Origin of the sequence: Shewanella dokdonensis (assembly GCF_018394335.1) — a bacterium.
Lineage (GTDB): Bacteria > Pseudomonadota > Gammaproteobacteria > Enterobacterales > Shewanellaceae > Shewanella > Shewanella dokdonensis.
Genome location: NZ_CP074572.1, coordinates 1902237 through 1959907, shown reverse-complemented (window position 1 = coordinate 1959907; position 57671 = coordinate 1902237). Strand labels below are relative to the sequence as shown.

Genomic DNA, 57671 nt, shown 5'->3' with positions numbered 1-57671 from the left:
GCCGCAGACGGCCCGACTTTACATACCGAAAGCATTCCTAAAAGCATCAGCAAAAACAGCGATGGCAGCCTGACCTTATTACTGGAAAACGGTGAACAATATCAGGTGGACTGCCTGATCTGGGCGATTGGTCGGCAGCCTAACACGGCTAATCTTGGCTTAGAGCATACTGAGGTAGAACGTGATGCCCACGGTTATATCATTACCGATGGTTGGCAAAATACCTCGGCCAAAGGGATCTATTGTGTAGGTGATATCATGGCGGGTGGTGTGGAACTAACACCCGTGGCCGTCAAAGCGGGAAGACTGTTGTCGGAACGGCTATTTGGCGGCATGCCACAAGCAAAAATGGATTACGAAAACATTCCCACCGTGGTGTTCAGCCATCCACCCATAGGGACTATGGGGCTGAGCGAACCTGACGCCAAAGCGCGTTTCGGCGAAGATAACGTTAAAGTTTATACGTCTAGTTTTACCGCCATGTACACCGCAGTCACCTCACACCGCCAGCCCTGCAAAATGAAACTGGTGTGTGTCGGCCCCGAACAAAAAGTCGTGGGCATCCATGGCATCGGCTTTGGTATGGACGAAATTCTTCAAGGCTTTGGCGTTGCTATCAAAATGGGGGCCACTAAAGCCGATTTTGATGCCGTCGTCGCCATCCATCCAACGGGTGGCGAGGAGTTTGTTACCATGAGGGGTTAGTGTAGGAAAAGCATCTTACACACATAAATAAATCTGGAAAAAAATTACTCACTGACTGTACTGTGTATGGTCAGTGGTTTTCTAGGTGAATTCGGGAATAATCATAATTAATTCCTTTTAAATTATTTTTTATAAAATGTATTTCTAACTAAACCATAATGGGATGAACTATAAACAAGCTGGTCATACTCATTTTTCCTCTTTGGACAAGAGTCTCTGTCGGTTATTCCTAAAATCACTCCTTTTGCTAACCAACCTTTTTGATTGTGAATATTCACGGACTTACTCAATACCGTACCATCCGATTTTCTTACTATGATCTTCTCTTGGATATAAATAGGCCCAATTTGTGACAAAGTTTTTTTAACCCAATTAATCTTAAAATCTTGCATAAAACGCTGTTTATCTATTAATAGTTTTCTATCATCGATAAAAAAACCATTATCAACACGCACAAGTTCACGTCTATCTTTAGGTATTGGTATAAAATACTCGTCCCCTAACCCGACACGCTCGTAAATAAACTGGCCTGTAAGTCCCTCTTCATTACAGTACTTATCAAACAATAAGTTAGATAAAACCCTATCGCCATAGCAACCTGTAAAACTGCCGACAATGAGAATGAACCCAATAAATTTTTTCATTAGTTTTCTCCATAATTAGAAAGCTAACGCTCACGCGCTCCCTCACTCACACCTCGCATTAACGGCGCTAATTGGAATGGACCTCGTTCAGTAGACATCCTATGACTATTATTTGAGCATAGGAGAACAGCCATGAGCAATCAGAGATATAGCCCCGAATTTAAAGATGAAGCAGTAAGACAGGTCATTGACCGGGGATACTCAATCAGCGAAGTTGCTGAGAATTTAGGGGTATCCCAGCACAACCTTTATAAATGGGTTAAAGCCTGCCGTCCATCACCCGAGCATTCAAAAGACAACGAGTTGCTCGAAGCTAAAAAGGAAATCCTTCAATTACGTTCTCAACTCAAGCGTGCTGAAGAAGAAAGGGATATTTTAAAAATACCCGAGGGGCACACTGAGGCCGCAAGGTACTTTGCAAGACAGCCAGAGTAAAGTACCAGTTCATTAACGAACATCGTCGTATGTTTCGCATTGCGGTTATGTGCCGCGTACTCGGTGTTGCCAGGGCTGGCTATTACTTTTGGTTGAACAGCCGCTGTCAGATAGAGCGCTGGAGGACCTTCGTATCCTCAAGCTAATCAGGGACTCTTATGGTGCCAGTCATGAAGTCTATGGTTATCGGCGTATCCATCTTGATCTCAGAGAGCTCGGAGAAACCGCCGGTAAGAATCGCGTACTGAAGATCATGCGTCATCTCATGACATCAAAGCGGTCCGGGGCTATAAACGGCATCGATATGGCGCAGGACGGCCTTCAATTGTGACGCCTAACTTGCTACAGCGGGAGACGCCAAATCAAGTGTGGGTGACAGACATTACCAATATACGTATTTGGCAGGGCTGGTTATACCTTGCCGTGGTCATGGATTTATATGCCCGGAATATCGTCGGTTGGTCGATGAAACCGACCTTGGCCCGAGAGATTATGATTGACGCGCTCCTGATGGCTGTTTGGAAACGTAAACCCAAAGGAACGGTTATGGTACATTTGGATCAAGGCTCTCAGTATGGGAGTGACGATGGGCATCGCTTTTATCGGACTCATGACCTCATGCCCAGTATGAGTCACAGAGCGAACTGTTGGGACAACGCGGTAGCCGAATCATTTTTCAGCATTTTGAAGAAAGAACGGATTAAAAAGCGCATCTATAAAACACGCGATTTAGCTCGAGCCGATATCTTTGACTATATCGAAGTGTTTTATAATCGTAAGCGTAGACACAGTCACCTCAGCGGTATGAGCCCGGACAATTTGAACAGCCTTATTTTGAGGCATCAGGGTGTCAATGAAATACGGGCCATTCCAAAAAGCGAGTTTAATGCTGAAAGATATCAGCCTCTCCTTCCATTGAAAGTACATCTTAAAGAAGTGACTAACTTTCTGGAAACTGATAGCATCAACACTCAAATTTTAGGGAAAATAGCTAAAAATTACTATTTTTCTGGAAAAGGCTAGTAAGCCTTATCATGTAATCCTTTCCAGATTTATTTCAGAACCCAGCTGTGTTGGTAACCGTTTACTATGAGATAGCATTGCTACGGGTAAAATGAGAACGGCAGTAACCCAATCTCAGGTTGCAAGCCTCCAAGCTCTCCGGCAGAATGCCGCTGATACCATTTTGGGGAAGACATGAAGGCATTTACCGCAACGCTGCTGCTCACGTTACTGCTGATACTCAGCGGCTGTAGCTCTGCGCCTTCGCAACCATCCATGCCAGAGGCTGCTCCAGTGGTCAATCCGCTGTCAGCCGATGACCTCAAAACCGTACAACAACAATGGCAAGGCGTGCCCTACCGTCTTGGCGGCAGTAGTAAAAAAGGCATTGATTGTTCAGGCTTTGTCGCCGTAACGTATCAGCAACTGCTCGCCATGTCGTTACCACGGACAGTAGAAGAACAGGCCGGATTAGGCTACGCCGTAACCCGAGCCCAACTGCGTAGCGGTGACTTGCTATTTTTCAAGACGGGCCGGATACGACGTCACGTAGGTATCTACCTGAGCAACGGTGAGTTTATGCATGCCTCAACGAGTCAGGGCGTGACTATCTCCTCACTCAACAATGACTACTGGCGCCGTCATTACTGGCAGGCCAGACGTTTACAGCCCTAATATATTTTTTATAAGCGCATGATTAAACTCGCGCCAGGGCACCATCTTTAGGGAGTTTTCTTATGGGAACAGCCAAAATCGGTATCGTCACCGTCAGCGACCGTGCGAGTGCCGGCGTTTATGAAGATCTTTCTGGCAAAGCGATTATTGATACCCTCAATGAATATCTGCTCAGTGAATGGCAAGCGGTCTATGAAGTGATCCCTGATGAGCGAGAACTGATTGAAGCGACACTGAAACGCCTAGCTGACGTTGAGGGTTGCAGCCTGATTGTGACCACCGGCGGCACTGGCCCAGCCAAACGGGATGTTACGCCAGAAGCCACAGAAGCGGTATGTGATCGCATGATGCCCGGCTTTGGCGAGTTGATGCGTCAGGTGTCGCTGCAATATGTGCCAACTGCTATTTTGTCACGCCAGACTGCGGGATTACGCGCCGACACGCTGATTGTTAACCTGCCAGGCAAACCTAAATCCATCCGTGAATGCCTGGATGCGGTGTTCCCAGCGATTCCTTATTGCATCGATCTGATGGAAGGCCCCTACTTGGAATGCAATGAAGCGGTAATCAAGGCATTTCGCCCGAAAAATAACGCCATCGACAAACAACGCCGGATGACTTAGCGCCCGGTGTTGCTGTTTTATCCCCATTAAACAACAGGTTATTGGCGTAACTTGATGTATAGCTCGCCATCGCGGATCTGAATATCTTCAACACCATCGGCAAAGGTGTTCCAAAATCCTCGGTCACCAAACTCACTGACTAAATTGACATTTTTCATATTGCCAAGCCAAGCATTGGGGATAGGTACACCCATCAGGCTAACCCCAACCAAGGCCACCACTGGCCGATGGTTTTTATCCAGATGAATATCCAACCCGGCATTTACCCGCAAAATCTCGCCTGCCATGATGGGAAAATCCTGTGGGATCGGCACTAGGATCTTGGCGCTAGCCAGATTATCGGAAAAATCGATCGCCACCCGATGTGCAAAATCAGGGCTGCGACCAATGATGGAGTTCACTTCTTTTTCGCTAAAGCTTACCTGCCGTTTAGCGTCTGACTCACGGTAAGGCTCTGGCGTTAGTTCCTGATTGGTGGATTTAGCATGCGTCTGACTACCGCCTTGCCAGCCCAACTGCTGCAATTTTATCTCTAGTTTTTGTGCTTCTTTGCCGTTCAGCGTGACTGGAGTGAGTGGCTTAGGGAAAATATAAGTACGGATCACCAGGAAACTCACACCTACGGTGATAATCACGGTGACTAATAGCAGTAATAACACCTGCATGCCAGTGAATCCCTTTTGGGCAGCGCGCGGACTTGAAACAGATGGAAGCATGACTTACCTAAGCCAAAATCAATAATGGCTTTATAGTAGCCTGACTCACACCGCTGGCATAGCCTGACGCACCAACTCAGCCTTCTGCTTTGATAATGCTGAGCCATGCCTGTTTATCTCCGGCCAGAAAGTCCGGCCAATGACTGCTGGCATAAGAGCCTTCCGACAGCGCTTTGGCCAACACCAAGGCTTGTTGATCCAGCTGTTGTTGTACTGCTGCTGTGGCACCGAGTTCCACACTCATCATGCGTTGATCGGCCTTGCGTTGCGTCAAGTCAATGTTGGTTTTCTGCAACAGATACTTAATCTCACGCTCCGGCGTTACCTGTGCCAATGCCAGCAACCAGTCTGCAACAAATTCAGATGGAGTGGCATCCCGCAACGCTTCAAGATATAACATGCGGGAAAATTCTGGCTCAGTCTTAAGCTGTGAAGTCGCCAGCCCTGCAAGAATATAAGCCTCTTTGATCTGACCATTACGTTGGGCTTGCAACAAGGTCGCTAGCGCTTGGCTGTCGCCAAAATGTACCCAGTGGTAATAAGCCAAATGTGGATTCTGGCTCCCTTTGGTTTGCTGCTGTATCTGCGCCAAAGTGAGCGATGTTAACGCGTAAGCGCGTTGTGAATTACTGGTGAGTTGCGGATTATTCACATGTTGAATACCCGCTGCGCGTTCGAGACAGCGGTTATAGGATTCAACCAACTGTAAATGCTGAAACTGCGTTTCATCCTGTTGTGCCAGCGCCGGATTTTGTTTTATCGACAAGCGTAGCGCCAGCAGCGGCTCGCGTTTTTCGCGACAGGTCGCATCAAGATCTAAATCATGGCAAATTTCTGGGGATGCCTGACAGGTCTCTGCCAGCGTACTTGGCTTAGAACAGCCACTTAACCACAAGATACATAGCCCGGTCATCACGCTATAACCGTACTTCGCTAATGTATTGTCTCTCACCATTGTGTCTTTTCCCTTTGACGAATAATCTTTGCGTTCCCGCTGGCTGCCAGTTGGCATGGCTATGGTAAATAAGCGGCCATTTTCCAGAAAACTTCAGTTTGCCCTTAATATGCCGATGAACCTCGTCCCAATGTGCGACATGCTACGGATTTTGCGTTAAAACAGCACGCACGCTAGGCATAACTAGCGCGCATGATAATTGCCTAATTTCAGATTCAAGTTCATGATGACATTATGTTTTTTCTGGGGCAATCGCATCAATGGAACTGAACTGGTCACACGCTTGTAGCACCCAAGACAACGAAGCACTCCCTGCCGACGCACTCGACCGAGCGGTCTGCATGGATGAATCACCAACGAGTCTACGAGTGCTGTTCAATAATACTAATTATTTAAACTAGAAAGCTCATCATTCGTTATCTTAACTAAACAATTAGCCCATAAAAAAGGGCCAAACGACCCTTTTAGTCAGTATTGCCGATGGCTTAACGTGGCAAGAAGCCACCATCCACAGGTAAATAAGCCCCCTTCACGAACGACCATGTTGGCGCTGACAACAGCAATAGCGCCAACAAATAGCTAATCGGCGCTATTGCCTCACAGTTTGCAGTCTCATATTCAGGTGAGCATGTCCGCCGTGATGGGCAACCGCCGAATACGTTTCCCGGTAGCGGCAAAAATTGCATTGCATAATGCCGGGATCACTGGCGGCAATGCGGGTTCCCCAGCCCGGTAGTTGGATACGCGGTTTTCAAAAACTCCACGTTAACTTCCGGCACCTCTGCCATTGTCAGCATCTTATGCTGATGATAATTCACCAGCTTGGCACCACCATCAATCGGCACCTGCTGATACAGGGCTTGCGATAATCCATCCAAAATCGACCCCTGTACCTGATGCATGGCACCGCTGGGGTTAACAATATATTGCCCCACATCGCCCACCGCCCAGATCTGGTGGATCTGCAATTTGCCTTGGTTGACACTGACTTCAACCACCTCAGCAAAATAACCTGCATGGCTGTAATAACAGGCGATACCTAAACCATGGCCATTGGCAACTTTTCGGCCCCAGCCGCTACGTTCAGCAACGGTTTGCAACACTGTGGTCATCCGCTGCGGATTGAAACTGCCGTGGTCACCCACGGGTTGTGCCAGCAACGCCAACTGCATCGCCAGCGGATCTTGCCCGGTGGCATGAGCAGCTTCATCCAACATGCTCTGGAACACCCAGGCTAACGCATTACTGCCCGGTGCCCGCAGCCAGCCGGTGGGAATATGCGCCGGGATCAGTGAGCTGCCGTATTGCAAGTTAGCGACAAAACCTGCGGGGAAGATATCACTGCTCATCTGCGCGGCTAACAAGGGACGGCCCTTTTCACCAAACGTGATAAAGTGATCTTGAAAGCCCGTCAGTTTATTTTCGGCATCCAGCGCTAATTTGAAATGGTGATAACCCGCTGGCCGATAAAAATCATGCTGAAAATCATCTTCACGCGACCACAGCAGTTTTACCGGAGCGCCGACTTCACGCGCAATCCACGCAACCTCGACCATCACATCATTGAACAGTCGCCGCCCAAAGCCGCCGCCAGAGCGCATCACATGAATGGTGATATCTTGTTCCTTGATGCCCAATACCTGAGCCACCTGCTTCTGACCACTGACCGGATTCTGCGTCGCTGCCCACAAACTGAGTTTGCCATTCTGCCATTGGGCGCTACAGTTCATCGGCTCCAACTGCCCATGAGCCACAAACGGGTAGTAATAATCTGCCTGTAAGACTTTGGCGGCACTGGCAAAACTGTGGGAAATATCGCCATCGTTACGTAATATTTGTGCCGGGGTTTGGCTTTTCAGCTCGCTGGCTACCCGGTCAAATCCAGCATTACTCTGGCCCGTGGCCTTGCTGTCGTGCCATGTAACTTGTAGCTGCTTGCGTGCTTTCTGCGCTTGCCACCAGCTCTCGGCGACAATGGCGACCCCCGCATCCAAGCCATAAAAATCACCGTTACCGGACACCACGAGCACTTTGCGCACGCCGGGGAGCTTTTCAAGCTGCGCAACATTGGCGTGTTTGACAGTGCCACCGAATACCGGGCATTTCTGATAGACCGCATACAACATGCCGGGCAACTCAACATCAATGCCAAACAAAGGTTGGCCGTTGACGATGGCATCGTTGTCCACGCCAGCGGTAAATTTACCAACAATTTGCAGCTGAGCATCGGTTTTTAGAGTGACGGCGGCTAAATCTGGCACTGGTAGTTTTGCCGCGGCGGCAGCCAATTCACCATAATCCAGACTACGACCACTGCTATGTAATATGCGCCCTTGCTGACTATGACACTCGGCCACAGGCACCTGCCACGTTGCCGCAGCGGCGAGCAACAGCAACTGCCGGGTTGCGGCACCAATACGCCGATGTTCGTCAAAATGGATTGGGGTACTGCGACTGCCACCAGCAGACTGCCGCCCATAGACATCTGGCATCACCGGAGCCTGTTCCACTTGTACCTGTTCCCAAGCAACATCCAACTCATCAGCAATCACCATCGGCAGCGATGTTTTAATCCCCTGCCCGATTTCCGGTGCAACCGCCATGATGCGGATGCTGTTATCACTGCCAATGCGGATGTAGGCATTCAGCATCCAGCTGTCTGTACTATTCATTGCGGCGGCTACGCCTTTGGGCAGGTACAACCCGACAAACAATCCGCCGCCTAAAATAGCACTGGCTTTTAAAAACGCCCGGCGCGAATAACCTGATGTTGACAGTTTAATTGCGGAATTCTGCGAAGTCATATCAACTGGCCTCCTTGTCCGTACGCTTTGCTACCTGCTGAATAGCCTGTTTGATGCGGTGATAGGTGGCACAGCGGCACAAATTACCCTTCATGCCGCTAGCAATCTGTGCATCGGTTGGCTGCGGGAACTGCCGCAACAAGGCCAGCGCTGACATCATTTGCCCCGCCTGACAATAGCCACATTGCGGCACATCGAGGATCTTCCACGCCTGTTGTAGCTGTTGCCCCAGTTCACTGTCAGCAACCCCTTCAATAGTGGTAATGGCACGCTCTTTTACCGCTGAAATCGGGGTTACACAGCTACGCACCGGCTTACCATCAAGATGTACGGTACAGGCACCACACTGCGCCATGCCGCAGCCAAACTTGGTACCTTTTAGCTTTAGCGTATCACGCAGCACCCACAATAACGGGGTATCGGCGGCCACATCTGCCTGCATCAGTTGACCGTTAATTTTCAGTTGATAACTCACTGTCATTGCCCTCCTGTCGCTGGCCTGGGCGCAGAAAACGACGAATACTACGCGATCCCTTGCTGTGTTCCGGCCAATACGGTTAATTGCTTGCTGCCAACTCAATTACTGTTTATCAGACAAGCCTGAACTTAACATTACATTTTGTTTACCCCGCCGCCAACTGCCAAGCGCCTGACTGGTCAAATTTGCCAATAACGATTAGTATCAGCCGTTAGCCAAGAAGATTAGGGAGTATCGACCTCATGGGCATCAGAGCCATTATTGTGGACACGGCAGGCACCACTACCGACCAGCATTTTATTCAGGATGTATTGTTTCCCTATTCATTAAAGGCGATTCCAGCATTTCTGGAACGTCATCAGCAGAATTTTCTGGTAGATGCTTGTATTGGCGATACCCGAGATATTGCGTTGGAAGCGGATGCCAGCCTGGCGCGGGTGGCAGAAATTCTGCAAACTTGGGTGAGGGAAGACCGCAAAGCCACACCATTAAAGACGCTGCAAGGCCTGATATGGCAGGAAGGTTATGCGCAAAATGAGTTTACCGGACATATCTATCCAGATTTTATTGAGGCGATAAAACAATACCGGGCGCAAGGTCTGCGCGTTTACAGTTTTTCCTCCGCTTCGGTTGAAGCCCAGAAATTGCTGTTCAGTCACAGTGATGGCGGCGATCTGACCGAGCTGTTCAATGGCCATTTTGATACCCGCACCGGCGGTAAACTCGATAAACAAGCCTACAGTAATATCCTCAATACCATCAGCCTGGCGCCTAAGCAGGTGCTGTTTGTGTCCGATCTGTTAGGTGAGCTAAAAGCGGCGGCAGCGGCAGGCATGCAAACTTGCCAGATGGTACGAGACAGTTCAGTAAAAACCGGGGATTATCGGCAGATCCATAGTTTCAGTGAATTGCTCATCGACTAGGAGCCGTTGCTTCTGGCATCAACGGCGACAGCTTCGGCTCTCGCCGTTGTTGTTTTAGCGATTCATCAACAACACTTGAGCCAACGGTAGGCTGTTGCTATGCTGGTGCAAAATTCAAACGAGCGTTTCATTATGACAGCCTTTACTGAGCGTTATCCCGATGCCTGTAGCATTAAAGTCACCTGGGGTGACATGGATGCACTGCAACATGTCAACAATGTGGCATATTTTCGCTACTTTGAAGATGCCAGAATCGAGTTTTTCAATCGCGAGTATCCACTCACCGAAATGTACAAACGCGGGATTGGGCCGGTGATCAGTGAAAACCACGCCAGTTATCGGCGCCCGGTGGTCTACCCAGACACGTTACTGGTTGGGATCAGCAGCAGTGACATAGGGGAAGACAGGTTTATGTTGCATTATGAAGTGTTCAGCACTCAGCAGCAGTGTGTCACGACTAGCGGCAGTTCTGTCGCGGTGATGTTTGACTTCAATCAAGGGAAGAAAACTGCCCTGCCAGCCGATTTACGCGCTATTTTGCAGCGGTTACATCAATAATCCAGTGGCGAGTACTTGCGACTCATCCGCATTTAATTACACTTGGGCCAATGCTCTTCTCTGACCAAGCTGTAGGCTGATGCCCATGAGTCCGAAAATTTTGCCCTTTCTTGGCTGTCTGTTACTGCTACTGCCAACGCTGGTGTTTGCTAAGGCCGTTCCTAAGAGCCATCAGCCGTTAGCTGCCGCCAGTGCCATGTTAGTTGATCTCAAAAGCGGTGAAGTGCTGTATCAAGACCATGCCGATGAATCCCGGCCAATTGCCTCCGTCAGCAAGTTGCTCACCGTCATGGTGGTGTTGGAAGCCAAACAGCCGCTCAATGAACGGATTGAGGTCAATGTCAACGGTATTCCGGGGATGGACAACGTGGTATCTCGGCTGCGCTTTGGCAGCACGCTACGGCGTAAAGAAGCCATCGCCTTGGCACTGATGTCGTCCGAAAATCGCGCCGCAGCAACATTGGCCCATCATTACCCTGGCGGTTTTGCCGCGTTTATCAAAGCGATGAACCACAAGGCCAAGGCGCTTGGCATGACACACAGCCATTTTGTGGAACCTACCGGGCTTTCCAGCCAAAACGTTTCCAGTGCTAGCGATCTTATCAAACTGCTGAAAGCCACCCGTGATTATCCGTTAATGGGACAACTCAGCAGTGCCAAAAATCGCAGCGTCACCTTCCAAAAGCCGCGCTACAGCTTGGCGTTTTACAACACCAATCCCTTGGTCAATAAAAAAGGCTGGAAGATCCATCTGACCAAAACCGGTTACACCGATGACGCTGGACATTGTTTGGTGATGTTGACGGAAATGGCTGGGCGACAAGTGGCATTCGTGGTGTTAGATGCGTTCGGCAAATACACCCATATCGCCGATGCCGGGCGGCTGAAACACTGGCTGAGCACGGGCAAAATCAGCAAGGTACCAGCGGATGCCTTGGCCTATAAAGCGGACAAACGGCAGTTACAGCAACAAACCGCTAAGAATCTGGAACAGGGCGATAGCATCAGCGCTACCGCCCAACCCTGATCACTTTTGTGGTTGAGTCAGTTCGCAGGGCCATAACTCCACGGTTTCCTGCTGATGATTCGGCTTGCCAATCCAATGACTCATGGGCTGACACTGGCCGTTAAAACAGATGTCATAATCACCCGCTTCTGGCGCTCGCCCTAATTTCAGCAAAGGGATTGGCGGGCGCTTCTCGTAGTAATGCCAGCTATCATCACGAAATACCGCGCCATCGGGGATCTCCATACCCGCCCCGGTGCCTTTCACTCTGGCTTCCGTCAGTTGTAGGCCTTTTGCCGTCACTTGGTAGTCCTCTTCCCAACGGATTTTTTCGACGGTATGGCGCCAACCTAAAGTGAATTCAGGCTGTGGCACACTGGCCCACAACTGCCCGGCCAACCCGAGACATAAGCCCAGCATCAACTGGCACTCCGTAACGCTGCTCGGCGGCTGAACCACCAGTGTTGCAACAGCACTAAGGCCACTAGCGCGAAACCAATCTCATCGCTCATCGGTGTGGCAAGGATCAAACTACCACCAGCAATAAAGCCCCACAGCCGTTCCCACCATTTCAATGGGCGCAACAGGAAACCGGTAAACACCGCGCCCCACAGGCCAATCGCTAACATGGCTTTAAAGACCACGTAAATGATGGCGGCAAAGCTGTCACTTTGCAGCATTAAGGCCGGTGAATATACCGACATATAAGGGATGATGAAGCCCGCGATAGCAATGCGAATCGCCCATAAACTAATCTTCAGTCCCTTTTCTTTAGCAATCGGCGCGGCGGCAAAGCAAGCCAGTGCCACTGGTGGGGTCAAGTCCGACATAATGCCAAAGTAAAACACGAACATATGCGACACGATCAGTGGCACACCTAAGTCCAGCAATGCGGGAGCAGCGATGGAGCTGGTGATGATGTAGTTGGGGATCGAGGGGATCCCCATCCCCAGCACCAAGCAGGTAATCATGGTCAGCACTAAGGACAAGAACAGGTTGCTTTGTCCCACGGCCAGAATGTAACCCGCAACGGTTGAGGCCACACCGGTAAGCGACACAATGCCGATAATCACCCCCACCAACACACAGGCTATCCCGACTGGCACCGCATGACGGGCACCATCAACCAAGGCATGCACACAAATGCGCAGCGTATCTCGGCCACCTTTAACAAACCAGCAGATCGCCACCAGCACGCCAATAACACCGAACACCACGCCAATTCCCATGCGGAAAAAGCCAGCACACATCAGCCCTAACGCTACCCAGAAGGCCACGCGTAACCACTTGGATGACACTTGCATAGCGATGGCAGAGCCGAGGATCACGATAGCGGTCAAGGATAAGCCGACCGTTCCGGAAAACAGTGGCGTACGACCAGCGAATAACAGATAAATCAGCACCGCTAACGGGAATAGCAAGTACCAGCGCTGGCTCACGGCCTTCCACGGATTAGGGCATTCCTCTTTTGGCAGGCCATGCAACCCGGCACGTTTAGCTTCAAGATGTACCATCCAGAACACCGAGCCGAAATACAACATGGCCGGCACCAGTGCCGCTTTGGCAATCTCGATAAAGGGTACATTGATAGTTTCGGCCATGATAAAGGCAACCGCGCCCATAATCGGTGGCATGATCTGGCTACCCATGCTGGAGGTTGCTTCTACGCCCCCGCGAACGCGCTGCGGTAACCAAACCGCTTCATCAACGGAATGGTAAACTGGCCGGTGGTCACCACATTGGCCACCCCTGAGCCGGTAATGGTGCCCATCAATGCTGAAGATACCACCGACACTTTGGCCGGGCCGCCGAGCTTGTGTCCGAACAAGCCCATCGCAAAATCGGTAAACAGACGGATCATCCCGGCTTGTTCTAGGAATGCGCCAAACAGGATAAACAGGAAGATATAAGTCGCCGACACATAGGTGGGGGTGCCATAGAATCCTTCAGTACCGAAAGATAATTGGTTCACTATCTGGTCAACCCCATAACCACGGTGCATCAATTCACCCGGCAGATATTGCCCCAACAACCCATAAGCCAGAAACAGGGTACAGATAAAAGGTAATGCAGGCCCCATCACCCGACGCGCGGCATCAAAGACCAATACAATCAGCATCAGCCCCATGACCATATCGGTCTGGGTCAGGTCGCCGGAGCGCTGGATCAGATCCGCTTCAAAAATCCATTGATAGGCCGCGGTAGACATGCCCGCCAACCCAAGCAACCAGCCGAGTGGTGCCCAGACCTTGTGGCCCTTAAATGTAGGATAAGTGATATAAACGATCAGCAGCAAAAAGCCCACGTGAACCGCACGCAGGACTTGGGTAGAAACCGGATGAAACGCCGCGGTGATCAGCTGAAAAGCCGAAAACAGCAGTGCTACTGTAAATAATGCTTTTGGCCACTCTGTGGTGGCTGCTTCTAAACCCTCACGGGATTCAGTCATATAGTGTGCCTCGCTACTTCAAACAACAGTGAGTCACTCCCCGACATTGCCGGGGAGTATTACCGCTTATTTCAATAAGCCCACTTCTTTGTAATAGCGTTCTGCACCAGGATGGATCGGAATGGGTGAGTTAGTCGCTTTGTCCAGAGTGATTGCCTTTGCCGCTGCGTGGGCATTACCCAGATAATCCAAGTTTTCAAACAACAACTTGGCCATCTGATACGCCACATCGTCAGAAACCGCAGTAGTGGTCACCAACAGATTCTGAATGGCGATGGTGGGCACATCGGTATCCTGACCATCATAGGTTCCGGCGGGGATCACTCCGGCCTGGAATGCCGCATTGCCAGTTTTAGCAATCACATCAGCAGGGATAGGCACAAAGTTCACTGGCATAGTGGCCGCAAGATCCCGCAGCGCCGCCATACCTAATCCAGAAGACTGTAAAGTAGCATCTAGCTGGCGGTTTTTAATCAGCTCAACTGATTCTGCATATGGCAAAAATTCTACTTTCCCCAGATCATCATAAGTCAGCCCAGCGGCGGCAAAGATCGCTCTGGCATTCAGTTCAGTACCGGATTTAGGTGCCCCCACAGATACCCGTTTGCCTTTCAGATCTGCCAGACTTTTGATACCGGCATCTTTGTTAGCCACAATCTGAATATAGTTAGGGTAAATCGCTGCCAATAAGCGCAACTTATCCAAGGGCTTTTTAAAGCCAGCTTCTGCGTCACCGTTCCAGGCAGCCGCCACTGAATCGCCAATAGAAAATGCCAGTTCCCCACGGCCAGCCTGCAACAGGTTTAAATTCTCCACTGAAGCTTTAGTGGCCTGAACCGACGTTTTTGCGCCGTCGATATGGTTACCATAGATTTGTGACAGCGCCACCCCCAGCGGATAATACACACCGCTGGTACCACCGGTGAGAATATTGATGAACTTGGGTGCTGCCCAGACTGCGGAACTGACACATACCGCAGCGATAGCCCCAATAACGCCCATTTTTCTTATCAGTTTCATTATGGTGTTCCTTGTTCAATTTGCGGCGATTGCCGACTCTCCACCTTAGCACCATTTATTGCACGGTGAAAATTCCACCGGGTGCTCATGACAAAAAATAGAGAGTAATTTTTGATTTCGCAACAAACTCAAGGAGCTACTGCATATTCCCTGAATATGTTACCTATGATTTCGCTAATATACTGACGCTTTTCTGTTTTCTAGTCATAGTGGACTATGGTCGTAGTGCTCTTAGCTGGCAGATTGTGCTGTTGTTGTCCGAGTGAAGCGCTGCGTTAACGGTCGCAGATGGCGCAGTGATAACCGTTACAACAATGCAGACAGATATTGAGCACAGGCTCAATTTTTCAGGGTGGCAAAACACGCCAATACATATTCAACGAATATCCTTACCCGCAGCGGCAGATTATTGCGCTCACGATACAACATCATCATTGTGCGTACCTTACCGTGCCACTCCGGCAACACATGCTGTATCTCTCCGGCGGCAATCATTGGCAAGGCCGCGTAATCAGGAGGTAACCTATGCCTAATCCACTCTTGACGGCGTGAACTAACAAGCCGACTTCGTCAACTTCTAAACGCACCAGCTTTTGCGGATGGTAATCAAACTCTTGCCCTGTGGTTTGATGTTGCAGATGCCACGGGATCATTGGCCGGCACAAAATAATAGGATGACCACAGAGTTTTTCCGGTGTGGTAATAGTGCTGATATCGTATGCTTTCGGCGCACACAAGATAAAACGCATCTGTTTCAACGTCCTAGCAATCCAATTTTCGACAATGGGACTGCCAACGCGAAACACCACATCCATGCCTTCGCCTTCAATATCAATCAGTGAGTTGGAGAAACACAAGTCCAGTTGGATCTCTGGATAGCGCCGCAGAAACTCATAGAAAATATCGCGCAGAAAATAAGAACCGGAATTGATAGGTGCCGACACCCGGATCTTGCCGCTGGGACGATATTTTTCACGATGTAGATCTTCGTCGATATCCAGCAGTTCCTCGAACAAGGCACTACAACGTTGGTAATACTGTGTGCCAGTGCTGGTCAACACTACCCGATGCGCATCACGGTTGAGCAGCCGCAGTTGCAGGTCACTTTCAAGCTGACGAATACGACGACTGAGGGTGGATAACGGTATGCCGAGTTGCTCGGCCGCCGCCGTAAAACTGCCCAGACGCGCAACAGTGCAAAAGCAACGTAAATCATCCAGTGAATAGTTAGATTTCATTTTTGGAATTTAAAGTCTTATTTTTGCCTGTTTATCTAATTAATGGAATCAATACACTAGCCAGACGGTTTTCACAAGTTCTTTGGAGTAGGCGATGAAGTCAGACTCTATGCTCAAGGCGGTTGCGCTATTGATTTTATGTGCGTTCTTTTGGGGAAGCTGTTTTCCCATCGGCAAGCATGCATTAAATGAAGTGCATCCACTGACGCTGATACTATGGCGTTTTATATTAGCGACACTCTGTTTGGCGATTTATCTGCAATTCACCCGCAGCAGCAAACCTCATTTGACGGTTATGCAATGGGGCTGGGTGGTTATTGTCAGCGCTATCGGTATAGGCGGACTTAATCTCGGCTTATTTACCGGATTGACCCTTACTAACGCCACTAATGGTTCATTGATTATGGCATTAAGCCCGCTAACCACCTCGCTGATTACCAGCATCGCGCTACGGCGTTTGCCAGCGTTGGCTCAGATAGTGAGTCTGCTCGTCAGTCTCACCGGCGTGCTGCTAGTGATCACTAACGGCAACTTGGCCAGCCTTGCGCACATGCAACTGAACCGCGGTGACCAAATGATTTTCTGTGGCATGTTAGCCTGGAGTCTATACACCTATTTCAGCCAAGGTATCAGCCGTTGGCTGGCGGTAATCCCTTATACACTCATTGGGATGATCTGTGGCGCGCTGGCGATTGGCACCATGATCATGTTCACCCCTGAGGTTAACCCCTTGACCGAACTTACGCATGCCTCAACAGTGGTGATCAGCGAGGTTTTCTATGTAGCGATTTTGGGTACGGTGGCCGGTTACTTGTTGTGGATCAATGGGGTACGTAGTTTAGGTTCAGCAACGGCATCGCTATTTTTCAATTTTGTACCGATATTTGCCGTGCTCACCGCCTTTTTGATGGGGCAGCCGGTAACCCAGTTGCAGCTGTTGGGGATTGCCGTGGTGATTGTTGGCTTGCTGTTGCCACGCCTGAAATTACCACAACGGACAGCGCAGTCCTGTAATTCATAGCACCGCTGGAGTTGCGGCAATACGCTTTAGCCGCTGCGACTACTTTGTACTTGAACTACACCGAGGAGAGCAGGGAGTGCTTTGAAAATAGTGTCATAAAAATAGGCATCATAAAGATGCCTATTTTTATATCTTGCTTAATCGTTATTAACGATAGATATCGTCGCTAGATGTTATTATTTAGCAGTAAATTCATCTTATCAATGAAATATAAACGGCTGACTATTAGCTAAAATGAATAAGTCACTGATATCCCCATATTACGAGGATCGGCAACAGAGGCATATCCGGTAGGATAGCGGCCATCAGGTGCGGTGCGACTCATCACCGCCAATTCATCAAAGGCGTTATTCACAAATGCGGTAACTTGCCAATCCGCCGATTTATAGCTGGCTTGCACACGTACCAGTGTATAATCACCGGCCTTGTTACCCTCAGTATTAGTAAAGTCACCATAGTATTCGCCAACATAGTTAGCAGATACACCCGCGCTAAACTCATTGGTTAGCCAATAAGTGAAGCCAAGATTGCCTGTGAATTTAGGCGCATTATTTAACTCATTGCCGTTGGCCGTTTGATACTCGGCGCCCGCATCTTTAATCTCACTATGCAATACCCCAACACCTGCATTCATCTGCAAGGCATCGGTTAGATCGGCATTGATGCCCAGTTCAGCACCATAGGTCACCACATTATCCATATTGGTGATGTAGCGACTTGAGTTAAGTGATTGAAAGCCATCGTAATCGTTGTAGAACAGGTTCGCCGTCAGAAACAGATCACCATCCAGCAAGGCACTACGGCTACTGAGCTCATAGGTCATCACCTCCTCTTCGTCGTAGTAATAGTAATCTTGTGCGGTAAAGTTCAGCGCACCACCGCCGGCGTTGTAGCCTTTGCGCGCGCTCAACGCCAACGTCGTCGCGTCAGTGATGGCATATTGCAGCTCCAACTTTGGCAGGAAAATATTGGTGTCTTTATCAAGATTGGCGTCGATAGCGCCATAGATAAAGTGACGCGTTTGCGACTCGCGCTCTAAGCGAGCACCAGTTAACAGATTCAGTTTATCGGTGAGCGTAAAGGTCACTTCACCATAAGCTGCCAAAGAATCACTTGAGTCGTCACCAGTGTAGGCGGTTGAGCCAATACTGAGAATGTCATGCTCACGTTTGAAATAATCTAAACCGACAAAACCAAAAGCAGCATCACCACGTCGGTTGAAAGACAACTTGGCATCCACGGTGTAGTTGTCTTCATCAAAGCTAAGTATCTGCTTTTCCGCTTCAGTTTCATCGTAGCTATCAAAGCCCCAGTGATAGTCCATGTAGGCAGTTAACACTTCCAAGCGCAGATCGTCGCTAAATTCGTAATCAGTTGTTAGGCTAGTGGTTTTCACGCGGGTTTTAATGTCGCGAAAGTAGATACGATTGAACTGCGACAGGTCATCCGCCTTGTAAAAGATACGGCCCACATCGCCCTTTTCATCGCTATCGGAATAGCTCAACAACATCGATAGTTTATCGATTGGTGTCCACTTTAGTTTGGTGCGCACATGGGTGGCTTTCACTTTATCCAAGTCATAATCCGGCGGATTACCTTGATAACCGCTATCGTCGGTAATGGTATTGCCATTGAGTTGTTGCGCACTCACTCTGAACGACAAAGTATCAGTCACCAACGGCCCAGACAGCGCCACTGATGTATCAACGTAGCTGTCTTGATTGCGATAACCTATGCGTGCCGCACCATGCCAGTCTTCAGTCGGGTCTTTGGTTTTGATGTAGATCGCCCCCGCCATACTGTTACGGCCGTTGCTGGTAGATTGCGGACCACGATAGATCTCCATCTGCTCCATATCCCACAAGCCCATATCGCCACTATTGTCTGCGACAAAAGGTTGCGCCACCCCATCGACAAGGATCGATACGCGCCCTTTGGCACCACCAGAAATGGAGTTAAATCCGCCCGCTGAACCGTTACCACTGACACCACGAATATCAGGCAATGAGCCAGCAACTGCCACCACGTTCGGAATTTCAGATACCGCTTCTGTCACTGATTTGTATTCGGTACTGTTCAAAATCTCTTCTGACAATACCGCGACAGATGAACTGGTTTCTTTGAGTGATTTAGGCGCTTTCTCACCAATCACAACGATTTTTTCAATCGATTTTACATCGGTAGTCGCCGCATCATCGGCCAAAGCCCATTGGCTAATAAAGACGGCAGATATCGCCATAGCAAGCGGCAGCTTTTGGTATTGCTGGGGTTTTATCATCAGTTCCAACCTATCTGTTTTGATCTATTTAAGCCTGTTCCAACCAAACAGCAGAAATGGACTACTGAACACCACCATGAAGGAAAGACTTATTTATATTTAAATCAATTTGTTAAATGACATTCATCATTAAACAGCCAATTAAGGTTGGAAGTGACTCTAGCTTTGACGCACACAAGTGTAAATGAGTTTAATTCTCATTTGTGATCATATACACAGATAATCAGCAAATTACGTCGCCATTTACATTTGCCCTTCAGTATTTCCCTGAATCACAGCATCCACCGGCTTAAACCAGCAAGTAACTGGCGGAACCGGGGAGATAGGAAAGCGACTGGCTCGCTTCAATCATAAAAAAGGCTGCAAAAGCAGCCTTTTCAAATTACCTAGAGATTAATGCCCATACATGGCATTAATTTCATTCGCGTATTTATGGTAGATCATCTTACGCCGCAGTTTCAGCGTTGGAGTAATCAACCCAGCTTCCATGGAGAAAGCTTCTGGTAGCAAGGTAAACTTCTTGATCTGCTCGAAACCTGCCAAACCTTGCTGTAGTTGTTTCAGGCGCTCGTCAAAATGCGCCAGCACCTGGGAATGACGGATCAGTTCCACCGGTGATTCATAGCTCAGCCCTTTCTGCTTTGCCCAAGCTTCCAGTGCTTCAAAGGCGGGCACAATCAGCGCAGTCACGTAGTTTCTGGCATCAGCAATAATGGCCACTTGTTCAATGAAGGGGCAGCAACCTACTTTGCCTTCAACCCGTTGTGGCGCAATGTACTTACCGTTAGAGGTTTTCATCAGCTCTTTCAAACGGTCGGTAATAAACAGATTACCATTGGCGTCCAACTGCCCGACATCACCGGTTTTCAACCAGCCATCTTCAAATACTTCGGCGGTATCCTGCGGCCGGTTAAAGTAACCGCGCATCACGGTATCACCACGCACTAGGATTTCATTGTCGGTGCCTAAGCGTACTTCTACTTCATCCAGCGGTTTACCGTTAGCGCCAGGCACCCGGTTATCTGGACTACAGCAAGCTACTGTCGCCGTGGTTTCGGTCATGCCATAGCCCACCAGCAACGGCACATTAATGGCGGCAAAGAAGGCACTGACATGCGGATCCAGCGCTGCGCCACCACAAGGCATGTACTTAATGTTGCCCCCAGCGCCTGATGTAACTTGCTGTACACCAAGCGGTTTGCCAGTAACCACTGCGCTTTCAGCCACCAACTGCCTTTGGCTCGGCCTTGGGACGCTTCAAATTGCCGCTGACCCACAGCTAATGCCCAAGCAAATAATTTACGACTGAAGGCTGGCGCTTTGGAAAGTTTGTCCTGCACCGCACTGTAGACTTTTTCAAGAAATCTTGGCACCACGCACACCGCATCGGGTTTTACGGCCACTAAGGCTTCTTTTACTTTGTGGGTATCAGACAGGTAGACATTACGGCCCCCTGACTCAGCACATAGAAACTCCAGCCACGCTCGTAAACATGGCTCAGGGGCAGAAAGACTAAAGATACCTGATCACGATTAAATGGCACCCGTTGATGGTGCTGCCGCATCGCCGAAGCAATATTACGCTGATCCAGCATCACCCCTTTCGGGTCGCCAGTAGTACCTGAGGTATAAATCAGCGTCATCAGGTCATCCAGTTGGCTCTGAGCCAACCGTTGTTGCAATTCAGGATGTGGTTGTCCAGCCTCTTCGCTGATCATCTTATCCAGGTAGAAATGGCTGAAAGATATCAGTTCAACGCTATTATCGAACACAATCAACTGCTGCAAGCTTGGACACAACTGCTGTAGCTTGCAGGCCATATGATACTGTTCATTATTGGCGACACACAGCACTTTGGCGCCCGCGTCACGGATGATATACGCGGCCTGTTCCAAAGTGGAGGTAGGATAGATGGGCACCAATACGCCACGCGCCTTGATAGTCGCCACGTCAATACATGTCCACTGTGGACAGTTGTTAGACAAAATAGCAACCCGATCTTGCACCTCAAGACCGCTATCAATCAGCGCTGCCGCCAGTTGATCTGTGATATTTTTGAATTGATTCCAGCTGACCTTATTCCAAGGTGCCGCTGTTTCAAAGCCTTCCAGGGCAATTTTATCCTGTTGTACCTGCACCTGATGGTCCAGCAACCTGATAATCTGATACTGCTCAAGGGACATAGTGTAACTTACCTTTTAGCTTACAGCTGTTTCGCTTTTCCTCATTTTAACCCAAGCGCAAGGCAAGCATAAATACTTTTGCTGCAATATCAGACTATCGTCCTATGGCAGCAAACGATTACAGTAGTGCAGACGGTGAATTTCAGAGGCGTTGCACATCCACTGAAACATTGAGTTTTTGGCTGTCACCACCATCAAAAATAACCCCTTGCAGTGGTGACACATCGGCATAATCACGGCCCCAGGCGGTGATGATATGCTGCCCATTCGGCATCAGGTCGTTCGTGGGATCGAACTCCACCCAACCTAACTCAGGCACAAAGATGGCAAACCAGGCGTGAGAAGCATCAGCGCCTACCAATTTTTCCTGTCCGGGTGGCGGTAAGGTTTCCAGATAACCACTGATATAACGTGCGGGTAAACCTACTGAACGGATACAGGAAATCGCAAAATGGGCAAAGTCCTGACACACACCGCGCCGTTCTTCTAACACCTGCTCCGCTGGGGTGCTGATGCTGGTCGCAGTGGCATCAAAGGTGAATTCTTGGAAGATTTTATGGGTAAAGTCCAGCGCCGCCTGCAATACCGAGACGTTATCAGCAAAGGTATCCGCGGCATACGCCGCCAGCTTGGCAGAGCGGTGGATATGGGTGGAATCCAGCAGATATTCTTTCACCATCCGCAATTCGGCCGTATCCGCATGCGCCAACTGTTGCCGCAGTTCGCCACAAGTGGGCACCTGTAAGCTCAGTTGGTTAGGCAAATCCTGTTCATCGATATCAAAAATACTTTCCACTTCAATGACGAGCTTTTTATGGGCTTCCTGAATGGAAAAATAAAAGGTTTCGTTACCGAAATAATCTTCTCCGGCGCTCTGATAGATAGGGGTTGGCGTAACCTTGATATTCCGGCTGAGACAGTGCTGTTTCTGCGTATCTCTGGGCAACAGATGGGTCATGTTGTAGCACAGCGTTACTGGTGCTGCGTACCGATATTCGGTCAGATGTCGTACCCGGTATCTCATAGCTCGGCCTTCCATTTGGCTTTGATCAGTTGCTGTGGCCCAGCAGTGTGATCAAAGTATTTATCACTGAGTAACGAGGTAAACTGCTCAAGTTGCTCAATAATCTGGCTCATCAGCTGTTGCAGGCTAGCACGGCTGTGCTGACGGTGATCAACATGGGCTAACTGCGCCAGATCTGCCAGTTGGATATCGTTCAACGATTTGATGATCAGGCGGTTTTCTGGTGACAACCCCGAGGTCAAACTTTCGGTGCGTGGTAGCTCATTGAGGTATTTGCGCAATTGATTGATTTGATAAATCAGCGACCTGGGATTGGACAGATCTATCATCAACAGATCCAGCCCAAACTCGATGCGGGTGCCGGTACGATAACGGCGGCGGAAGGAGATCAACGCTTCCACACTCAACAGCAGCGATTCCAGGATCAACTGCTGCTGCATCCCCGGCAAAGGGCTACCCAGCGTAGCTTTGAGTAATGTTGCCGTCAGTAACGCCCGCTCGGTACGGCGGCCGATTTCCTGGAACATCCAGTCCATGCCACGCAACATGCTTTCATTATTCAGGCCGGATAGCGCCAGCAAAGTCGTGACCAGACTGTCCAGCGATTCCTCTGGCACCGACGGCAAGCCATGAGTGTAAGCGCGGTCAACCTCATGAATATGGTCACGCAATTCGTTGAGAATAATGCGGGTATCGGCCGACAGCATCTCTTTGACCTGCTCACCACAGGCCAACATCGCTTGCAAGTTAGCCTTAATCGACCCGGCTCGCTCATGATCTGTCACCAATGCGGCCAGTTCATCATTGGGGTTTTCCAGCAATTCTTCGTTTTCAGTAAATCCCGGTAAACAGCCACTGACTTGCGACAGCGCTTGCAACAGGATATTACGACTTTCTGGCGGTAATGGTTCCACGCCGTTGAGCTGCTTAAAAATGGTGCGCATCAAACGCAGGCTCACCTCTGCCCGCTCGGCGTACCGGCCAAACCAGAATAGGTTTTCAATTACCCGACTAGGCAAATTGGTGACCTGCGCTTCATCACGCGGGAATTCTGTTACCGCAGATTGTTCCACCTCCGGCTTGTCACTCAAGATCCAGGTGTCTTTACTGCGCGAACCCGATAACTTAGTGACAATCACTTCGGCGGTAGATTCTGCCACCCGGCTAAGGCCACCAGGCATCACGCTATAACCGTTATTGGTCGCCACGGTAAAGGTGCGCAAAATTCCCGGGCGGCCATCCAGCCGTTGCCCCTGCCAAATAGGCGCTTGTGAACCTGGGATATAACACTGCGCCACATAACCTGCTGGATTTTTTGCCAGCATTGCCAAGGTTTCCGCCCGTGCTTTAGCATCGAGACTGTGGCCATAAATACTTTTGCTGGCAAAACTGCGATAAGTAGGTTTGATGATCAGTTGATCCAGATGATTGATGACATAGTCGTAATCCTGTGGATTGCCACCCCACCAAGTGCGTACCGAGGGCAGTTGTAACGGTTGCCCCAAGAGGAACTGGCAGATATCCGGCAAAAATGCCAACAACCCAGGCGCTTCCAGCACCCCACTACCCAATGGATTGGCTAGCACCACATTGCCGTTACGCGCCACTTCCAACAACCCGGGAACCCCGAGCATGGAGTCAGCGCGTAACTCCGCCTGATCGCAAAAAGAGTCGTCCAGCCGCCGCAAAATCACATCCACTGGCGACAAGCCGTTAAGGGATTTCATCCACACCTTGCCGTTACGCACGGTCAGATCGCCGCCCTGCACCAGCGGATATCCCAAATAGTTAGCAAGATAGGCATGTTCAAAATAAGTGCTGCTGTAGGCACCTGGCGTGAGCACCACCACCCGCGGGGTATCGGTTTTATGGCTCACTAATCCCGCAAGGGTTTGCCTTAGTGTCTGGAAAAAAGCAGAGAGCCGTAACACATTGCTGTCGCGAAATAGCCCCGGCATCACCCGTGACACTACCGTGCGGTTTTCCAGCGCATAGCCGCTACCACTGGGGGATTGGGTGCGATCGCCTATCGCCACAAACTGACCATTTTCACCGCGAACTAAGTCTACTGCATGCAATATCAAAGCCTTAGCACCCGGCAGGTGCATACCATGACATTGTCGTAGAAAACCGGGATCGGCAAAGACTATTTCTGACGGCACAATCCCTTGCTTCAGCAACTGTTGTTCACCGTATAAGTCGCGGTAGATAAGTTCGAACAATGTCGAACGCTGCGCCAGCCCCGTTCAATGAACGCCCATTCAGCACTGGTAATCACATTAGGGATGATATCCAGTGACCAGACACTGGGTGACAAGGGGTCATTATTCAGGTCATAGGTCGCACCGTCATCTCGCAGAATGCGTTGCGCGCGGCGATAACGGTCATCCATGCCATCAGCGCCTAACCGACCTATGTGCTCCAGCAACTGTTGCCAATGAGCACGGGGCTGCCGCCCTTCATCAAAGGCTTCGTCAAAGGCCGCTTCAGGCTTGACGTAAGGCGCATTCGGCACCGGTTGAGTTTCCGGCGCCGAGTTCTTGGCTAAAGGCGAACGCATCAGTTAACAGCTTACTCCAGCAAAATTGGCGCTCAGTATACTTGCTTTCTGAGATCTAATGTATGGGGGTATTCATGACTGATTTCCTCCATGGGTGGCGCCATCGGCCGTGGTACTTGTTCATTCACATAAAAATGCCGCATAGCGTTAAATTCCGGCGGCGGTATCAATGGCCCCTGGGTAAAGCCTTGCTCCTGAAACCGGTTAACGCGCCGTGCTTCCGCTTCGTTGCTGTTGACTGGCACGCTAGCAAAGTTGCGGCCGCCTGGATGACTGACGTAATAGGTACAACCGCCTATCGACATGCCATTCCAGCTATCAATCAAGTCGAACACCAACGGCGCATCAACCCCCAATGTTGGATGCAGCGCTGAGGGTGGCGACCAAGCGCGATACCGCACCGCACCGATCATTTCGCCTTTGGTGCCAGTCGCACTTAATGGCACCCGGCGGCCATTACAGGTGAGAACATGCCGACCGTCGGTCATACCGCTGAGTCGCACCTGCAACCGCTCCACTGAGGAGTCCACATAACGGGCGGTTCCTGCGTGTGTCACTTCTTCCCCCAGTACGTGCCAAGGCTCGATGGCCCAGCGCAGCTCCAACTGAATATCATCCAGCTGCTGACGGCCATAATGTGGAAAACGAAACTCTTCAAACGGTGCCAGCCATTCCAGCTTGAACGGATAACCGTGCCGTTGCAGGTCGTCCACCACTGACTTGATGTCCTGCCAGACATAGTAAGGCATCATAAAACGGTCATGTAGTTCAGTGCCCCAACGGATCAACGGCTTCTTGTAGGGCTTCTTCCAAAAACGCGCCACTAAGCAACGCAGTAACAGCATCTGTACCAGCGACATACGGGCATGCGGTGGCATTTCAAAGCCACGAAATTCCAGTAAGCCCTGACGACCACTGGCAGTGCCAGCGGCGTAAAGTTTGTCGATGCAGAACTCAGAACGATGGGTGTTACCGGTAATATCCACCAGCAGGTTGCGCATCAGACGATCAATCAGCCACGGCTGCGCCACCAAGCCATCCGGCATGTTGGCAAAGGCGATTTCCAGTTCATACAACGACTCTTCACGGCCTTCATCCACTCGGGGTGCCTGACTGGTGGGGCCGATGAACATGCCAGAAAACAGGTAGGACAAGCCGGGATGATGCTGCCAGTAAGTCACTAAACTGCGCAGCAGATCGGGGCGCCGTAACATTGGGCTATCCGCTGGCGTCAAACCGCCTAAGGTGACGTGATTGCCGCCACCCGTGCCGGTATGACGACCATCCAGCATGAATTTCTCGGTGCCAAGACGGGACAGATAAGCCTGCTCGTACAAGGTTTCGGTATTGTGTACCAACTCATCCCAACTGCTGGCGGGGTGAATATTGACCTCGATTACACCTGGGTCTGGGGTGATCAGGAATTTCTGTATCCGATAGTCTTTCGGAGGCTCATATCCTTCAATCACCACTGGCAGTTGTTGCTGGCTGGCGACCGCTTCAATAGCGCTTATCAGAGCTACGTAGTGCTCTAAATGGCTCAGTGGTGGTAAAAATAGATGCAAGCGCCCATCACGTACTTCCAGACAAATAGCGGTGCGCACCACAGGTTTAACAATTCTTAGCGGCGGTTGTGGCGGTTGCCCGGTCTGCTGCGCGGCAATACTCGGACTGTCACCGCTTACATCAAATGTTGCCAGTGGTTCCCGTGGTTCAAACGGGTCGCGTTCAGCGTCCAGTTCCTCTTCGCTCATTGGCGGTAAGGAACCCAGTGGCAAACGAAATCCCATTGGGCTATCGCCGGGGATCAAGGTAATCACCTCCGCCCGTAGTGGCCACAAACTGCTCTGCCACAAATAGCCATCAAACATCACCGGCAGCACAAAACCGGTGGGATTTTCCAACCCGTGAGTCAGCAGCTTTGCCAGACGGCGCCGTTCCAGATCATCTTGCAGATTGGCCTTACGCGGGTTAACGGCATCCGGCAGATTGCGCTCCAACCACAGGTAGTACAAGGTATCTTCAAACGCTGGCTGCAAATACTTGGCTGAGAGCCCTAACTCACCGCATAAGGCGTTACCAAAACGTCGCACTTCGGTCTCAGTAAAACCATAATTTTTGTCGACCCGCGCCAACCATTGTGGATCATGCCACAGCGCTTCGCCGTCAGTACGCCAGAAACACCCCAGCGCCCAGCGTGGTAACTCTTCGTCGGGATACCACTTGCCCTGCCCATAATGCAGCAAGCCGTTGCCACCAAATTTGGCTTTCATGCGTAGCAGCAGATCTTTCGCCAGCCGCAACTTGTCGGCACCGAGAGCTTCGGTATTCCATTGCGCGGAATCCATATCATCAATGGAGACAAAGGTGGGTTCGCCGCCCATCGTCAGCCGCACATCGCCCTGTTGCAGCTCCTCATCCACTGCGCGGCCTAGCACCTTGATGTTTTCCCAAACATCATCGCTATAAGGCTTGGTGACTCGCGGATCTTCATGGATACGGGTCACCACGTTGGTATAGCTGAAGTTGACTTCACACTTGTCGGTATAACCGGTAATCGGTGCCGCCGAGATGGGCTCCGCGGTACACGCCAGCGGAATATGGCCTTCACCGGCTAACAGGCCACTGGTGGGATCAAGACCAACCCAGCCAGCGCCAGGCAGATAGACCTCACACCAGGCATGCAAGTCGGTAAAGTCGTGATCGGTACCCGACGGGCCATCCAATGCCTTCACATCGGCCACTAGCTGCACCAGATAACCAGAAGCAAAACGAGCCGCCAACCCAAGCCGGCGCAGGATCTGCACCAACAGCCAAGCGGTGTCACGACAGGAACCTTTTTCAGCGTCAGCGTTTCTTGGCACGTTTGAATCCCGGGTTCGAGCCGAATGCCATAGCCAATGTCCTGTGCCAAACGGCTGTTAAGTTCCACCAAAAAACCCACAATCGCCTGATCTTTACCATCAATGCTTGCCATCCAGGCATCCAGTTCCGGGCAATCTTCAACGGTTTTCAGATAAGGCGCCAGCTCCTCTTGCAGTACCGGCTCATAGTTGAAGGGGTAAGTTTCGGCGTACTCTTCGATGAAGAAATCAAAAGGGTTGATCACCGTCATATCGGCAATCACTTCCACCGCAAACTGCAACTTGCGCGTTTGTTCTGGGAACACCAAGCGTGCCTGCCAGTTACCAAACGGATCCTGTTGCCAGTTGATGAAGTGCTGCTCAGGGGTGACTTTCAGCGAATAGCCATGAATATGAGTGCGTGAGTGCGGCGCGGGCCGCAACCGCAGTATATGCGGCGAGACCTTAACATCCCGGTCAAACTCGTAAGTGGTGGTGTGCTGGATGGCGATGCGAATGGTCATGCGGCATCCTCTTGACGAAAGTGAAACCAGTTTTCAGTGATCTGATGATGCAACGCAATCATCCCTAGTTGCACCTCATTGAGATAGTCACTGAACTGCTGATTGAGATCTTCCGACTTTTCCACTCCCTGCGTGAGTTGCAGCAACTTGTCTACGTTAGCCGCGATAATGCCAAAGCGGGGCAAGGTGGCAGCAGCGATTTTTATCTGCTCTAGGCAATAGCGCTGCGAACGTGGAAAACAGGGATCGGTCAGCATGAATGTCACCACCGCGGCGCCAGTAATAGAGCAGCGCATGGTGCGACGAAAACTCAAATAAGCGCTCTGGGATTTTAGCACTTTGGACCAGACGACCTGCCCCAGCCGCACATCTTCCTCTTCCTGCGAATGCAGCATTTGAAAATTGGCGGCATCCAGAATACGGGTGTTCATATCGGCCCGTTCCAGAAAACGCCCCATCATGATGAAGTGCCAGCCCGCGTGACGGTCCATGGTGCCGGTCAGCAGGCCAATGATCTTCTGGCAACCTTCGATAATGGTGTTGAGATAAGCATGGCGCACCGAACGGTTGATCCCTTGCTTGATATTGTGCTGCGCATAGAGATCTAACTCGTTGATCAGTTCCCACATTTCGCCCGGCACCACATCGCGGGTGGTACGGATATTCTCCCGCACCATTTTCAGCGATGACAACAACGAACCAGGGTTAGTGTCATCGGCCAGCAGGAACTTCAGCACATTGTGTTCATCCTTGACCTTGTAGCGCTGATCAAACTGTTCCACGCCACTGTTGATCTCCACCAGATTGTACCAAGACACCGCAATATCACGCGGCAAGTCATACATGAGGTCATCATAGACACTGACCAGACGGGCAATATTTTCCACTCGCTCCAGATAACGCGCACTCCAGTAAAGGCGCTCGGCAACCCGTGACAACATGTTCAGTCTCCTTTTGTCCCAACAATCCAGGTGTCTTTACTGCCACCGCCTTGGGAAGAGTTGACCACCAGCGAGCCTTTTTCATCGCTACCCGGGTCAAACCACCAGTGGTGACGTAAGTGTCCTTGCTTTGCAAAATGAATGGCCGCAGATCCAGATGGCGCGGTTCCAGCACATCTTTACCTATTAACGTTGGTGCAGTTGACAGTTTGAGTGTCGGCTGGGCGATATAGTTACGCGGGTTGGCCTTGATCAGTTCCGCAAAGGTTTGTTGCTCTTTTTTAGTGGAATGCGGCCCCACCAACATGCCATAGCCACCGGACTCATTAGCCGGTTTCACTACCAGCTTGTCGAGGTTTGCCAGTACATATTCACGCTCATCTTGTCGTTCACACAGGAAGGTTTTCACATTGGGCAGAATGGGTTCTTCATTGAGGTAATAACGGATCAGCGCAGGCACGTAAGCATAGACCACTTTATCGTCTGCTACCCCGGCCCCCGGCGCATTAGCCAAGGCCACATTGCCCGCTTTCCAGGCCCGCATCAATCCCGGCACCCCCAAAACAGACTCTGGATTAAAGGCTTCTGGATCAATGAACAAGTCATCAATACGCCGATAAATCACATCCACCCGTTCTGGGCCATAGATGGTTTTCATGTAGACACAATCATCACTGCCCACAAACAGATCCGAGCCTTCTACCAGCTCTACCCCCATCTGCTGCGCTAAAAACGCATGTTCAAAATAGGCGGAGTTATAAATGCCTGGCGTTAACACTACAATTTCTGGACGAGCGACCTTGCGCGGAGACAGCGCCGCCAAGGTATCGAACAGCTGTGATGGATATGAGCCTATGGGTTGAATATCATCATTTTCAAAGAGTTCCGGTAACACCCGCTTGGTAATTGCCCGGTTTTCCAACATATAAGACACTCCAGAAGGCACCCGCAAATTGTCTTCCAGAACGTAAAATTTGCCATCGGCATCACGCACCAAATCGGTGCCACAAATATGTGCCCACACCCCATAAGCGGGCGAAACCCCAACGCATTCTGGCCGGAAGTTTTTTGACTCCTTGATAATATGCTCGGGGATAATGCCGTCTTTGATACAGTGTTGTTCGTGGTACAGATCATCGATAAAACGGTTGAGTGCGGTCAGGCGTTGTTTCAGGCCCGCTTCGGTCACCGCCCAATCTTTAGCCTCAATGGTGCGCGGGATAATGTCGAACGGCCAGGCACGGTCAATATTGCCTTCTTCGGTATAGACGGTAAAACTGATGCCCATCTCCTGAATGGTCGCTTCCGCCGTCAACCGACGTTTCTCCAGTTCATCGGCAGAGAGGGAATCCAGATATTTGAGCAATTGTTTGGCGGGCGGACGGGGGTTTCCGGTGTGGTCGATCAGCTCATCAAAAAAATCGCCGGAATCATAATTTTTTATAAGTCGATCCATAACAAGTAACGCCCCCTCATAATTATCACCGGACACCGCTTCATTATGGTGCAAAAGAATAGCAGTGCCGATTTATCAATGCTTCAAATTGGTGCTTACAGTTCACAAATCCGCTACTTTTATAATAAAAATCCAAGATTTCTTCACAAAATCACCAACAACTCTACTGATAAGCCAAATCAGCAATTTTCGTACCACTGCCATGTACTACGACCAATGAGTAGATTGGTAACAAAAGAGGTTTGAGTCTTAAGGGATAGGAAGCGCAGTTGCACTTCCTTCACAGAGGGGATTTCAAAGAAGTAGTTAGAAGATAAACTCTTTTGCTGCGGTTGGTCTGAACGCCACACACTATGGTGACGCCAGACGCCGTATTGCACTAGCCTTAGGCAAGCTGCAAACCATGCTGCCAGAAGTATGTCATGGCTTTGTATCTGAATACTTGAATTAGCAATAATGGCAAACCGTCAATCAAGGCAATCGTAGACCAAGTCACCCCCAACGAGCCCAAAAAGCACCAGTCCAATAAGTCAACACCAATACGCTCATACACCCTAGTTGCCAATCATTACGGCAGAACAGTCCTAGGGTTTGAATAACCACACAGCAATTAAAGAGCAACAACATGAGGTGCAGAAACTGTAACAACCACGTGAGCTGGGGTGTTATCAAGCTCTGCACTATACCAAACAGCGATACACTACCTAGCAACAGCGCAATAAAACGCCACTGCGCCTTAACATAAGCTTGTCGCAATGCCAGTTTTCCCTGATAGCAAGGTAATAACCAGAGTAGTTGTAATTGTTTGCTTTGGTTTAAACGATACATAGGTTCCAGCAACAAGATAATCACCGCCATCATGGCAGCGAGGTAGGTTGCCATTTCTCCTGCCGAGGATTTACCGTCTAACCCCGCAACCACCCACAGAAAAATCGGCAGCCCCCATATCCAAAAGGTAATACCAATAAGATAAGCGCCAGAAACAAAACTGAGCGGATGTAGCCAGCGAGTAAGTGCATTGAAACCTCGCTGTGATAGTCCACGCCCTAAAAATTCGCCTAAGGTTCGCTCTGCATCACCGCGCGTAAGGTACAACACTGAAGTAGCTTGGGGGTGCCACTGCAACCGATATTTTATTTGCCAGCATACAAGCATAGCGGCCCCCACCAGTAACCCAAGACTCACGGACAAGGGCACATACTCAGCGCAAAAAATCAGTGCAATAACAATGATGTTTTGCAGCTTTCCTAGGGATTTAAATGACAAATAGCCCAACAGCAGACCGCTATAAGCCCCGGCACAAAAATATTTCAGTAGCTGTTCATTGCCGTAGAGGCACTGTAACACGATGATAAAAATGCCATAAATGCCAGTTGCACCGCCCAATTGGCGCAATAATCGCGGCTTATAACGAGGAACAATTTGGGCCCATTCCAAGCTGATATACTGTAATAGCTTTTGCAGTATGGTTCCTACGAAGGCGAAAACACCTATTCCACCATAGGCTAACTGCAAATATGCTGTATCGTGCAGATAGCTTTCATACGCTGCCAATATCGGCAGAATGACAGCTGCAATGAGAGACATCAAAGTGCTGGTATTGAGCCAGTAATAACGAAACCAAGGACTCATATATGCAACTCCAGATAGAGTTGCTCAAGATTCAGCGCCTGACACTGCAGCGCTCCGGCCCATGTTTCGCCTCGATAACCATCAATCAACCACGAATACTCACGCCGATGTAATACCCGAATATGCTCACCAAATGTTGGCATCACGCCTTCAGGGAAAGTCACTAGGCGGATGTGCTCCTTAATTTCATCCAGCTCGCGTATCAGCAGCAATTTGCCATTTTTGAGCAGTGCGACATGGCTCGCGACCCGCTCCAAATCAGACGTAATATGTGATGAAAACAACACTGCAGAACCAGACTCCAACGCCAGTTCAAACAGATCTGCCATAAACTGCCGTCTCGCTAACGGATCTAAACTTGCGACAGGTTCATCCAGCAATAGCAATTTGGGGCGATAGGCCATTGCCATGATAATGGCTAACGCTTGTCGCTGCCCTACCGACAATTTATTCACCTTGGTTTTGCCATCCAGAGCAAAACGCTGCAACCACTGCTGTTCTAATTGCATATCCCAACTTGCATAAAAACTACGGTGCAGCGCCAATGCCATCGCCACTGTAGCATTCTCATAGCCGAAAGGCTGTTGCGGTACGTAACCTATGGCTTCTTTAGCAGCCACACTTAATTGCTCTGGGGCTTCCCCCAAAGTCGCAATATCGCCAGCATCCGCATCAATAATGCCCAAAGCGATGCGCATTAAGGTAGATTTACCGGCACCATTGGCACCTAGCAACCCCACCACCATCCCTGGTTCGAGGGTGAATGATACTTCGTCCAGTACCGTGTTAGCCTCAAAGCGCTTTACCACCTTATTTAACTGCAACAATGCATCCATTGTGATGTTCCTCTCTTCCTCTAAGCTCCGGCACTTTTTAAGCTATCCCATTGTTTTTCAATTAAATCTATAATCTGTTGTTTTGATAAACCAAGTTGTTGAGCACTTGCCAGCAATACTGCCAGTTGTGGCCGTAACAGGGCCTCGGCCGACGCATGATTATTAACGCTTTCAGCCACTTGAGTTGGCTGACCACGACGCCGTTCTAACCAGCCCTGCTCAACCAATTGCTGAATTGCCCGCGAAACTGTCATAGGATTAACCGCAAGATAGCTGGCTATCTGGCGTACAGAAGGCAACACCGTATGCGCGGGCAACTGTCCACCAACAATCAAGTGGATGATTTGTTCGCTAAGTTGGCGATAAATAGGGTCGCCACTACTGGGATTAACCTGCAAAAGTTCCAGCATACTATTGCTCACTGTATTAATACATTGATACACTTGGTTGCGCAAAATTACTACACCCTTTTTTAATTGCAAAAGGAAATTCGCATGACAAGGCGTTACTCTTGCTGGATTAGCAGCCTGCTAATGGGATTAGGGCTGTTCTGTGCTTTACCTATGCAAGCGATAGCAATAGGGCACAGCAACAGCTGCTACGCCACCGGGCTATCCGACAGACTCCAATGTGGCAGCGTTGAAGTTGCCGAAAACCCAGCAAAACCGGATGGGCGCAAGATTGCGATCCATTATGTGGTAATCCCCGCCATCAAGAATCTGGCACCACAGGAAGCGGTACTGGGGATTGCCGGAGGGCCGGGGCAATCGGCGATTGAAAACGCGGCGGGCTTTGAGCGGATGCTGCATAAAGTTCGGCAGCACCGCGATATTCTGCTGATAGATCAGCGTGGTACGGGTCAGTCAAATGCGCTGAACTGTGACAGCGAAGATCTGACTGCGCTGCTAGCACACAATGATGATGTCATGGATATTGCTGCCGAAACCCGCAAATGTAAAACACAACTGCAGCAACATGCCGATGTTAGCCAATACGGCAGCGAACAGGCGCTAACAGACTTTGAAGCGGTGCGACGCCATTTAGGCTATCAAAAACTGCATATTTATGGCGTTTCCTATGGCACGCGCATGGCACAGCTGTATATGCGTCATTATCCGCAAGCTATTGCCACTGTGACCTTGGATGGGGTCGTGCCAATGCAGCAAAGTGTCTTGGCAATCGGCAGTGCCATTGCGCGGGCACAAACACTGGTTATCAGTGATTGTGAAAAAGACTCACTATGCGGCAAGGCCTTTCCCAAATTGCGCGAGGAACTGGATACCCTAAGTGATACCTTGCAGCAGTACCCGGTAATGGAAAAAATTCATCATCCAGTGACCGGGGAAACAGCACTGCTCACGCTCACCCGTGACAAACTCCAAGGGGCATTGCGACTAGCGATGTATTCACCGTCAATTCGCGCCTTGATCCCTTTTGCTATCCATCAGGCTTATCGCAAAAACTACCAGCCGATATTGGGGCTGCTGTCGCTGCAGAGCGGTTCATTGGATCTGGCGATGGGAATGCATGCTGCGGTAGTTTGCGGCGAAGACTGGCCACGATTGACCGCGGCACAGCGGCAAGATGCGGAAAAAAGTGTGATTGGCAAAGTCATGCTCCAGAGTATTGATGAGAGCTGCCCCATCTGGCAGATCCCACCAGCCGCAAAAGATTTTAGCGCGCCGATAGCAAGCAGTATTCCCACATTACTGCTATCGGGTGAAAAAGACCCGGCCACACCGCCCGCATGGGCCGAGATGGCAGCAGTCAAGCTCACCAATGCCAAACATCTGATCTCCCCTTACGCCACCCACAACGTGGCTGCCCAATCCTGTGCTGGCGACCTTATTGCGGAATTGGTGGAGAAAGCATCAGTCAAGCAGATTGATGGCAAATGCTTGAACAAGGATGTGCGCCGCAGTTTCTACCTAAATGCCAGTACCGTTGAAGCGATTGGAGAGGATAAGCAATGATTAAGGTCAGCAATATCAGCAAACGTATTGGTAAGGTTCAAGCATTGAACCAACTGAGCTTCAGCGCCGATGACGGCATGATCACAGGCCTTTTGGGGCCGAATGGTGCCGGTAAAACCACCTGTCTACGAACCATCTTTGGACTGCTTAAACCGGATGAAGGCTATGCTGAAATCGATGGTATTGACGTGGCCAAACACCCGGTTGCCGCCAAACAACAATTAGGGCTATTTCCCGATCCCTTTGGCCTTTATGAGCGACTGACACCGCGCGAGTACATCCGCTACTTTGCCGCGCTTAACGGCATGAGCAAACCGGCCGCCAGCCAAGCCACGGCCGAGGTACTGAGTAAATTGCGCATGGAAGATATTGCCGATCGCCGCTGCAAAGGGTTTTCCCAAGGACAACGGATGAAAACGGCGCTAGCACAGGCAATTGTGCACCAGCCCACCAATATCATTCTGGATGAACCCACCCGCGGGTTAGATGTAATGAGTACCCGGGTGCTACGGGATTTACTGTTGCAGTTAAAACAGCAAGGCCATTGTGTACTGTTTTCCAGCCATGTGATGCAAGAAGTGGCGGCACTCTGTGACCGAGTAATAGTGATGGCCAACGGTAAGGTGGCAGCCATCGGCAGCCCGCAACAGTTATGTGAACAGACCGGACAAACGTCACTGGAAGAAGCATTTATTCAGTTGATAGGGACAGACGAGGGGATCGCCGCATGATGGCAAAAGTATTTACGCTGCTGCGTAAGGAGCTGGTGGATGCCAGTCGTGATAAGCGTTCGGTGCTGGCGGGATTGTATTATGCCATCGGCACACCGCTGCTGATGTGTGGGCTGTTTATTGTGTTGATCAATCAGTTATCCAGCCCGGAAGACTTGCCAGTGAAGATGGTGAACGCCGACAAGGCACCGGATCTCGTGCGTTACTTGGGGCAACAAGGCATCAACAGCGGCAGCGGAGAAAAGGCCGACAAACTGGTGTTACAGATCAGCTCCGACTATCCGCAAAAAATGGCGCGGGGCGAAAGTGCCGAGGTGACCGTCATTGCCGATAACTCCGATGAAAAAATGCAGGATTCTATCCGCCGCCTACAAAAAGCACTGCAAGCCTACTCTGCCGAGATGGGCAGTTTGCGGCTGATAGCCCGAGGCATTGACCCTCGCGTGTTGCAACCGCTGAAAGTGGAACTGCATGATCAGGCCACGCCAGACTCCAAAGGCGGCATGATCCTCGGCATTGCCCTGTTTACCATGCTGTATTCGGTGTTTATCTCCGGCATGAATCTGGCAATTGACACCAGTGCTGGCGAACGGGAACGCAACTCACTCGGCTTATTGCTGAGCCACCCAGTCACCACCGGCCAGTTGGTCATCTCCAAATTGCTAGCGGTCACCGCTTTTGCAATGTTGGGATTGATATTGATCCTGCTGATTTCCCACTTTGCCTACCCGCTGGTGCCATGGGCAGAATTAGGCTTCAGTATCAGCATCAGCCCACAGTTTATGCTGTTGATGCTGGTAGTGGGTTTGCCTGTTGCCATGTTGGCTGCTAGCCTGCAACTGTTTGTCTCTTTTATGGCGAAAACCTTCAAGGAAGCGCAGTCCTATCTGACTATGGTGATGTTTATTCCATTGGCATTAGCCATGAGTGCCAGCTACAACATCGCCCCTGAAGTGCTGAAATGGCTGCCAGTTTCCGGCCAGCAACAGGCGCTGATGGAAGTGATCAAGGGTAAAACCTTGCCGTGGATGGAACTGGCAATAGCCTCGGGACTGACATTATTGATTGCGGCAGTGCTAGCAACCGCGTTGGCGCGGATGTTACGCAGCGAAAAAGTCGTGTTTGGTTTATGATGCCTAGAGGTTCAGCCGTTAGACCCAAGTTAACGCTTGGCCTAGCCCTATATTCAGGAAAGGAAAAGTAATGTCTCGATTATGGAAACAGCGACGATGGCTCACACTATTACTGTTGCCAGCGGCCTTACTGGCATATACATCAGGCGCTCACTATAGCAGTTTTGTATTAGTGCTAGCCGGAACCTCACTGGAAATGTGTTTTTGGTGGCGGTTATTGGGTCGTCCATAGTAGCAAAACGCCGACATTCGTCGGCGTTTTTCATTCCCGATAGTAACAACTAAAAACGGTATTCGTAGCTACCAAAAATGCTGCTATCTGAGTCGTTATTTTTCAGCTCATATTCTGAACGTGATGCTGTGCCACCTAATGTCACCATGCCATCAAACATCGGCCAGCGGTAACTGAGTTCTAGCATCAACAATTTTTCCTGCGGGAAATTAGGCGTCCAGGGATTATTCGGACTACGGCCATCATCATTCAGCCGGGCGTAACGCAGATAAGCCTGCAATCCGCGGCTATTACTATACTGGCCAATCAACCCCAGAACATAGACCTTGGCATCGCTATCGTAAGTAGAGCCTAAACTACGGCGATAGTAACGGGAACCGCTCAGATAAGTGCCATGTTCGTAGAAGCAGTTAAACACGTGAGGATCTGTGCCACAGGCCACCATGGTATCTGAGTATTCCAAAAACAGCTTGTACTGCTGCTGGCTAAAACTAAAACGGGTATCAGCACCATAGAGCATGGCGCAATCGGTTAACTGCCATGGTGACGGGCCACTGGAGTCTTCGCAGGTACGTTCAAAATAAAGCCCCACAGGTACCCCAAACCAGTTATCGGCATAGCGCATATCAAAACCCGCCATCTGATTACCGATTTTACTGTCCAAAGACGAATCACAAGTTGCTGAGCCGTCTGAACATTCAGTGTTGCCTGAGATGGTATCCCAGAAAGAACTCAAGCTACATTCTTGCCCCTGACCACAAATCTGTGTCGTCCAGGAAAATCCAATTTCCAATTGCCGCAATGGTTTCAGCGTGCCGCGGAAATTCCATAGCACAGTATCATCAATAGCACGGTCATCATTTTCCCAACTGAAACCGGTAGTTAAGGTCCAAGGGCCGATCCAGGACAACCAAGGGGTTTCAAAACCATGAGCATCATTACGGCTTAACATGATTGATGGCATGGGCCGGGCATTATTGGTTTTAATCAGGCCAGTATCAAATCCCGGCCCCCACCACTGTGGCACGGTTCCGGCGGTCACCACCCAGTTTCCCAGAATGGCGGCAATATAGGAGTCATCCAAACGTAGCGACTTATCGTCCTGCGGATCTAACGCACCTGTGACCGACAACTTGTAGGCAAAGCGTTTGCCTACATAATCATGGGATGCGGTCAGTTCCCTTTTTCACGATAGTCTGAACCAAAATGTTGGAACCGGGCAGCATCTGAAGCGAATGACGCTTTAATGCTGCTGTTACCTTCGTTAGAGGTGGCCTGCTGGTAGTAATAATTCACTCTGGCAAATGCCTGCCGCTGTGCCGCACTGAGTGTTTCCGGCTCCACTGTGGCCAGATCGGCACCAATACCGGCCCACATTAAGGGATAGGTGTTAATGGGCACTGTGATTACCCCAGCATCGGCCAAGGCCTGAATATCTGCCCGCAAATATACATCGCTGGTATCCACCCAAGGAGCCGCACTGACCAAGGCACTGAAAAACACCGCACAGGCACACCAAGATAATTTTAACGCTTTACTTAACATCAAAGACTTCCTTGTTTATGGAATAGCTGTTGCAATGCGGTGGCGACCTCAGGATGCACGAACTGGCTAACATCACCGCCATGTATTGCCACCTCTTTTACCAGCGTGGATGAAATAAAAGAATTTTCTTCTGCGGGGTTAAAAACACACTCTCCAACCCCGGGTACAACCGGCGATTCATGCTGGCAAGCTGAAATTCATACTCAAAATCTGACACGGCCCGTAAACCACGGACCAAAACAGTTGCCTGTTGCTGTTTAGCAAAATCCACCAACAAACCGCTGAAGCCCATCACTTCGACATTTGCCAGATGAGCAGTAACTGTCTGTAACATAGCCACTCGCTGCTGTAGCGAAAAACGTGGTTGCTTGGACGGATTTGCCGCCACGGCAATCACCAGCGACGGAAACAATGATGCCGCACGGTCAATCAGATCGGCATGACCATTGGTAACCGGATCAAAGGTGCCTGGATAGATGGCTCTGGTATGCATTATTCCTCCATAACCCTGGAGATGACACAACGGCGCAGTGACAGCACCGCTAGCGGATTTTCCTATATTGGAGCCGTATTCTGCCACAACTGCCCCGGGCATGCACAACCCACATTGCGCCATCCCGGTGAATATCAGTCCTTGGCGAGCAGTGACAGATAACGCTCAACAATAGTGTCTAAGGCAACTTGGTTGAGGATTGCAGCCGACAAGACATCAGGAGATTCATCCAAGGCCTGATCAATCACAGCCGCCAATGCCGCAGGATCTCGACGCGGCACTAACCACTTAGATAAAGGGCCGCTAAGGATTTCACTGGGGCCATGAGGACAACAAGTACTCACCGCCGGTGTTCCTAACGCGATCGCTTCCAACAGCACATTGCCAAACCCTTCATAATCTGAGCTAAGCACCAACAACCGAGCGTGTTTGATCCAAGGAAAAGGATTTTGCTGAAAACCGGGCACAATCACCCGCTGCTCTAGCCCCATCTTACGAATAGCCTTGAGCGCTTTTCTGCGATTACTACACAACAGTACCAGCGGGATGTCATGCCGCATCTTTTTTAAGGCGGCAAATAACACATCGTGGCGCTTCTGCCGGGCAAAGCGACCAACGTGAATAATATAATCACCAGCAGGTAAATCTGCTACAGACACATCGGCCTGCTGACGAATCTCTGCTAATGAAAACGGGTTATAAATGGTGGTAACCGATGCGGGCTTAATTCGCCTTGAATGCCGTAGCTCATCAGCCACACCTTCAGATACGGCAACCAAATGCTGGCCATTAAGCGCCTGTTGCGCCCGCCTCATATCCAGCCAAGCCAGCGGCCCCAATTTGCGTTGGCGTTTCAACTCCTCATCCAGCGAATTGTGCACCACACAATACAGCGGAGCAACGCCGGTGCGCGTCATCAGCAGATTGGTCTGATGCAAATTGGACAGAAACAGATCAAAACGGCCCACATGCTGCTGCAAGGTTTCAAGATATTGCCTGAGTCTGGCGACAGACGTTCCCAAACGCCAGAAGCTGTCCAAGTTGCGCTCATGCGCGTCAAAGCAAAAATGTAGCGGAATCTCAACTGGCACTTCATGTTCCACCGCAGGCTGCAGCACTATGATATGCGGCTGATGTCCCTGTGCCAGCAACCCCTTCGCCAGCGTTAACATCACCTTTTCTGCACCGCCACCCGCAAGTGAATCTATGACGATGGCGATGCGTTTGTTCGAGTTCTGCTGCATATTTGAATCCCTAGCTAAAACAACATGGTGGATTCATGCTTAACGACGCTCTACGGCAGTATCGTCTTGGGGTAACGATAACTCCGCTAGCGCCGCATACTTATGAAATGCATATTCGCCGAGAATAATCGCCATCAGCAAACCACGCCACCCATCCAAAAATCCCAGACTCAGCACATATTGCTGGAAAAAATCCGTGAAAAAACGTAATACCGCGAATCCGATAGTGCTCTTCTTACCCTTATTGGCTTTTTCCTGAGCCATCAGGCAAGCATATTTAAGGTGTTTTTCCTGCACATGTTGATAGTTACGCCAACTGTAATGCAGTAACGCCGATTTCAGTACTTTGATGCGCTGATTAGGCTGTAGCAAAGTCTCATGTACCTGTCGCTCTTTAAACTTAGCGCCAACCTTATAAAACAGCTTGCCTTGTGGAGCCGTGTAACGACCATGATTTAAAAATTTCCCAAAGAAGTATGTTTTCCAAGGAATTTTGATCATATTGGCATCAGGTTTAGCAATCGACAGTACCTCGTCTATTTCCGCTTTCAACGCTTCGGTAACGATCTCATCAGCATCAATGGTTAATACCCAGTCGTACTGACACATCGCCAAGGCGCGATTACGTTGCGGACCATATCCCGGCCAGTCAGTGCAATGTACTTCACTGGTGTACTTTTTGGCGATTTCCACTGTGCCATCCGTACTGCCTGAGTCCAGAATAATCAATTCATCGACCCAACCTTGCAGTGGCGCCAGACACCGCTCTATACGGTCAGCTTCATTACAGACGATCAGGAAACAAGAGATTTTATGTTGTCGCATGCGGCTTCATTCTCTGTGCATTATTAATGTGGGTATTAATCGTTAGTTGTCCCGCGCTACCAGCAACGAACGTTGGGCAATAACATCCATCACCTGCTGCACGGAAATATCGCTGACATAGCCATTATCAGCCGCATAAATCACCGAGGACAGTTCACTCTTGGGTGGGGCCCAGTAAGGTTTCCGTTGCCGCATCAACGCAATTAACGGCACATGTAATGCACCTGCGAAATGCATGATGGAAGTTTCCACACTGATGACTAAATCACTACAAGCGATCATGGCTGGCAGTTCAAAGAAATGCCCGGTCACAGTGAATACCGCTATCCGCTGTTGCATTGCTGCTGGTAGTTGGGCGACAGCCTGTTGGATTTCGGTCTGTTTTTCGCCAGTGACATTCAAGATAAATCGGCTCTGCTGCAGTTGGTTCAAGCGATTAATCAAGTCAAATAATTGGGTGATGTTCCAGTCGCGTCGATGATCAGTAGAGAGATGATTCAAAAAATCAACGGCCCAGTTTGCGCAGTAAAATGCTGCTGAAGCCATTGCTTTGCCGCTGTGAGATGCTGGATGCTCGGTCGCAAACACGGCAATAACGCGCAGCCTGACAGTTCAATGCCAAAAATGCCATGCGCCCACTGATAGTAACGATCAGTAATATGGTGTTCCTGTGGCAATAACGTGATATCTGGTGAGAATTGCGCATTGGCCTTGCGATAAAACCAGAACCCAAACTTTCTCGCCATAAATGACTGACAGGGACCAGCGATTAATAATGCATCGGGTGCGATTTGGCGAGCAATGCTCAAGTAGCGCTTGCCTCTGGATTGCGGCAAAGTGACAACAATATCGTAATTTTGTTGTGCCGCTTGTGCTATTTGACGTTGCTGCTGCACAACCGAATCACAACAGCCCCACATATTACCAAAGGCCGCCTCGGCTTCAATCCACTGCTGCATAATACGGCTACGAGCTAACCGCCACGCCTGTTTATCATTACGATCATCATCCAGCCAGATATCGATTTGCAGCTGCGGATACTGCTGCTTCACCGCTTCCAAGAATGTTTTGATATATAGAAAATCACCCAAAGCAAAAGGTGACATCACCAGCAGTTTTTTGGCTTTTAATAGTAAATTTTTATCAATTACCGCCATTATCGTTTGTTACCTTTCAGTTCGGCAAAAGCGTTACAATCTGTTGAGGTTATCTGAGCAAAGCTTCAAGCTGCGCCATTGCAACGTCAAGTCCGTTGCTTACCCCTTGTGACATCATCTGTTGTTTGAGCTGTTTTTGTATCCCAGGTTCCCGTAGTGCTATCGCACTGCGGATCAGTGCATCCCCATTAAATTCCGCATGCAAACAAAGTTGCTGTGCCACACAACTGTTGATGCGGGCGTATTGGTCTTTCGAAACCGGCACCGCAACCGTAGGAATGTGTAAAGCCAACGCTTGTAGCAAGGTATCACCACCGGCCAACACCGCACTATCCGCGGCGGCCAGCAGGCTGATAAATGCCACGTTGTCGATGCCGGCAACCGCAACCACACCGGGATATTGTGGCAAAGCTTGCGGGTAGTTGCTGCCAAACACCATGACACAAGGCATGCCCGTTTGTTGATAAACACCCGCGGCGGCTTTAGCAAAAACATCGGCCACCAACGTCCCTGCCACCCGATGACCGCCAGAGCCGGCGTTGAATAACCAGAAATTGCCCGCACGCAAATCAAACTGTGCTAACAGTTGTTGCTGAAGAGCTGGTTGCGGAGGACTGAACACCGGCCCAACAGATACCGGTGCAGGTTTTCTGAGCCACCATAATTTTAAGCGTTCAAACCAACTGATATCGCCAATAAAAAACTCCGGTTGTACAACCCAATGACTATCGGTTACCCGTAACCGCTGCCATTTAAGACCACGGCTGCGTTTGCGCCGATGCTGACTGATAAAGATGACCTTAGCACCACAACGTTTTGCATGTTGTAACTGCGTTCTGCGGCCGGAGGCATCAAAGATGACCACATTGGGCTGATAGTCAGAGATTATCTGGTTGACGTCCATGACTCTTTTAGTTGGTGTTTCATCCAGTAAATCAGCAGGATAAGGACAGGATTCAGCATAGGGGGCATCGCGATTAAGAATGAAACGGATCTGTGCCTGCGGCCAACGCGCCGCAACAGCATCCGCCAGGATCAGCGAGCGCATATATTCACCAATCCCTTCTGCCGAGGACACGGGAATAAAAAGAAACTTGATACTGCTACAGAATGGCTCAGCCATAAATTCATCCATGTAAACTACAAGTGTTGTTCCGCGACGACTTGGTCAAACATATTGATAACGGCGGCCACTGCAATCTTAGCCATCAGATGTTCACCTTTGGCACGAGTTCCCCATCGCACCGTTTGCCCCGGAAATTGTTCATCAATTGCCTGCTGGTAAGCACTTACCACATACTGTTGCCACAGATAGGGGCCAGTACGCCCAGGATTTGAATGTGCATACAAGCCGATGACCGGCGTGCCTTGGGTTACTGCCATGTGGGTCGGCCCAGTATCAGGCGCCAACACTAATGATGCCTGACGTAAGATTGCCAGCATCTGAACCAAGCTGGTTTTCCCCACAAGATTGCTAATCTGGCACTGACAGGCGTTGATGATATCGTCGGCAAGTTGTTGTTCCATCGCTGCGGGGCCGCCACACAGCATGATCGTAAACCCTGCGCTGCCGCATGTTCGGCCACGGCGGCATAACGCTCTGGCAACCAGTTACGTTCCGCTTTACTAGCCGCCGGACAGATCACTAGCCACCGCGCCGAGCCCATCTGTTGCTCAGCAAATTCTCTCGCGGCTGTTGGGAGCGGCATATCCCAGCGCGGCGTAAGATCCATTACCCCCAACTTAGCGGCAAACCCCATAAAACCATCAAGTACGTGTGGTGTTGCCAGTGGCTCAACCCGTTCATTAGTGACCAGCCACTGCCCTTCTTTGGCGCGGGTGCGATCAAAGCCAATCCGCACCTTTGCCGGGATCATCAACGAGGCAATAGTGGCTCGCAGTGCCACCTGCATATGCAGCAGGACATCAAAACGGCGACCATGAAAGGCTTGTTTTAGTGCCCGATAACTACGCCATCCCTGAGATTTATCAAACACCACAAATTCAATCCCCGGCAGGTATTTGAGAAGTTGGTACTCCACTTTGCCAATCACCCAGGTGATGGCCAACCTTGATATTGCCGCTGAATCGCCTGCACCATGGCAACTGCGTGGCACACATCGCCGATAGCAGACAAACGCAATAAACACAGTGAACGGACTTGGCGGGGATCAAAACTCATCGGAACAAATGCCGGTTATGGGATGCAAGCCCCGGATCTTAATGTAGAATGGCCGCAGGTTCCATGCTTACACATTAGATTTCCCATGCACTTTATCAAAACTGCCACAGGCTGCATCGCCGCAACCGACGCCACACCGACAGAAATTACCCCAACATGGTTTCGTGAATCTTTCTGGCGTGAACAGCAGTTGATCACCGGCACATCCAAAGGCCGTTATACCACTTGGTTTGTCCGCTACGCACAGCAACACTGGGTCTTACGTCACTACTGGCGTGGCGGCTTGATGGAAAAATTCAGCAAGGATGCCTACCTATTTACCGGTTTTAGACAAACCCGAGCCGTGGCGGAATTAGCACTGCTAGAGCAGTTGTACCAGCAAGGGCTACCAGTGCCGAATCCGATTGCAGCAAACGTTGAGCGTTTTGGTCTATGGTATCGGGCAGACATTCTGATCGAGCGCATCGCAGGTGCCAGCGATCTGGTGGCCATTCTGACACACACAGCATTGACTGAAACTCAGTGGCAGGCGTTGGGGGCCCAGATTGCCGAATTTCACTGCCGTGGTGTTTATCATGCGGATCTAAATGCTAAAAATATCCTGCTTAGCGGCGACAAATTCTATCTGATTGATTTTGACCGCGGCGGTTTTAAAGCCCCAGCACCACGATGGCAACTGGCGAATTTGCAACGGTTATTGCGCTCCTTTAATAAGGAACGGGGCAAACAACCAGCACTGGCCTTCGATGAACAATGCTGGCAATGGTTACTTAAAGGATATCATCAGGTTAATCCGCGGACTTAATGCCTGCCAGTAACTGCAACACTAACGTCGACTGCCGCACAAGTGCACCCTTGTTTGCGGCAACCACAGCTAAACTGGCTCGGCTGGCCTGCTGCCAGTGTGCAGTATCAGACCATAATCCTTGTATAGCTGCCGCCAATTGCGCGGCATCCGCCACGATTTGCATCGCGCCAGCGTCCACCAGCAACCCGCTGATCTCTTTAAAATCCCGATGATTAGGCCCTTCCAATACCGGTAGACCCAAGGCCGCCGGTTCCAACGGATTATGCCCACCATTGGGGATCAACGTGCCACCAACAAAGGCGGTATCGGCACAACCATATAACGTCAGCAATTCGCCCATCGTATCGGCTAACAACACTTGTGTGTCAGAAGTAATGGCGCCTTTCTGACTGCGTCGCACAAAACGCAGGCCACTGCGTTGAATCGCCTCAGCAGCATTATCAAATTGCTCCGGATGGCGTGGCACCATAATCAATAAGGCTTGCGGCCATTGTTGTAGCAGGGTTTTATGGCAATCTAGCATTGTTGCAAATTCGCCAGGGTGAACGCTGCCAGCAACCCAGACTGGCGAAGCCTGACGACCCCACTGTTGCCGCTGTTGTTTGGCGGCAGCAATTTTGTTTTCATCCAGTTGCAGATCGAATTTGAGGTTACCACATACTTGCACTTGGCTTGGCATAACCCCTAAGTCGATAAAACGCTGTGCTTCCGTGGCGGTTTGTACAGCAATGCGGTCCAGCAGTTGTAACATCGGGCGGCTGAGCTTCGGCCATTGATGATAATTGGCGGCCGATTTAGCCGACAACCGAGCATTCGCCAACAGCAGTTGGGCACCTTGCTGTTTTGCCTGATGCAACAGGTTAGGCCACAACTCTGTTTCCATAATAATCACTAATTGTGGCTGTAACTGTTTGAGAAAACGCCGAATGCACCAAGGCAGATCAAATGGCAGATACTGATGTTGCACACTGTGGCCTAACGCCTTGATCACTTCTCTGGAGCCTGTGGGGCTGGTGCTGGTCACCGTGATACTGAGATCTGGCCGCTGCTGTTGCAGTAAACGGATCATGGGTAAGGCTGCCAGTGTTTCCCCCATAGAAACGCAATGGATCAGAATATCGCTGTGGTTTAACTTGCTCAGGCCGAAGCGTTCCCCCAGCGACTGCGGTAATCGGCACTCTTAAGTGCCCGGAACACCAAATATAGCAGCAGCAAAGGTGTCAGCAGGTACAACAATATGGAGTAATAACGCAGATTCATCAGGCAATTATCAGAAGGTTCAACCACAATGAGGAGAATGTTAACATAGTCACTGCCGCTGCAATAACCAGGACTTGTGTTTGCCAAGGAACTCTATGAAAACCCGTGACCGAATCATCCAAGCCAGCTTGCAGTTGTTCAACGAAAATGGCGAACGCAGTACCACCACCAACCATATTGCGGCCCATCTCGGCATGAGTCCCGGCAATCTCTATTATCATTTTCGTAATAAAGAAGACATTATTCGCAGCATCTTTACCCTGTACGAAAATCATCTTGAATCCGCTTTTCAACCCTACACCCCACAACAGTTGGATGTAGAAGTCCTGATCAGCTACTTCGATGCCATCTTTTACACCATGTGGCAATTCCGGTTTATGTACGCCAACTTGGTGGATATTCTTGGGCGTGACGAGGCGCTGAAACAACGTTATCTGAAGGTGCAAACTCGGGTACAAACCCATGCGACCGAGCTGCTGACACAGTTGTGTCGCGATGGTTTTTTATGCGTTGCCCCCGATAAAATCAGTCGTTTGGCCGATAGCATCCGCATGATGGTCAGTTTTTGGATCAGTTATCAACTGACGCAATCCGATGGTTCCGGCATTACCAAAGCCACACTTTATGAAGGGGTGTTGCGGGTACTGATGATCTTCAATGGGTACGCCACTAGCAATTCGGCCAACACCTTTGCCCGCCTGGAGCAGCACTATAGCGCGCTCGCTCTGCGGCCACAGTAACCAGTGGCAATTAGGCAAAGTTATCGCCGTTTTCCACTGCGGCTGGCGGCGATGATGTATTAGCTTTATTAATCAGTTAACGCCATCAGCCCTACGCTGGCTAATCCGATGCTGTGGCGGATAAAAATCACTGTAGAGCCTTTAGCTTTAGGGTTAAAATGCCGCCACTCCACAAGTCAACATAATCAAACCAAGGAGACTTAAGGTGGCATCTTCCTCATTCTACGCCCAAATCCAACAACAATTGGCTGATACCAAAGCCGAAGGTCTGTACAAAAACGAGCGGGTGATTGTTTCCCCGCAACAAACGGCGATTCGCGTTGGCGAGCATGAAGTTATCAACTTCTGCGCCAATAACTATCTGGGATTAGCTAACCATCCGCAATTGATCCAAGCCGCACAACAAGGCATGGATGCCCACGGTTTTGGCATGGCTTCCGTGCGTTTTATCTGTGGTACACAGGACATTCATAAACAGTTAGAAGCCAAAATCGCCGCATTTCTGGGGATGGAAGACAGCATTCTGTACTCCTCCTGTTTTGATGCCAATGGCGGTTTATTTGAAACTCTGCTAGGTGCCGAAGATGCGATTATCTCGGATGCACTCAACCATGCCTCCATCATTGATGGCGTGCGTTTATGTAAAGCAATGCGCTTCCGTTATGCCAACAATGATATGGCCGATCTGGAGCAGCAACTGCAAGCAGCAAAGACCGCCAATGCCCGCCATATTCTGATCGCAACCGATGGCGTGTTCTCGATGGACGGAGTGATCGCTAACCTGAAAGGCGTGTGCGATCTGGCCGATAAATACGGGGCTCTGGTGATGGTTGATGACTCTCACGCAGTAGGTTTTATTGGCGCGCATGGCCGCGGCACCCACGAATACTGCGAGGTGATGGGCCGCGTTGACATCATTACCGGCACACTGGGTAAAGCACTTGGCGGTGCTTCCGGCGGCTATACCGCTGCCAAAAAAGAGGTGATTGACTGGTTACGGCAACGTTCTCGCCCATATCTGTTTTCTAACTCATTGGCGCCAGCAATTGTCTGTGCCTCTATCAAGGTGCTGGAACTGCTGGAGCATGGTGATCACCTGCGTCAATCCGTATGGGAAAACAGCCGTTATTTCCGGGAACAGATGACGGCGGCAGGTTTTACCTTGGCAGGCGCCGACCACGCCATCATTCCGGTAATGTTAGGCGATGCCAAACTCGCCAGCGATTTTGCCGATGCGCTGCTTAAAGAAAATATCTACGTTATCGGTTTCTCATTCCCCGTGGTGCCCAAGGGACAAGCGCGCATCCGTACCCAAATGTCGGCCGCGCATACCAAAGCACAGCTGGACAAAGCCATCGAAGCCTTTACCCGAATCGGTAAACAGCTGGGTGTTATCTAAAAATTTTGCAGGAATAAATGATGAAAGCTCTCAGTAAACTCAAGCCCGAACAGGGTATCTGGATGGTCGATGTGCCGGAACCCACCATGGGGCCCAATGACCTGCTGATAAAAATTCGCAAAACCGCTATTTGTGGTACCGATGTACACATCTACAACTGGGATGAATGGTCACAGAAGACCATTCCGGTACCTATGGTGGTCGGTCACGAATATGTGGGTGAAGTTGTGGGTGTGGGTGATGAAGTACGCGGTTTTAAAGTGGGTGACCGGGTGTCTGGCGAAGGTCATATCACCTGTGGTCATTGCCGTAACTGCCGTGCTGGCCGTACCCACCTGTGCCGCAATACCTTTGGTGTTGGGGTAAACCGCGAAGGCTGCTTTGCCGAATATCTGGTTATTCCGGCGTTTAATGCTTTCCGTATCCCGGAAGACATCAGCGATGAGCTAGCCTCTATTTTCGACCCCTTTGGTAATGCGGTGCATACCGCCCTGTCATTTGATCTGGTGGGCGAAGATGTGTTGATCACCGGTGCTGGCCCTATCGGCATCATGGCGGTGGCCATCTGTAAACATGTGGGTGCCCGTCATGTGGTGATCACCGATGTCAATGAATATCGGCTGGAACTGGCACGTAAAATGGGTGCCACCCGGGCGGTAAACGTTGCCAAGGAAGATCTCAAGCAAGTCATGCAAGACCTGAAAATGACCGAAGGGTTTGATGTCGGTTTAGAGATGTCAGGGGTGCCATCAGCATTCCATGCCATGCTCGATACCATGAACCACGGCGGCAAGATTGCCATGCTGGGGATCCCTGGCGGTCAGATGGCCATTGACTGGAGCAAGGTGATTTTCAAGGGCTTGGTGATCAAAGGGATCTACGGCCGCGAAATGTTTGAAACCTGGTATAAAATGGCCAGTCTGATCCAATCAGGCTTGGATATTTCACCAGTGATCACCCATAGATTTGCGATTGATGACTTCCAGCAAGGCTTTGATGCTATGCGCTCCGGACAGTCAGGAAAAGTTATCCTCAACTGGGATTAACGGCCACAGGGCACTGTACGGATGCAGTGCCCTGATGCAAAATGTGACATAAATCACTTTTACATCATCAGGATCAATATGAATAACTACCAGATAATCTCTGCCGCCTCACTGAAGCAACTGCAACAACAGCAGACTGGGGTACAAATCGTCGACATTCGTGATGCCGCCAGCTATGAGAAAGGCCACATTCCGGGCGCCGTCAGACTTGGTAATGATAATCTGGCAGAATTTATTACGCAGGCAGATATGGAAAAGCCGTTAGTGGTCGTTTGTTATCACGGTATCAGCAGCCAGAGCGCCGCTGAATATCTACATCAACAAGGATTTGATGAAGTGTACAGCCTGGAAGGTGGTTTCGCTGCCTGGCCTTGGTACGACTGATGCAGGAAATTGGCCGACTCCCCAATGAAAGAGCTGCACTGGCGCTGATTGACTACCTGCGCGGCCAAGGTATCGCCTGCCAGTTAGTGCACTTGGAACGAGGTGTCGCCATCTGTGTTGAGCAGCCGCAACAAGCCAATGTGGCGCGCAAAGCCTTCTTCGATTTCATCCGTAATCCGGGTGATAACAAATATCGCCAGGCCTCCTGGGAACATGGTGATAACCGCCAAGCGCCAGATTATGGTGCGCCATCGCTGCAACTCTTCAGCCAGTTCATCACCGGTGCTGGCCCACTCACGCTGCTGGTAATGGCGGCGTGTATCATTATCTTTGCGGTCATGAATCTGGGCGGCGAAGCAATCATATTTAATAGCCTCGGTTTCTTCGGCAGTTCCGCCGCTACCTCAGCAGCACAAGTGTGGCGCTTGTTTACTCCAAGCCTGCTGCACTTTTCCGCATTGCACATTGTCTTTAATCTGATGTGGTGGTGGATTTTAGCCGGGCGTATTGAAAATCGCGTTGGTAGCCAACCCTTATTTCTACTGCTGTTGGTGGCCGGAACCCTTCCCAATCTGGTGCAGTATTTTGTTGCTGGGCCGGATTTTGGTGGTCTCTCCGGAGTTGTGTATGCGCTGCTCGGTTACTGCTGGATAATGGGGCGTCTGAAGCCTGCGGCTGGTATTGAAGTGCAACCCGCCGTTGTCGGCTTTATGTTGCTCTGGCTGGCATTTGGCTTTACTGACATGTTTGGTCTGAGCATCGCCAATGGTGCACATTTGGCAGGGCTGCTAGTTGGTATGGCACAAGGCTGGCTTGATAGTCGCAAATAATATCTTTATCCGTTTTATTCTTTTACAAATTTCACAGTTCATTAAATATATTTAAAATCAATACATTATATAAAACAAATACATCTTGGCGACAGTCCACTATTGGACAATCATTGCCTCCCGGTTAATGTTAATGCCTTGTTTCTCAATGATTCTATCTGATGAAAAATCTGCTCTGGTTGTTGGCGCTACTGGCGGTAGGCTGCGCCCAACATGCTGATAAAAAGCCGCCAGCACCATTGACCGCGATTACCCAAGCCTCCGGCGGTGACATGCCGGATGTACAAAAAAATCTTCATTTCAACAAAGCTGAGCTGCATTGGCAGGTATTTCCAGAACAGCAACGCATTTCGGGACATGCGGTGTTAACTTTTACAGCCAAAGCCGCGTTATCGAATTTATCGGTAGATCTAGATCCACAACTGGGTATCAGCCAAGTGATGTTCAATCAAACGCCGTTGCCCAGTACCCATTGGCGTAATCCTGAAGGTCGGCTATTTATCCAATTGCCAGAGACGGTAGCGCTAAATCATGCCTTCACCATCACAGTTGATTATGCCGGCAAACCCCATGTCGCCAAAAAGGCTCCGTGGGATGGCGGATTTGTCTGGGCCAAAACGGCTGATGGTCAGCCCTGGATTGCGACCGCGGTTGAAGGGGAAGGCTGTGATCTGTTTTGGCCCTGTATTGATCAGCCAACGGGAGAACCCGATAGCGCTGAGTTATTTATCACAGTTCCAGCACCACTGGTTGCCCCGTCCAACGGTATATTCAAAGGCATGACCGAAAATGATGGCTGGCGGACTTACCATTGGCAGGTTAATCAACCCAACACCTATGCCATTGCGTTAAATATCGCCCCATATAAAAAACTGGAAGCCACCTATCACAGCCGTTTTGGTAACCGTTATCCAATGGATTACTGGTATCTGCAAGGTGAAGAGCAGCAGGCCCAAGTGCTATTTGCTGAGTTTCCAACACAGTTGGACTTTTTGAACAGATGATTGGGCCTTATCCGTTTGGCGATGAGAAAATGGGTGTGGTGCACACGCCTTTTCTAGGGATGGAACACCAAACGATCAACGCCTATGGTAACGGCTACGCACAAAGTATTTTTGGTTATGACGGTCTGCTGCAACACGAATTAGCCCACGAATGGTTTGGTAATCAGGTCACTAACGCTAACTGGGATGATTATTGGCTACATGAGGGTTTTGGCACGTACATGCAGCCACTTTATGCACAGTATCTGTGGGGCAATATGGCTTATAACGCCGAGCTGTACCAAATCCGCGCCAAGATAACCAACAAGGCGGCGGTAGTCTCTGGCCAATCACAAACAGAGGAATCCGTCTACGATGCTGAACGCGGCCCAGGGCAAGATATATACAACAAGGGTGCCTTGGTACTGCATACGCTACGACACTATCTGGGCGATGATAAATTTTTCCAGGCAGTACGCGAATTAGTCTATGGCACCGCAACCCCACAGCCAGGCAATTTCAAACCGCGCTATAGCAGCACCCAGGAGTTTATTGAGATTGTCAATCGCATCAGTGGCCAAGATATGCACTGGTTCTTCGACAATTATCTGTATCAGGCACAACTTCCTAAGCTCGCAGTAAACCGTAACGGGGAGCAGTTACAACTGCGTTGGTTGCAGACTAAATCGGCCTTTCCAATGCCGGTCGAAGTGATGGTAGATGGAGAACTTCACACTGTTGCCATGCCAACAGGACAAGGCAGCCTGAACATCGGCGCTGCGGCACGTGTACAAGTCGACCCGCAGCAGTACATTCTTAAAGACAGACCGCATTTTGCAATTTATCATGCATGGGAAAAAGCCCGTAGAGCGCAGGCGGCTCCGGCCAAGAACAAATCAGCCAAGAACCGTCATTGAGTTAAAGCGTAGGTTTAAAGCGTAGGTAAAGCCGTTCATCCACACACGGCTTTGCCACGCTACACTCACCATCGCGGTTTATGCCAGTTCCAGCACTTTAGCCACCAGTTTTTCAATACCGATATTGGCTTCGGCAATAGATCCCGCCAACATATACGCGGGGGTACTCACTATTTTGCGCTCACTATCCACCACAATATCAGCAACAGTCGCCTTGATGTGCTCGCCCCCATGGCACAAAAAGCGTTCGCCGTGTCTGCATCCGCACCAATAGTGCCTTTGGCTCCCTTGCCATATAACCTTGGGATCATCACTGGCGCAATACAGATAAAACCCACCACCTTATCGGCGTCAATAAACTGTTTAATGAAATGGCTGGCGGCTGGAGCCAACTGCATATCGGCGCCCAGCAACGCAAAATTACACAGATTCTTAGCCGCGCCCAAACCGCCGGGAATAATCAACCCGTCAAAAGCGCTAATCTCCAAGTCTGTCGTTGACTTAATATCACCACGTGCGATACGAGCCGCTTCAACCAATACATTGCGCGCTTCTGTCACCACTTCACCACTGAGATGATTCACCACATGCAGTTGCGGCATATCCGGTGCAAAACATTGATAATTTATGCCAGCTTTAGACAAAGCCAACAACGTCAGTACCGCTTCATGAATTTCACTGCCATCAAAAACACCACACCCGCTTAACAGCACTGCGATTTTTTTCATTAAAAATTTCCTTTTATGTCATTTATGTTTAATAAATGGTCATCAAAGTGTTGATCCGCTCAAAAATCATGCTAATTTATTTCTTCTATTCCAGCGAGTACTGCAGCCGCCAGTCTCCGCCGTAAATCTGGAAAAGGAATTTTAAGAAATCCACAACCAGGAAGATTTACACAAAACAGAATCCAGCTCACAAAAAACAAAATAAACTATAAAAATCATAATATTAGATAACGAGATCTGTTTGCTCCATATCTTGCCGTTATTTTATGTACTTTTTAACCCACAGACTTATCCACAGGCTGTGGGGTAATTTATCATGGCTGAAAATCCCCTGTTGTGGCATGCTTAAAAGCCTTCTCAATGCAGACAATACTAAGTCACTATGCCAAAAATTGCTGAAAATCCGTTGATCCTTGTGGATGGTTCTTCTTACCTTTATCGCGCTTACTACGCACCACCACATCTGACCAATTCCAAGGGTGAAGCCACTGGCGCGGTATATGGTGTTGTGAACATGCTGCGCAGCTTGCTGAGTAAATTTCAACCGCAACAGATGGCGGTGGTGTTTGACGCTAAAGGCCCGACTTTTCGCAATGAAATGTATCAGCAATATAAAGCACATCGTCCCCCGATGCCGGAAGATCTGCGCAGTCAGATTGAACCTCTGCATCAAATTATCAAGGCACTGGGATTACCACTGATTTGCGAGCCAGGCGTCGAAGCCGATGACGTTATCGGCACCTTGGCATTGCGTGCCAGCAAAGCAGGCAGAGCCATCCTTATCAGCACTGGTGATAAGGATATGGCACAGTTGGTTGACCATAATATCACGCTGATCAACACCATGACTGACACCGTTATGGGGCCAGCAGAAGTCTGTGAGAAATTTGGCGTTGGGCCAGATAGGATCATCGATTTGCTGGCACTGATGGGAGATAAAGCCGATAACATTCCTGGATTGCCTGGGGTAGGAGAAAAAACCGCATTGGCGATGCTGCAAGGTGTTGGCAGTGTCTCTCGGTTACTGGCCGAACCTGAATGTGTCAGCACCATTGCATTTCGTGGCGCCAAAGCTATGCCTGCTAAAATCCACGAAAACCGGTCGATGCTGGAGCTGTCCTATCAACTGGCCACCATTAAGACCGACTGTGAGCTAGAGCGGGATTGGCAACAACTGAATATTGAAGACCCTGATCGTGATGCGCTGATAAAACTCTACGGCGAGATGGAATTTAAGCGCTGGTTAGGCGAGGTGCTGGAAAACCGCTTACCGCACCCTAAGCACGAACGCACCAGCATTGGTGCCGCGGCCACAGTCGTCCCCGAAGAACCCGAGCAGCCAACCACTCTGGAAGCCAACTACGAAACCATTCTTACCGAAGACGCCTTGGCCCGCTGGTTAGAAAAACTGAGCACAGCGCCGTTAATCGCCATTGATACCGAGACGACCAGTCTCAACTACATGGATGCCGAACTGGTGGGACTGTCTTTTGCGGTTACCGCAGGCGAAGCCGCCTATTTGCCCGTGGCTCATGACTACGATGGTGCCCCCAAGCAACTCGCCAAAGATTATGTGTTATCACAACTGAAACCGCTGCTGGAAAATCCGCAAGTCCGTAAGGTGGGGCAGAATCTCAAATACGATATGAGCATTCTGGCCAATGCTGGAATTAAGCTGCAAGGCATTCAGTTCGATACCATGCTGGAATCGTATGTGTTCAATTCCGTCGCATCCCGTCACGATATGGATGGACTGGCATTGAAATACCTTGGTTACAAGTGCATCAGTTTTGAAGATGTAGCCGGGAAGGGCGCAAAACAACTGACCTTTAATCAAATTCCGCTGGATATTGCCGCCCCTTACGCGGCCGAAGATGCCGATATCACCTTACGCCTGCATCAACACTTGTGGCCACGGCTACAAAAAGAGCAGGGGTTAGCGCAGGTATTTAATGAACTCGAATTGCCGCTGATCCCGGTGCTGTCGCAGATTGAACGTAACGGCGTATTAATCGATACCATGTTGTTATCGCAACAAAGCGATGAACTGGCACGCAAAATCGATACATTAGAACGAAAAGCCTATGACGTAGCAGGCCAGCAATTCAACCTTGGCTCGCCCAAACAATTGCAGGAACTATTTTTTGAAAAGCTGGGGTATCCGGTCATCAAAAAACCCCGAAAGGAGCGCCATCTACCGCCGAAGAAGTGCTGGTAGAACTGGCACTGGACTATCCGCTGCCAAAAATTATCTTGGAGCACCGCAGCCTCACCAAGCTTAAAAGCACTTACACCGACAAACTGCCACTGATGGTCAATGGCAAAACCGGGCGGGTTCATACCAGTTATCATCAGGCTAATGCGGCAACAGGCCGCTTGTCTTCCAGTGATCCGAACTTACAAAATATTCCGGTGCGGACAGAAGAAGGACGCAAGATCCGGCAGGCATTTATTGCCCCCAGCGGCCGTAAGATCCTCGCTGCTGACTATTCACAAATCGAGTTACGGATCATGGCGCATCTTTCAGAAGACGCCGGACTACTCAAGGCCTTTGCTGACGGTAAAGATATTCACCGAGCCACCGCCGCCGAAGTGTTTGACGTAGCTTTTGAAACTGTAACGCCCGAACAAAGACGCCGGGCCAAGGCAGTAAATTTTGGTCTGATTTACGGGATGTCGGCATTCGGTTTATCACGGCAACTGGATATTCCACGTAACGAAGCACAAAGTTACATCGATATCTATTTCAAACGTTATCCCGGCGTACTGAAGTATATGGAGCAGACACGGGCGCTGGCCGCTGAACAAGGATATGTTTCCACACTCTTTGGTCGGCGTTTATACCTGCCGGAAATTCGTGACCGTAATGCCATGCGCCGCCAAGCTGCCGAACGCGCGGCGATCAATGCGCCAATGCAAGGCACAGCTGCAGATATTATCAAAAGAGCCATGATCAGCGTTGCTGATTGGATTGAGCAAGAAGCGAGTGACGATATCACCATGATCATGCAGGTGCATGACGAATTGGTGTTTGAAGTAAATGCCGACAAAGCCGAACAGTTACAACAACACGTCTGCAAGCTCATGGCCGCTGCCGCCGATCTACATGTGCCCTTATTGGCAGAAGCGGGGATCGGCGATAGCTGGGAACAAGCTCACTAATTGTCATCTATGCCCTACAAAAAGCTGCCAATGGCAGCTTTTTTCATAATTTTCGCAACAATCAGGCATAAAATTTTGCCTATTTATCTGCTAACTATCCCCATAGTGCTTCATTTCAGCAGTTGATAAATAAAATAACTACAATAAAAACATAGTAATACGAAAATATGTCGCAGTAGTAAGTCACAGGTGTGATCAATAAGGCATTCTTTATACGCAAAACAAAAAACTGTTTTCAAAATTACGTCTAATACGCTATTATCTCTCGCGTAGGGTACAGAGGTTAAGATGTTCTATCTTTCAGACCTTTATTTCACTTTTAAGTGATGCCAAATTCTGGCGCCCCGGCAAGCAATTGCCGGGGCTATTTT

At 49.9% G+C, this 57671-nt stretch carries 43 protein-coding genes and 10 pseudogenes (1 of these 53 only partly in view); 21 read left to right on the top strand and 32 right to left on the bottom strand.

Going from position 1 to position 57671, the window contains the following annotated elements; genetic code table 11:
* Positions 1–705: the 3' portion of a glutathione-disulfide reductase gene (gene gorA / locus KHX94_RS09420; protein ID WP_213683193.1), read on the top strand. 654 nt of this gene lie to the left of the window's left edge; 705 of the gene's 1359 nt are visible here — the last part of the coding sequence; the start codon falls outside the window, past its left edge; its stop codon occupies positions 703–705.
* A gap of 122 nt (positions 706–827) precedes the next feature.
* Here the strand turns inward: gorA and KHX94_RS09415 are convergent, their stop codons facing one another.
* The gene (locus KHX94_RS09415) at positions 828–1349 is read right to left on the bottom strand and encodes a hypothetical protein (RefSeq protein WP_213683192.1); all 522 of its coding nucleotides are present in this window, start codon (positions 1347–1349) and stop codon (positions 828–830) included.
* Between the two features lie 132 nt (positions 1350–1481).
* Between KHX94_RS09415 and KHX94_RS09410 the strand changes: the two are divergent.
* From KHX94_RS09410 to mog, 3 genes and pseudogenes are all read left to right on the top strand, one after another.
* Positions 1482–2600: pseudogene (locus KHX94_RS09410) on the top strand (IS3 family transposase); the annotation flags it as partial.
* Positions 2601–2981: 381 nt separating this feature from the next.
* Positions 2982–3461 carry an NlpC/P60 family protein gene (locus KHX94_RS09405; RefSeq protein WP_213683191.1) on the top strand — a complete coding sequence of 160 codons (480 nt, stop codon included), beginning with the start codon at positions 2982–2984 and terminating at the stop codon, positions 3459–3461.
* A gap of 62 nt (positions 3462–3523) precedes the next feature.
* Complete coding sequence (mog, locus tag KHX94_RS09400) at positions 3524–4084, top strand: molybdopterin adenylyltransferase (RefSeq protein ID WP_213683190.1); 561 nt, start codon at positions 3524–3526, stop codon at positions 4082–4084.
* 38 nt (positions 4085–4122) lie between these two features.
* On the opposite strand, the gene KHX94_RS09395 is transcribed toward mog, so the two are convergent.
* The 4 genes from KHX94_RS09395 to KHX94_RS09380 form a co-directional block, all read right to left on the bottom strand.
* Complete coding sequence (locus KHX94_RS09395; protein WP_213683189.1) at positions 4123–4800, bottom strand: arginine N-succinyltransferase; 678 nt, start codon at positions 4798–4800, stop codon at positions 4123–4125.
* A gap of 76 nt (positions 4801–4876) precedes the next feature.
* A complete protein-coding gene (locus KHX94_RS09390) occupies positions 4877–5755 on the bottom strand; it encodes a DUF2989 domain-containing protein (protein ID WP_213683188.1) in 879 nt (292 codons plus the stop codon).
* A gap of 701 nt (positions 5756–6456) precedes the next feature.
* Positions 6457–8559, bottom strand: a complete 2103-nt coding sequence (locus KHX94_RS09385) for a xanthine dehydrogenase family protein molybdopterin-binding subunit (RefSeq protein ID WP_213683187.1) — start codon at positions 8557–8559, stop codon at positions 6457–6459.
* A gap of 1 nt (position 8560) precedes the next feature.
* The gene (locus KHX94_RS09380) at positions 8561–9040 is read right to left on the bottom strand and encodes a (2Fe-2S)-binding protein (RefSeq protein WP_213683186.1); all 480 of its coding nucleotides are present in this window, start codon (positions 9038–9040) and stop codon (positions 8561–8563) included.
* A 239-nt stretch (positions 9041–9279) separates the two neighbouring features.
* Between KHX94_RS09380 and mtnC the strand changes: the two genes are divergently transcribed.
* From mtnC to pbpG, 3 genes are all read left to right on the top strand, one after another.
* Positions 9280–9960 (top strand): acireductone synthase, encoded by a 681-nt coding sequence (gene mtnC / locus KHX94_RS09375; RefSeq protein WP_213683185.1) that lies wholly within the window; start codon positions 9280–9282, stop codon positions 9958–9960.
* 132 nt (positions 9961–10092) lie between these two features.
* On the top strand, positions 10093–10518 hold the full coding sequence (locus KHX94_RS09370; RefSeq protein ID WP_213683391.1) for an acyl-CoA thioesterase: 426 nt from the start codon (positions 10093–10095) through the stop codon (positions 10516–10518).
* An 85-nt stretch (positions 10519–10603) separates the two neighbouring features.
* Positions 10604–11545, top strand: coding sequence for a D-alanyl-D-alanine endopeptidase (gene pbpG / locus KHX94_RS09365; protein ID WP_213683184.1), 942 nt, complete (start codon positions 10604–10606; stop codon positions 11543–11545).
* Here pbpG and KHX94_RS09360 read toward each other — a convergent pair whose 3' ends face one another.
* From KHX94_RS09360 to KHX94_RS09345, 5 genes and pseudogenes are all read right to left on the bottom strand, one after another.
* Positions 11546–11944, bottom strand: coding sequence for a DUF1850 domain-containing protein (locus KHX94_RS09360; RefSeq protein ID WP_213683390.1), 399 nt, complete (start codon positions 11942–11944; stop codon positions 11546–11548).
* Positions 11944–13973 (bottom strand): annotated as a pseudogene (locus KHX94_RS09355) (TRAP transporter permease). Before KHX94_RS09355 ends, KHX94_RS09360 begins: the two are co-directional and overlap by 1 nt.
* 66 nt (positions 13974–14039) lie before the next feature.
* The gene (locus KHX94_RS09350; protein WP_213683183.1) at positions 14040–14993 is read right to left on the bottom strand and encodes a TAXI family TRAP transporter solute-binding subunit; all 954 of its coding nucleotides are present in this window, start codon (positions 14991–14993) and stop codon (positions 14040–14042) included.
* 339 nt (positions 14994–15332) lie between these two features.
* Positions 15333–15488, bottom strand: coding sequence for a type 2 periplasmic-binding domain-containing protein (locus tag KHX94_RS20390; protein ID WP_244859391.1), 156 nt, complete (start codon positions 15486–15488; stop codon positions 15333–15335).
* Positions 15485–16231 (bottom strand): LysR family transcriptional regulator, encoded by a 747-nt coding sequence (locus KHX94_RS09345; RefSeq protein WP_244859390.1) that lies wholly within the window; start codon positions 16229–16231, stop codon positions 15485–15487. Before KHX94_RS09345 ends, KHX94_RS20390 begins: the two co-directional genes overlap by 4 nt.
* Positions 16232–16325: 94 nt before the next feature.
* Between KHX94_RS09345 and KHX94_RS09340 the strand changes: the two genes are divergently transcribed.
* Positions 16326–17252, top strand: a complete 927-nt coding sequence (locus KHX94_RS09340; protein WP_213683182.1) for a DMT family transporter — start codon at positions 16326–16328, stop codon at positions 17250–17252.
* A 229-nt stretch (positions 17253–17481) separates the two neighbouring features.
* Here KHX94_RS09340 and KHX94_RS09335 read toward each other — a convergent pair whose 3' ends face one another.
* From KHX94_RS09335 to KHX94_RS09285, 12 genes and pseudogenes are all read right to left on the bottom strand, one after another.
* Positions 17482–19530, bottom strand: coding sequence for a TonB-dependent receptor (locus KHX94_RS09335; RefSeq protein WP_283105097.1), 2049 nt, complete (start codon positions 19528–19530; stop codon positions 17482–17484).
* Between the two features lie 393 nt (positions 19531–19923).
* Positions 19924–21712, bottom strand: a pseudogene (locus KHX94_RS09330) (AMP-dependent synthetase/ligase).
* Positions 21713–21854: 142 nt separating this feature from the next.
* Positions 21855–22736: a transglutaminase family protein gene (locus KHX94_RS09325; RefSeq protein ID WP_213683181.1), complete on the bottom strand. Its 882-nt coding sequence runs from the start codon at positions 22734–22736 to the stop codon at positions 21855–21857.
* Positions 22733–24958 carry a circularly permuted type 2 ATP-grasp protein gene (locus KHX94_RS09320; RefSeq protein ID WP_213683180.1) on the bottom strand — a complete coding sequence of 742 codons (2226 nt, stop codon included), beginning with the start codon at positions 24956–24958 and terminating at the stop codon, positions 22733–22735. The genes KHX94_RS09325 and KHX94_RS09320 overlap by 4 nt, the downstream gene beginning before the upstream one ends.
* On the bottom strand, positions 24910–25296 hold the full coding sequence (locus KHX94_RS09315; protein ID WP_213683179.1) for a hypothetical protein: 387 nt from the start codon (positions 25294–25296) through the stop codon (positions 24910–24912). The genes KHX94_RS09320 and KHX94_RS09315 overlap by 49 nt, the downstream gene beginning before the upstream one ends.
* Before the next feature lie 32 nt (positions 25297–25328).
* The gene (locus KHX94_RS09310) at positions 25329–28103 is read right to left on the bottom strand and encodes a transglutaminase family protein (RefSeq protein ID WP_244859437.1); all 2775 of its coding nucleotides are present in this window, start codon (positions 28101–28103) and stop codon (positions 25329–25331) included.
* On the bottom strand, positions 28040–28663 hold the full coding sequence (locus KHX94_RS20385) for a transglutaminase N-terminal domain-containing protein (RefSeq protein WP_244859389.1): 624 nt from the start codon (positions 28661–28663) through the stop codon (positions 28040–28042). The genes KHX94_RS09310 and KHX94_RS20385 overlap by 64 nt, the downstream gene beginning before the upstream one ends.
* Positions 28660–29604, bottom strand: a complete 945-nt coding sequence (locus KHX94_RS09305) for an alpha-E domain-containing protein (RefSeq protein ID WP_133038280.1) — start codon at positions 29602–29604, stop codon at positions 28660–28662. The genes KHX94_RS20385 and KHX94_RS09305 overlap by 4 nt, the downstream gene beginning before the upstream one ends.
* Before the next feature lie 2 nt (positions 29605–29606).
* Positions 29607–31060, bottom strand: a pseudogene (locus tag KHX94_RS09300) (circularly permuted type 2 ATP-grasp protein).
* A gap of 492 nt (positions 31061–31552) precedes the next feature.
* The gene (locus KHX94_RS09295; RefSeq protein ID WP_213683178.1) at positions 31553–32692 is read right to left on the bottom strand and encodes a hypothetical protein; all 1140 of its coding nucleotides are present in this window, start codon (positions 32690–32692) and stop codon (positions 31553–31555) included.
* Complete coding sequence (locus KHX94_RS09290) at positions 32689–33528, bottom strand: ABC transporter ATP-binding protein (protein WP_213683177.1); 840 nt, start codon at positions 33526–33528, stop codon at positions 32689–32691. Before KHX94_RS09290 ends, KHX94_RS09295 begins: the two co-directional genes overlap by 4 nt.
* Positions 33529–33548: 20 nt before the next feature.
* The gene (locus KHX94_RS09285) at positions 33549–33938 is read right to left on the bottom strand and encodes a GntR family transcriptional regulator (RefSeq protein WP_213683176.1); all 390 of its coding nucleotides are present in this window, start codon (positions 33936–33938) and stop codon (positions 33549–33551) included.
* A gap of 84 nt (positions 33939–34022) precedes the next feature.
* Between KHX94_RS09285 and KHX94_RS09280 the strand changes: the two genes are divergently transcribed.
* The 4 genes from KHX94_RS09280 (at position 34023) to KHX94_RS09265 (ending at position 37597) form a co-directional block, all read left to right on the top strand.
* Positions 34023–35501: an alpha/beta hydrolase gene (locus tag KHX94_RS09280; RefSeq protein WP_213683175.1), complete on the top strand. Its 1479-nt coding sequence runs from the start codon at positions 34023–34025 to the stop codon at positions 35499–35501.
* Complete coding sequence (locus tag KHX94_RS09275; protein WP_213683174.1) at positions 35498–36232, top strand: ABC transporter ATP-binding protein; 735 nt, start codon at positions 35498–35500, stop codon at positions 36230–36232. The genes KHX94_RS09280 and KHX94_RS09275 overlap by 4 nt, the downstream gene beginning before the upstream one ends.
* Positions 36232–37365, top strand: a complete 1134-nt coding sequence (locus KHX94_RS09270) for an ABC transporter permease (RefSeq protein WP_213683388.1) — start codon at positions 36232–36234, stop codon at positions 37363–37365. Before KHX94_RS09275 ends, KHX94_RS09270 begins: the two co-directional genes overlap by 1 nt.
* A gap of 70 nt (positions 37366–37435) precedes the next feature.
* Positions 37436–37597: a hypothetical protein gene (locus KHX94_RS09265; RefSeq protein WP_213683173.1), complete on the top strand. Its 162-nt coding sequence runs from the start codon at positions 37436–37438 to the stop codon at positions 37595–37597.
* Positions 37598–37646: 49 nt separating this feature from the next.
* Here the strand turns inward: KHX94_RS09265 and KHX94_RS09260 are convergent.
* The 8 genes and pseudogenes from KHX94_RS09260 to KHX94_RS09225 all read right to left on the bottom strand — a co-directional run bounded on the left by KHX94_RS09260 (position 37647) and on the right by KHX94_RS09225 (position 45043).
* Positions 37647–39142: pseudogene (locus tag KHX94_RS09260) on the bottom strand (capsule assembly Wzi family protein).
* A pseudogene (coaD, locus tag KHX94_RS09255) lies at positions 39142–39635 on the bottom strand (pantetheine-phosphate adenylyltransferase). Before coaD ends, KHX94_RS09260 begins: the two co-directional pseudogenes overlap by 1 nt.
* A 134-nt stretch (positions 39636–39769) precedes the next feature.
* Positions 39770–40879, bottom strand: a complete 1110-nt coding sequence (locus KHX94_RS09250) for a glycosyltransferase (protein WP_213683172.1) — start codon at positions 40877–40879, stop codon at positions 39770–39772.
* A gap of 39 nt (positions 40880–40918) precedes the next feature.
* Positions 40919–41704 (bottom strand): glycosyltransferase family 2 protein, encoded by a 786-nt coding sequence (locus KHX94_RS09245; protein ID WP_244859388.1) that lies wholly within the window; start codon positions 41702–41704, stop codon positions 40919–40921.
* 42 nt (positions 41705–41746) lie between these two features.
* Positions 41747–42205: a glycosyltransferase family 9 protein gene (locus KHX94_RS09240; protein WP_213683171.1), complete on the bottom strand. Its 459-nt coding sequence runs from the start codon at positions 42203–42205 to the stop codon at positions 41747–41749.
* A complete protein-coding gene (locus KHX94_RS09235) occupies positions 42202–42861 on the bottom strand; it encodes a hypothetical protein (RefSeq protein WP_213683170.1) in 660 nt (219 codons plus the stop codon). The genes KHX94_RS09240 and KHX94_RS09235 overlap by 4 nt, the downstream gene beginning before the upstream one ends.
* Positions 42862–42910: 49 nt before the next feature.
* On the bottom strand, positions 42911–43984 hold the full coding sequence (locus tag KHX94_RS09230; RefSeq protein WP_213683169.1) for a hypothetical protein: 1074 nt from the start codon (positions 43982–43984) through the stop codon (positions 42911–42913).
* Positions 43985–44001: 17 nt separating this feature from the next.
* A pseudogene (locus tag KHX94_RS09225) lies at positions 44002–45043 on the bottom strand (glycosyltransferase family 9 protein).
* Between the two features lie 73 nt (positions 45044–45116).
* On the opposite strand from KHX94_RS09225, the gene KHX94_RS09220 reads away from it, so the two are divergent.
* Entirely contained in the window at positions 45117–45848 is a 732-nt protein-coding gene (locus tag KHX94_RS09220) for a 3-deoxy-D-manno-octulosonic acid kinase (protein WP_425314068.1), read from the top strand.
* Here KHX94_RS09220 and waaA read toward each other — a convergent pair.
* Positions 45832–47111: pseudogene (gene waaA / locus KHX94_RS09215) on the bottom strand (lipid IV(A) 3-deoxy-D-manno-octulosonic acid transferase). The gene KHX94_RS09220 and the pseudogene waaA sit on opposite strands and share 17 nt — an antisense overlap.
* Before the next feature lie 95 nt (positions 47112–47206).
* On the opposite strand from waaA, the gene KHX94_RS09210 reads away from it, so the two are divergent.
* The 7 genes from KHX94_RS09210 (at position 47207) to KHX94_RS09180 (ending at position 53410) form a co-directional block, all read left to right on the top strand.
* Positions 47207–47851 carry a TetR/AcrR family transcriptional regulator gene (locus KHX94_RS09210; protein WP_213683167.1) on the top strand — a complete coding sequence of 215 codons (645 nt, stop codon included), beginning with the start codon at positions 47207–47209 and terminating at the stop codon, positions 47849–47851.
* Between the two features lie 205 nt (positions 47852–48056).
* On the top strand, positions 48057–49250 hold the full coding sequence (locus KHX94_RS09205) for a glycine C-acetyltransferase (RefSeq protein WP_213683166.1): 1194 nt from the start codon (positions 48057–48059) through the stop codon (positions 49248–49250).
* 20 nt (positions 49251–49270) lie between these two features.
* Entirely contained in the window at positions 49271–50296 is a 1026-nt protein-coding gene (tdh, locus tag KHX94_RS09200) for an L-threonine 3-dehydrogenase (protein WP_213683386.1), read from the top strand.
* Positions 50297–50374: 78 nt separating this feature from the next.
* A complete protein-coding gene (glpE, locus tag KHX94_RS09195) occupies positions 50375–50680 on the top strand; it encodes a thiosulfate sulfurtransferase GlpE (RefSeq protein ID WP_213683165.1) in 306 nt (101 codons plus the stop codon).
* Positions 50680–51510, top strand: coding sequence for a rhomboid family intramembrane serine protease GlpG (gene glpG / locus KHX94_RS09190; RefSeq protein ID WP_213683164.1), 831 nt, complete (start codon positions 50680–50682; stop codon positions 51508–51510). The genes glpE and glpG overlap by 1 nt, the downstream gene beginning before the upstream one ends.
* A 161-nt stretch (positions 51511–51671) precedes the next feature.
* On the top strand, positions 51672–52514 hold the full coding sequence (locus KHX94_RS09185; protein WP_213683163.1) for a gluzincin family metallopeptidase: 843 nt from the start codon (positions 51672–51674) through the stop codon (positions 52512–52514).
* Positions 52511–53410 (top strand): M1 family aminopeptidase, encoded by a 900-nt coding sequence (locus KHX94_RS09180; protein ID WP_213683162.1) that lies wholly within the window; start codon positions 52511–52513, stop codon positions 53408–53410. Before KHX94_RS09185 ends, KHX94_RS09180 begins: the two co-directional genes overlap by 4 nt.
* A gap of 78 nt (positions 53411–53488) precedes the next feature.
* Here KHX94_RS09180 and elbB read toward each other — a convergent pair.
* Positions 53489–54138: pseudogene (elbB, locus tag KHX94_RS09175) on the bottom strand (isoprenoid biosynthesis glyoxalase ElbB).
* A gap of 382 nt (positions 54139–54520) precedes the next feature.
* On the opposite strand from elbB, the pseudogene polA reads away from it, so the two are divergent.
* A pseudogene (gene polA, locus KHX94_RS09170) lies at positions 54521–57300 on the top strand (DNA polymerase I).
* Positions 57301–57671: the final 371 nt, after the last annotated feature.

Excerpts from the sequence above, each read along its gene's own strand:
- KHX94_RS09415 (WP_213683192.1), bottom strand. The coding sequence starts at position 1,349 with ATGAAAAAATTTATTGGGTTCATTCTCATTGTCGGCAGTTTTACAGGT.
- KHX94_RS09405 (WP_213683191.1), top strand. The coding sequence starts at position 2,982 with ATGAAGGCATTTACCGCAACGCTGCTGCTCACGTTACTGCTGATACTC.
- mog (WP_213683190.1), top strand. The coding sequence starts at position 3,524 with ATGGGAACAGCCAAAATCGGTATCGTCACCGTCAGCGACCGTGCGAGT.
- KHX94_RS09395 (WP_213683189.1), bottom strand. The coding sequence starts at position 4,800 with ATGCTTCCATCTGTTTCAAGTCCGCGCGCTGCCCAAAAGGGATTCACT.
- KHX94_RS09390 (WP_213683188.1), bottom strand. The coding sequence starts at position 5,755 with ATGGTGAGAGACAATACATTAGCGAAGTACGGTTATAGCGTGATGACC.
- KHX94_RS09385 (WP_213683187.1), bottom strand. The coding sequence starts at position 8,559 with ATGACTTCGCAGAATTCCGCAATTAAACTGTCAACATCAGGTTATTCG.
- KHX94_RS09380 (WP_213683186.1), bottom strand. The coding sequence starts at position 9,040 with ATGACAGTGAGTTATCAACTGAAAATTAACGGTCAACTGATGCAGGCA.
- mtnC (WP_213683185.1), top strand. The coding sequence starts at position 9,280 with ATGGGCATCAGAGCCATTATTGTGGACACGGCAGGCACCACTACCGAC.
- KHX94_RS09370 (WP_213683391.1), top strand. The coding sequence starts at position 10,093 with ATGACAGCCTTTACTGAGCGTTATCCCGATGCCTGTAGCATTAAAGTC.
- pbpG (WP_213683184.1), top strand. The coding sequence starts at position 10,604 with ATGAGTCCGAAAATTTTGCCCTTTCTTGGCTGTCTGTTACTGCTACTG.
- KHX94_RS09360 (WP_213683390.1), bottom strand. The coding sequence starts at position 11,944 with ATGCTGGGCTTATGTCTCGGGTTGGCCGGGCAGTTGTGGGCCAGTGTG.
- KHX94_RS09350 (WP_213683183.1), bottom strand. The coding sequence starts at position 14,993 with ATGAAACTGATAAGAAAAATGGGCGTTATTGGGGCTATCGCTGCGGTA.
- KHX94_RS20390 (WP_244859391.1), bottom strand. The coding sequence starts at position 15,488 with ATGATTGCCGCCGGAGAGATACAGCATGTGTTGCCGGAGTGGCACGGT.
- KHX94_RS09345 (WP_244859390.1), bottom strand. The coding sequence starts at position 16,231 with ATGAAATCTAACTATTCACTGGATGATTTACGTTGCTTTTGCACTGTT.
- KHX94_RS09340 (WP_213683182.1), top strand. The coding sequence starts at position 16,326 with ATGAAGTCAGACTCTATGCTCAAGGCGGTTGCGCTATTGATTTTATGT.
- KHX94_RS09335 (WP_283105097.1), bottom strand. The coding sequence starts at position 19,530 with ATGATAAAACCCCAGCAATACCAAAAGCTGCCGCTTGCTATGGCGATA.
- KHX94_RS09325 (WP_213683181.1), bottom strand. The coding sequence starts at position 22,736 with ATGAGATACCGGGTACGACATCTGACCGAATATCGGTACGCAGCACCA.
- KHX94_RS09315 (WP_213683179.1), bottom strand. The coding sequence starts at position 25,296 with ATGCGTTCGCCTTTAGCCAAGAACTCGGCGCCGGAAACTCAACCGGTG.
- KHX94_RS20385 (WP_244859389.1), bottom strand. The coding sequence starts at position 28,663 with ATGACCATTCGCATCGCCATCCAGCACACCACCACTTACGAGTTTGAC.
- KHX94_RS09305 (WP_133038280.1), bottom strand. The coding sequence starts at position 29,604 with ATGTTGTCACGGGTTGCCGAGCGCCTTTACTGGAGTGCGCGTTATCTG.
- KHX94_RS09295 (WP_213683178.1), bottom strand. The coding sequence starts at position 32,692 with ATGAGTCCTTGGTTTCGTTATTACTGGCTCAATACCAGCACTTTGATG.
- KHX94_RS09290 (WP_213683177.1), bottom strand. The coding sequence starts at position 33,528 with ATGGATGCATTGTTGCAGTTAAATAAGGTGGTAAAGCGCTTTGAGGCT.
- KHX94_RS09285 (WP_213683176.1), bottom strand. The coding sequence starts at position 33,938 with ATGCTGGAACTTTTGCAGGTTAATCCCAGTAGTGGCGACCCTATTTAT.
- KHX94_RS09280 (WP_213683175.1), top strand. The coding sequence starts at position 34,023 with ATGACAAGGCGTTACTCTTGCTGGATTAGCAGCCTGCTAATGGGATTA.
- KHX94_RS09275 (WP_213683174.1), top strand. The coding sequence starts at position 35,498 with ATGATTAAGGTCAGCAATATCAGCAAACGTATTGGTAAGGTTCAAGCA.
- KHX94_RS09270 (WP_213683388.1), top strand. The coding sequence starts at position 36,232 with ATGGCAAAAGTATTTACGCTGCTGCGTAAGGAGCTGGTGGATGCCAGT.
- KHX94_RS09265 (WP_213683173.1), top strand. The coding sequence starts at position 37,436 with ATGTCTCGATTATGGAAACAGCGACGATGGCTCACACTATTACTGTTG.
- KHX94_RS09250 (WP_213683172.1), bottom strand. The coding sequence starts at position 40,879 with ATGCAGCAGAACTCGAACAAACGCATCGCCATCGTCATAGATTCACTT.
- KHX94_RS09245 (WP_244859388.1), bottom strand. The coding sequence starts at position 41,704 with ATGCGACAACATAAAATCTCTTGTTTCCTGATCGTCTGTAATGAAGCT.
- KHX94_RS09235 (WP_213683170.1), bottom strand. The coding sequence starts at position 42,861 with ATGGCGGTAATTGATAAAAATTTACTATTAAAAGCCAAAAAACTGCTG.
- KHX94_RS09230 (WP_213683169.1), bottom strand. The coding sequence starts at position 43,984 with ATGGCTGAGCCATTCTGTAGCAGTATCAAGTTTCTTTTTATTCCCGTG.
- KHX94_RS09210 (WP_213683167.1), top strand. The coding sequence starts at position 47,207 with ATGAAAACCCGTGACCGAATCATCCAAGCCAGCTTGCAGTTGTTCAAC.
- tdh (WP_213683386.1), top strand. The coding sequence starts at position 49,271 with ATGAAAGCTCTCAGTAAACTCAAGCCCGAACAGGGTATCTGGATGGTC.
- glpE (WP_213683165.1), top strand. The coding sequence starts at position 50,375 with ATGAATAACTACCAGATAATCTCTGCCGCCTCACTGAAGCAACTGCAA.
- glpG (WP_213683164.1), top strand. The coding sequence starts at position 50,680 with ATGCAGGAAATTGGCCGACTCCCCAATGAAAGAGCTGCACTGGCGCTG.
- KHX94_RS09185 (WP_213683163.1), top strand. The coding sequence starts at position 51,672 with ATGAAAAATCTGCTCTGGTTGTTGGCGCTACTGGCGGTAGGCTGCGCC.
- KHX94_RS09180 (WP_213683162.1), top strand. The coding sequence starts at position 52,511 with ATGATTGGGCCTTATCCGTTTGGCGATGAGAAAATGGGTGTGGTGCAC.